The sequence below is a fragment of the Olleya namhaensis genome, from assembly GCF_900114005.1.
GTDB lineage: Bacteria > Bacteroidota > Bacteroidia > Flavobacteriales > Flavobacteriaceae > Olleya > Olleya namhaensis.
The window spans coordinates 230,686-288,356 of record NZ_FORM01000003.1 but is presented as its reverse complement, the minus strand read 5'-3'; the positions used below and the strand labels follow the sequence as shown (position 1 = coordinate 288,356).

At 32.4% G+C, this 57,671-nt stretch carries 48 protein-coding genes (2 of these 48 only partly in view); 36 read left to right on the top strand and 12 right to left on the bottom strand.

The genetic code is table 11. The annotated features are described in order from the left end of the window. From BMZ09_RS16325 to BMZ09_RS06820, 23 genes are all read left to right on the top strand, one after another. On the top strand, window positions 1-3,422 hold the 3' portion of the coding sequence (locus BMZ09_RS16325; protein WP_245741097.1) for a PAS domain S-box protein. Its footprint begins 3,133 nt before the window's first position; 3,422 of the gene's 6,555 nt are visible here — the last part of the coding sequence; the start codon falls outside the window, past its left edge; it ends in the stop codon at window positions 3,420-3,422. A 184-nt stretch (window positions 3,423-3,606) separates the two neighbouring features. Continuing rightward, entirely contained in the window at window positions 3,607-4,020 is a 414-nt protein-coding gene (locus BMZ09_RS06915; protein ID WP_090838849.1) for a hypothetical protein, read from the top strand. Between the two features lies 1 nt (window position 4,021). After that, complete coding sequence (locus tag BMZ09_RS06910; protein ID WP_090838847.1) at window positions 4,022-4,438, top strand: DUF7793 family protein; 417 nt, start codon at window positions 4,022-4,024, stop codon at window positions 4,436-4,438. Then, entirely contained in the window at window positions 4,425-5,204 is a 780-nt protein-coding gene (locus BMZ09_RS06905; protein ID WP_090838845.1) for a PAS domain-containing protein, read from the top strand. The genes BMZ09_RS06910 and BMZ09_RS06905 overlap by 14 nt, the downstream gene beginning before the upstream one ends. Before the next feature lie 136 nt (window positions 5,205-5,340). Then, window positions 5,341-6,816, top strand: coding sequence for a hypothetical protein (locus BMZ09_RS06900; protein ID WP_245741095.1), 1,476 nt, complete (start codon window positions 5,341-5,343; stop codon window positions 6,814-6,816). A gap of 187 nt (window positions 6,817-7,003) precedes the next feature. Further along, on the top strand, window positions 7,004-7,768 hold the full coding sequence (locus BMZ09_RS06895) for a hypothetical protein (RefSeq protein WP_090838843.1): 765 nt from the start codon (window positions 7,004-7,006) through the stop codon (window positions 7,766-7,768). Between the two features lie 199 nt (window positions 7,769-7,967). Beyond that, window positions 7,968-9,056 (top strand): sensor histidine kinase, encoded by a 1,089-nt coding sequence (locus tag BMZ09_RS06890; RefSeq protein WP_090838841.1) that lies wholly within the window; start codon window positions 7,968-7,970, stop codon window positions 9,054-9,056. Window positions 9,057-9,065: 9 nt separating this feature from the next. Then, complete coding sequence (locus BMZ09_RS06885; RefSeq protein ID WP_090838839.1) at window positions 9,066-10,394, top strand: sigma-54-dependent transcriptional regulator; 1,329 nt, start codon at window positions 9,066-9,068, stop codon at window positions 10,392-10,394. A 188-nt stretch (window positions 10,395-10,582) separates the two neighbouring features. Beyond that, entirely contained in the window at window positions 10,583-10,756 is a 174-nt protein-coding gene (locus BMZ09_RS16165) for a hypothetical protein (RefSeq protein ID WP_177183514.1), read from the top strand. A gap of 19 nt (window positions 10,757-10,775) precedes the next feature. Beyond that, entirely contained in the window at window positions 10,776-10,913 is a 138-nt protein-coding gene (locus BMZ09_RS16160) for a hypothetical protein (protein WP_177183513.1), read from the top strand. Between the two features lie 19 nt (window positions 10,914-10,932). Continuing rightward, complete coding sequence (locus tag BMZ09_RS06880; RefSeq protein ID WP_090838838.1) at window positions 10,933-12,237, top strand: Glu/Leu/Phe/Val family dehydrogenase; 1,305 nt, start codon at window positions 10,933-10,935, stop codon at window positions 12,235-12,237. Between the two features lie 16 nt (window positions 12,238-12,253). Next, on the top strand, window positions 12,254-12,673 hold the full coding sequence (locus tag BMZ09_RS06875) for a GreA/GreB family elongation factor (protein WP_090838837.1): 420 nt from the start codon (window positions 12,254-12,256) through the stop codon (window positions 12,671-12,673). 11 nt (window positions 12,674-12,684) lie between these two features. Continuing rightward, on the top strand, window positions 12,685-13,104 hold the full coding sequence (locus BMZ09_RS06870) for a hypothetical protein (RefSeq protein WP_090838835.1): 420 nt from the start codon (window positions 12,685-12,687) through the stop codon (window positions 13,102-13,104). Between the two features lie 3 nt (window positions 13,105-13,107). Continuing rightward, a complete protein-coding gene (locus BMZ09_RS06865) occupies window positions 13,108-13,494 on the top strand; it encodes a hypothetical protein (RefSeq protein WP_090838833.1) in 387 nt (128 codons plus the stop codon). Window positions 13,495-13,582: 88 nt separating this feature from the next. Then, entirely contained in the window at window positions 13,583-14,413 is an 831-nt protein-coding gene (locus BMZ09_RS06860; RefSeq protein WP_090838830.1) for a universal stress protein, read from the top strand. Between the two features lie 255 nt (window positions 14,414-14,668). Then, window positions 14,669-17,428 carry a helix-turn-helix and ligand-binding sensor domain-containing protein gene (locus tag BMZ09_RS06855; RefSeq protein ID WP_245741093.1) on the top strand — a complete coding sequence of 920 codons (2,760 nt, stop codon included), beginning with the start codon at window positions 14,669-14,671 and terminating at the stop codon, window positions 17,426-17,428. Window positions 17,429-17,659: 231 nt separating this feature from the next. Next, complete coding sequence (locus tag BMZ09_RS06850; RefSeq protein WP_090838957.1) at window positions 17,660-20,710, top strand: SusC/RagA family TonB-linked outer membrane protein; 3,051 nt, start codon at window positions 17,660-17,662, stop codon at window positions 20,708-20,710. A 3-nt stretch (window positions 20,711-20,713) separates the two neighbouring features. Beyond that, window positions 20,714-22,180, top strand: coding sequence for a RagB/SusD family nutrient uptake outer membrane protein (locus BMZ09_RS06845; RefSeq protein ID WP_090838826.1), 1,467 nt, complete (start codon window positions 20,714-20,716; stop codon window positions 22,178-22,180). 33 nt (window positions 22,181-22,213) lie between these two features. Next, window positions 22,214-24,289 carry a PKD domain-containing protein gene (locus BMZ09_RS06840; protein WP_090838824.1) on the top strand — a complete coding sequence of 692 codons (2,076 nt, stop codon included), beginning with the start codon at window positions 22,214-22,216 and terminating at the stop codon, window positions 24,287-24,289. Between the two features lie 22 nt (window positions 24,290-24,311). Further along, a complete protein-coding gene (locus tag BMZ09_RS06835) occupies window positions 24,312-25,943 on the top strand; it encodes a glycoside hydrolase family 16 protein (protein WP_090838822.1) in 1,632 nt (543 codons plus the stop codon). A gap of 2 nt (window positions 25,944-25,945) precedes the next feature. After that, entirely contained in the window at window positions 25,946-28,237 is a 2,292-nt protein-coding gene (gene bglX / locus BMZ09_RS06830; RefSeq protein ID WP_090838821.1) for a beta-glucosidase BglX, read from the top strand. Then, entirely contained in the window at window positions 28,237-29,028 is a 792-nt protein-coding gene (locus BMZ09_RS06825; RefSeq protein ID WP_090838820.1) for a glycoside hydrolase family 16 protein, read from the top strand. The genes bglX and BMZ09_RS06825 overlap by 1 nt, the downstream gene beginning before the upstream one ends. Before the next feature lie 17 nt (window positions 29,029-29,045). After that, window positions 29,046-30,305 (top strand): T9SS type A sorting domain-containing protein, encoded by a 1,260-nt coding sequence (locus BMZ09_RS06820; protein WP_090838818.1) that lies wholly within the window; start codon window positions 29,046-29,048, stop codon window positions 30,303-30,305. 77 nt (window positions 30,306-30,382) lie between these two features. Here BMZ09_RS06820 and BMZ09_RS06815 read toward each other — a convergent pair whose 3' ends face one another. Continuing rightward, window positions 30,383-30,961: a Crp/Fnr family transcriptional regulator gene (locus tag BMZ09_RS06815; RefSeq protein WP_317042605.1), complete on the bottom strand. Its 579-nt coding sequence runs from the start codon at window positions 30,959-30,961 to the stop codon at window positions 30,383-30,385. Window positions 30,962-31,169: 208 nt separating this feature from the next. On the opposite strand from BMZ09_RS06815, the gene BMZ09_RS06810 reads away from it, so the two are divergent. From BMZ09_RS06810 to BMZ09_RS06770, 9 genes are all read left to right on the top strand, one after another. Then, entirely contained in the window at window positions 31,170-33,542 is a 2,373-nt protein-coding gene (locus BMZ09_RS06810) for a heavy metal translocating P-type ATPase (RefSeq protein WP_090838816.1), read from the top strand. A gap of 226 nt (window positions 33,543-33,768) precedes the next feature. Further along, on the top strand, window positions 33,769-33,963 hold the full coding sequence (gene ccoS / locus BMZ09_RS06805; protein WP_090838814.1) for a cbb3-type cytochrome oxidase assembly protein CcoS: 195 nt from the start codon (window positions 33,769-33,771) through the stop codon (window positions 33,961-33,963). 2 nt (window positions 33,964-33,965) lie between these two features. Then, window positions 33,966-36,158: a cytochrome-c oxidase, cbb3-type subunit I gene (gene ccoN, locus BMZ09_RS06800; protein ID WP_090838812.1), complete on the top strand. Its 2,193-nt coding sequence runs from the start codon at window positions 33,966-33,968 to the stop codon at window positions 36,156-36,158. Between the two features lie 6 nt (window positions 36,159-36,164). Beyond that, entirely contained in the window at window positions 36,165-36,359 is a 195-nt protein-coding gene (locus BMZ09_RS06795) for a CcoQ/FixQ family Cbb3-type cytochrome c oxidase assembly chaperone (protein ID WP_090838809.1), read from the top strand. Window positions 36,360-36,446: 87 nt separating this feature from the next. Further along, the gene (locus BMZ09_RS06790) at window positions 36,447-37,412 is read left to right on the top strand and encodes a cbb3-type cytochrome c oxidase N-terminal domain-containing protein (RefSeq protein ID WP_090838808.1); all 966 of its coding nucleotides are present in this window, start codon (window positions 36,447-36,449) and stop codon (window positions 37,410-37,412) included. 9 nt (window positions 37,413-37,421) lie between these two features. Further along, window positions 37,422-38,846, top strand: a complete 1,425-nt coding sequence (ccoG, locus tag BMZ09_RS06785) for a cytochrome c oxidase accessory protein CcoG (RefSeq protein WP_090838807.1) — start codon at window positions 37,422-37,424, stop codon at window positions 38,844-38,846. A gap of 11 nt (window positions 38,847-38,857) precedes the next feature. Beyond that, entirely contained in the window at window positions 38,858-39,304 is a 447-nt protein-coding gene (locus BMZ09_RS06780; protein WP_090838806.1) for a FixH family protein, read from the top strand. Further along, window positions 39,304-40,005 carry a sulfite exporter TauE/SafE family protein gene (locus BMZ09_RS06775; RefSeq protein WP_090838805.1) on the top strand — a complete coding sequence of 234 codons (702 nt, stop codon included), beginning with the start codon at window positions 39,304-39,306 and terminating at the stop codon, window positions 40,003-40,005. The genes BMZ09_RS06780 and BMZ09_RS06775 overlap by 1 nt, the downstream gene beginning before the upstream one ends. Window positions 40,006-40,129: 124 nt before the next feature. Further along, complete coding sequence (locus BMZ09_RS06770; RefSeq protein WP_090838803.1) at window positions 40,130-40,954, top strand: universal stress protein; 825 nt, start codon at window positions 40,130-40,132, stop codon at window positions 40,952-40,954. 28 nt (window positions 40,955-40,982) lie between these two features. On the opposite strand, the gene BMZ09_RS06765 is transcribed toward BMZ09_RS06770, so the two are convergent. The 8 genes from BMZ09_RS06765 to BMZ09_RS06730 all read right to left on the bottom strand — a co-directional run bounded on the left by BMZ09_RS06765 (window position 40,983) and on the right by BMZ09_RS06730 (window position 48,532). Further along, on the bottom strand, window positions 40,983-41,618 hold the full coding sequence (locus tag BMZ09_RS06765; RefSeq protein WP_090838801.1) for a hypothetical protein: 636 nt from the start codon (window positions 41,616-41,618) through the stop codon (window positions 40,983-40,985). Window positions 41,619-41,621: 3 nt separating this feature from the next. After that, window positions 41,622-42,062, bottom strand: a complete 441-nt coding sequence (locus BMZ09_RS06760; RefSeq protein WP_090838797.1) for a hypothetical protein — start codon at window positions 42,060-42,062, stop codon at window positions 41,622-41,624. A 246-nt stretch (window positions 42,063-42,308) separates the two neighbouring features. Further along, entirely contained in the window at window positions 42,309-43,682 is a 1,374-nt protein-coding gene (locus BMZ09_RS06755) for an MBL fold metallo-hydrolase RNA specificity domain-containing protein (RefSeq protein ID WP_090838795.1), read from the bottom strand. Window positions 43,683-43,685: 3 nt separating this feature from the next. Next, window positions 43,686-44,534 (bottom strand): restriction endonuclease, encoded by an 849-nt coding sequence (locus BMZ09_RS06750; RefSeq protein WP_090838793.1) that lies wholly within the window; start codon window positions 44,532-44,534, stop codon window positions 43,686-43,688. A 6-nt stretch (window positions 44,535-44,540) separates the two neighbouring features. Beyond that, window positions 44,541-45,374 (bottom strand): universal stress protein, encoded by an 834-nt coding sequence (locus BMZ09_RS06745; protein ID WP_090838791.1) that lies wholly within the window; start codon window positions 45,372-45,374, stop codon window positions 44,541-44,543. A 138-nt stretch (window positions 45,375-45,512) separates the two neighbouring features. Then, entirely contained in the window at window positions 45,513-46,349 is an 837-nt protein-coding gene (locus BMZ09_RS06740) for a universal stress protein (RefSeq protein WP_090838789.1), read from the bottom strand. Window positions 46,350-46,434: 85 nt separating this feature from the next. Next, a complete protein-coding gene (hemN, locus tag BMZ09_RS06735; protein WP_090838787.1) occupies window positions 46,435-47,799 on the bottom strand; it encodes an oxygen-independent coproporphyrinogen III oxidase in 1,365 nt (454 codons plus the stop codon). 73 nt (window positions 47,800-47,872) lie between these two features. Further along, window positions 47,873-48,532, bottom strand: a complete 660-nt coding sequence (locus BMZ09_RS06730) for an HAD family hydrolase (RefSeq protein WP_090838953.1) — start codon at window positions 48,530-48,532, stop codon at window positions 47,873-47,875. A gap of 103 nt (window positions 48,533-48,635) precedes the next feature. Between BMZ09_RS06730 and BMZ09_RS06725 the strand changes: the two genes are divergently transcribed. Next, window positions 48,636-49,412 (top strand): M90 family metallopeptidase, encoded by a 777-nt coding sequence (locus BMZ09_RS06725; RefSeq protein ID WP_090838785.1) that lies wholly within the window; start codon window positions 48,636-48,638, stop codon window positions 49,410-49,412. Here the strand turns inward: BMZ09_RS06725 and BMZ09_RS06720 are convergent. The 3 genes from BMZ09_RS06720 to BMZ09_RS06710 all read right to left on the bottom strand — a co-directional run bounded on the left by BMZ09_RS06720 (window position 49,396) and on the right by BMZ09_RS06710 (window position 54,439). Further along, window positions 49,396-51,213: a YfiR/HmsC family protein gene (locus BMZ09_RS06720; RefSeq protein WP_090838783.1), complete on the bottom strand. Its 1,818-nt coding sequence runs from the start codon at window positions 51,211-51,213 to the stop codon at window positions 49,396-49,398. The genes BMZ09_RS06725 and BMZ09_RS06720 overlap by 17 nt on opposite strands. Beyond that, a complete protein-coding gene (locus tag BMZ09_RS06715) occupies window positions 51,213-53,921 on the bottom strand; it encodes a TonB-dependent receptor (protein WP_090838781.1) in 2,709 nt (902 codons plus the stop codon). Before BMZ09_RS06715 ends, BMZ09_RS06720 begins: the two co-directional genes overlap by 1 nt. Window positions 53,922-54,013: 92 nt before the next feature. Then, window positions 54,014-54,439, bottom strand: a complete 426-nt coding sequence (locus BMZ09_RS06710) for a response regulator (RefSeq protein ID WP_090838779.1) — start codon at window positions 54,437-54,439, stop codon at window positions 54,014-54,016. 166 nt (window positions 54,440-54,605) lie between these two features. Between BMZ09_RS06710 and BMZ09_RS06705 the strand changes: the two genes are divergently transcribed. From BMZ09_RS06705 to BMZ09_RS06695, 3 genes are all read left to right on the top strand, one after another. Further along, complete coding sequence (locus tag BMZ09_RS06705; protein ID WP_090838777.1) at window positions 54,606-55,238, top strand: Crp/Fnr family transcriptional regulator; 633 nt, start codon at window positions 54,606-54,608, stop codon at window positions 55,236-55,238. A 64-nt stretch (window positions 55,239-55,302) separates the two neighbouring features. Continuing rightward, complete coding sequence (locus tag BMZ09_RS06700) at window positions 55,303-56,097, top strand: sulfite exporter TauE/SafE family protein (protein WP_090838775.1); 795 nt, start codon at window positions 55,303-55,305, stop codon at window positions 56,095-56,097. Between the two features lie 225 nt (window positions 56,098-56,322). Then, window positions 56,323-57,671, top strand: partial view of an MBL fold metallo-hydrolase gene (locus BMZ09_RS06695; RefSeq protein ID WP_090838773.1) — the 5' portion only. It continues 67 nt past the right edge of the window; the window shows 1,349 of its 1,416 coding nt (coding positions 1-1,349); it begins with the start codon at window positions 56,323-56,325; the stop codon falls past the right edge of the window.

Genomic DNA, 57,671 nt, shown 5'->3' with positions numbered 1-57,671 from the left:
TTAAATTTAATAAAGAATACAGGATACTAAGATTAGATACCAAGCAAGAGGTGTGGGTCCATGGTATTGGAGAGCTTGTTTATGACAGTGAGGGGAGAGCTGTGAAAATAATCGGGACCATGCAAGATGTTACCCAACGTAAGCTATCCGAAATTAAAATTCAAGAAAGCGCAAAAGCTTTACAAGAAGCTCAGAAGATAGCAAAAACAGGAAGTTTTAAGTTATTTATAAAAACATTACTTGGAGAAACATCCGATACTTTTAATGATATATTAGGTATTGATTATGATGCTGAAATTAATTTTGAATTGTGGAAGTCCATAGTGCATCCCGATGACAGAGTATTAATAAAGGAAGCGGTTATACAAAGTCAATTATTAAAACAAAAATTTGATTTAGAATATAGGGTTTATACAAAAAATAATAAAGAATTAAAGTGGATACATGGTCTAGGCGAAATCGTATATGACAATGGTGTTGCAGTCAGTTTTGTAGGGACGATTCAAGATATTACCGAACGTAAAAAAGCAGAGATTGAATTAAAAATTGTAAACGAGTTTACAGAAAGCTTAGTAATGTCCATGCAAGAAGGCTTGCTTATGGTTGATTTGGAGGGGACTATTATTAGAGTGAATGAGTCTTACTGTAATATGGTGGGATATTCTAATGACGAGCTTATAGGTATGGAATTACCTTATCCTTTTGCTCAAGAGAAGGACTACGAAAAGATGATGGAGATTAAGGATTTGGTTGCACAGGGTAAAGCACCGTCCTTTCAATTAGAATTTGTTAGAAAAAATGGAAGTAAGTTTATAGCATCATTTTTGGCGGGTCTAATTAGAAATGATAATGATGAGGTTATTGCCATATTTGCTTCTGTAAAGGATGTGTCTGAGGACGAAAAACTAAAAGAAACTTTAAAGGAAATAGCAATAAAATCGACGCAAAAAAAGGAAGTCATTTTACAATTAGCTAATCTAGTAGGTCAGGACTTTAATACATCACTAAATAAAATAACCGAATTATCAGCCAAAACTTTAAATATAGAAAGAGTTAGCGTTTGGAGTTTTAATAACGGTAAGGACCAGTTGACTTGTCAAAAACTGTATACTTTAGCAAGTAATAGTTATCAATCAGGATGCTCAATGTCTTATAAAGATAATCCTAAGTATTTTAAAACATTATCTAAAAATCACGCTATATTGGTGTCAGATGCGCAAAAGGACGCCATCACAAAATCAATGAATAAGGACTATTTAATGCCTAATAATGTTACATCAATTATGGATGTTTTTATTAATAGTGCTAATGGGTATTATGGTGTAATCTGTTTTGAAAATGTTGGATTACCATTAAAAAAATGGGCACCAGAAGATCAAGAATTTGCGACATCTATAGCTAGTATTGTTTCTTTAATTTTAGAAAGTACAGAGCGTAAAGTGGCGGAAAGTAATCTAAAATTAGAAAAAGAATTTTCTGAAGAGTTAATTACGTCCCTTCATGATGGGTTATCTGTTGTAGACCTTGACGGTGTGCATATAAAAGTAAATGCAGCTTTGTGTAATATGACTGGGTTTACTGAAGACGAATTACTAGGTATTAAAGCGCCTTTTCCATATTGGCCTCCAGAAGAGTATGAGAATATATATAATGCTTTTAATAACCCAATAGAAAGTTTTGGGTCTAATAAAAGATTTATTTTAATGCGTAAGAATGGCGAACGTTTTCCCGCTTCGTTTTCAGACTCAGTAATTAAAAATAAAGACGGAGAGATAGAAGCGTATTTCACCACCATAACAGATATTTCTTTAAGGGTAAAAGCAGAAAATATTTTAAGAGAAAATATAATAAGATCCGATCAACGAAAAAATATTATTATACAATTGGCAAGTCTTATTGGAGAAGACTTTGACTTGTCGTTGCAAAAAATAGCAGAAACATCAGCTCAGGCATTAGATGTAGATTTAGTGACTATTTGGAAGTATAAAAAAGGAAAAACAGAATTGCTAAGCAAACTTTTTTATAATGGACTTAATCAAGAGTTTCAGAAAGAACAACTAACAATAAAGCAGGTTAATTTTCCTAATTACTTTAGTGTATTTGAAAACAAAAACAGTATTAATATTTCGGATGTTGTTAACGATCCGATAACAAAATCGTTTTCTGAGGAGTTCTTTATACCGTACAATATATCCTCAAGAATTGATGTGGTTATTTATGGAAGGCATGATAATTATGGTATTATTAGCTTTGAAAGTACAATGCCAAAAAGAGTTTTTTCAAATGAAGATGAAAGCTTTGCAACATCTATAGCAAGTATAGTGTCATTACTAGTAGAAAGCAAAGAGCGTACTATAGCGGAAAATAGAATAGCAAAAGCTAATAAACAATTGATAGAAGCTAACAAGGAGTTGACTACTTTACGTAATCAATTAGAACAAGAAAATGTATACTTAAGAAACGAGTTAGATTTAGTATTTAACTATGAAGAAATGGTATATGGTAGTGTAGAGTTTAGTAATGTTTTAAACGAAATTGAAAAAGTAGCACCAACCAAAGCGACTGTTTTACTACAAGGAGAGTCTGGTACGGGTAAAGAGTTGTTAGCAAGAGCAATACATAATACAAGTACAAGAAATAAGAAACCATTAATTAAAGTCAATTGTTCTGCTATACCAAGAGAGTTGATAGAAAGTGAGCTTTTTGGTCACAAAAAAGGGTCTTTTACAGGCGCGTTTAGCGATAAAGTAGGAAAATTTGAATTAGCAGATGGTGGAACTTTATTTCTAGACGAAATAGGTGAGTTGCCTTTAGATATGCAACCAAAAATTCTAAGATTCTTGCAAGAAGGAGAAATTGAAGTCGTTGGTGGCGCTGTATCCAAAAAGATTGATGCTAGAGTTATTGCAGCAACTAACAGAAATTTGGTAGAAGAGATTCAGAAAAAACAATTTAGAGAAGATTTATACTTTAGGCTTAATGTCTTTCCAATAGATGTACCTCCTTTACGTAAACGTAAGGATGATATACCTTTATTGGTAGAGCATTTTGTAGATAAATTTAATAAAGCTTACGAAAAGAATATAAAGTTTATTCCGGATGAGGCTATGAGTAAGTTAAGAGCTTACAATTGGCCAGGAAATATAAGGGAACTTGAAAACCTAATTGAAAGAGCATCAATACTTTCTAACAGTGATACTTTAAGTATTCCTGGTTTTGAAACTACAAACCAAAAAACAAAGCAACGTATTAATACTTTAGATCTTACTATGGATACTGTTATGCGTAATCATATACTTCAAGTCTTAGAAGAAAGCCAATGGAAAATTAGTGGTGCAAAGGGCGCTTCTAGTGTGTTGGGACTAAAACCTAGTACCTTACGCGATAAAATGAATAAATTAGGTATTAAAAAGCCTGATTAAAATAACGGTATACCGTGACTTTGGTGTTTTTGCTTAAAAATTTAACGGTATACCGACGCTTATAATTTTATTAAAAAAAACCAAATAAATTATAAATAACTAGTAACCAGTGTTTTATGATTTATTTTTGTTTCCTTTTTATTTGTGGCATCCCTATTGGATTATGTTTTTCAAATAAATAGTTATGGAGAACGAAAGGCTAGTAAATAATTTTAAATTTTGGGTGGATAAGGAGATTATCCATTGCAAGATATTTAACAATTTTGATGGAACAAAAGAAATAGACGATTTAGAGAATATATTTTTAAATCAGATATTTAAACTATCAGGGGATGTGCACATGCCTATCTTATTTGATATGGAAGATCTTAACTTTACAAACGCGATTAAGGTTTTTAAGTTTTTGTCTAATAATACGTTAATTAAATCTTTAGTGCTTTCTAAAACTTTTTTAGTACACTCTTTACCTTCTCAAATTAGTTTAAATATACAAAGCTTTTTATGTAACCCAGGAGCTCCTGATTTAATTTTTAAAAATTCTAAATCTGCAGTTAAGTTTTGTATTAATGATACCAGAACTTATAACTCCCTAAATTAATATGTCAAATATTATAACAATAGGACACGCCAAGTTTTGGAAAGAGTATAATAAATCTGTGTTTTTTCAATTTAGTGATGATGATGCCTTTCATAATCTAGATTTAAATACAGCAAAAAAGTACATAGACGTCATGGTTAAATTATGCGACGGAAAACCAATGCCTTTTATTATAGATCTTAGAGGTTTTCGCGGGACGTTCTCCACGGAAGCAGCTAGTTTTATTGCAAAATCTCCTATACTAGAAAAGTTAAGAATCTCCCAAGCATTTATTGTCAACTCTATAGGCACCAAACTATTAATAGCATCTTATAAAAGACTTTACGATCCCATTACACCCTATCATGTTTTTTCTGATTTGGGATTGGCAGAGCAATATTGTTTAGAAACTAAAAACGAATTTCATGGAAGCTGTTAAATATTTTTTACCACATAATTTAAACGATGAAGTTATATCGCTAATTAATGATAATTCTATTATCACAATTACAGATGCTTTAGGGCGTGTAGAATTTGCGACTGATAAATACTGCGATGTTTTAAAATGTAGAAGTTTTAGAGTTATAGGAGAAACTCATGAGTTATTAAGATCGCGTTTGCACACTGGAGCAATTTATAAAGCCCTTTGGAGGACCATTAAAATGGGGCAACAATGGAATGGTATTTTAAGCGAAACATTGCATGATGGTAGTGTTGTGTACTTAGATACTACCATTATTCCTATAGAAAATGATATAGATAAAAACACTAAATATTTAGCCTTGTATAATGATGTAACTAAGTTACATAAGCAAAAAGACGACCTTTTGGAGATTAAAACAGAAACTGAAAGCTTTTTAGAAAGCCTGCCATACAACGTGTTTATAATTACAAAACACGGTAAAATTTTAAATGTAAACAAAAGCTTTTGTAGTATTTCTAGAGCAGAATTATTAGGAACGTATTTGTATGATCATGTAGAGTTACCAACATTTGATTTCTTTAAAAAAAATATAGACTTTGCGTTTTCTACTAAAAACATCAATCAGTTTGAAACCTACAAATTTGATAGAAAAAGTAAAAAGCGTTTTTACAAAGTAACTGTGGCTCCAATTTTTAATGAATTAGGCGGTATGTTTTCTGCCACAATAACCATTCAAGAAATAGTAAAAAATATAATGATAGAATGTTCTGAAGAAGAATAAAATGTCCTAATTAATCCATTAGAACTAAGTTGTTTTACGAAAATAAAGAAACATATAATAGCTAGCCCCCTCTTCAACCTAGTATTATTTTATTTCAAATCGCTATTTAATTCATAAAAAACTTAAGCCACTAATAATGAGACAATCTTACATTAAACTACCGTTAAAAACACTATTGCTATTACTTTTTTTGTGTTGTAACTATTCCTCACTTGCTCAAGTAGGTATTGGAACAACATCTCCCAATAGCTCTTCTATATTAGATGTTACGTCAACAGACAAAGGCTTGTTAACGCCCAGAATGACTTCAACCGAAAGAATTGCTATTGCAACTCCTGCAGATGGCTTATTGGTATATGATACAACAGAAAGTGCCTTTTATTATTATAAAGTAAGCGTTTGGACTAGAATGGATTTTGAGAAGCGTAATAATCATAAGTTAATTAAGTCTGCTGCGGATTTAAGCGAGGAACTGTCTAATGGAGGTGGAAGCGAATATTTATTGTCTTCAAATACTTTGTATGAAATAAATGGAACAATTCTGCTAACACAATCTATCAATTTAAATAACGCCTACATTATTGGTTTAGATACCAACGAGGATATTTTAGTAAAAACAGGAGGAACTATGTTTGTAGGTACTTCAGGAGGAAGTATTAAAGGCCTAACGTTAACAGCTCCCGGAGGGACCATTTTTAATTTATCAGGATCTAGTTCTGATAATCTTGTTTTTAGAGATGCTGTAGTGGCAAATTCAGCTTCAGTTGGTACTATTCAAGGGTTTGGGTTAGCTTTTTTAAGTATTGTTCAATTTTCAGGAAACACAACTGGTATTACATATAATAATATTGATGAATTATTGTTGAGTAATATGGGATGGTTGTCAACAAATTCTGGTACTTATGAGACTTTCACAGGGTCTTTTGGTATTCTAGAAAAGCAAGGCGGGTTTTCTCAAGTAGATGGTTCTGCTATAGGTATAGACGTAAGTAGTAATCCCGTTGTGGAAAATGGTGTATTAACAGCTGCTAGTTTTAGTGGCTCCAGCACGCAGTATGTAAAAAGATACTCTTCAGGATCTTATGTGGGCTATAATTTTGATAATTCGTGGACGGTAGATTGTCCTGGTATACCAGTGGAATCAGACCAAGTGGCTTCAGGGAATATTTATTATAATGGGGCATTAACATCAGGTTTTGCTCAAACATTTAGCAGTGGTTCAGGAACGGATCGTAATTTAACAGGAAACAGTGGTACAAATACGACAACTGCTGTAAACTTACTTAGAATGTCTTCTCCTCAAAATAATAGATTAACTTATTTAGGAAAAAAAACTAGAACATTTCAAATTAACGCAACCGTATCTGCGAGGGGGTTAACAAGTGTGGGTAATTTTTATGCTTTTTATATCAAAAAAAACGGAACTAATACATTGGTAGAAACCAATACTGTAATGCGTGTAAATGATTTGTTAGATGTTACTAGTAATGCCATTTCAGGAACTGTGGAGCTTGCACCTGGAGATTATATAGAGATTTGGACACAGCGGTTATCAAATAGTGTAATATCCACTAATCTTGCAGTATTCTCATTAAACCTTAATATCAAATAATTAATAGCATTTTTTTGTTTTGTTTAGTAAAGGTAAAACCTTCTATTTAGTAATTAAATAGGAGGTTTTTAAAATTATAGCAATTAATAGTCAATTTAATAAGCAGTATAATTATTTCAAAAAAATATTGGCTTATCTTGCAGCGTTTTATTTGTAGTTAAGACAAATAATATAATAAATTACAATCATGGATAGAAGTCGTAATAACGAAGACAGAGTAGCACAAATAAATAAGGTAGTAGAAGATTACTTTAACACACATACAGATACAGATTGGATACCAGCAAAACAGATCATGTCAGATCTTGTCGCAGCAGGTGTTTTTGTAAAGGATCAGAAAAAGGGATTACCACTTCGTAAAGTATTACGTGCTTTAGATAAAGAAAATGCTTTAGACACTATTCCGTTATTACATCCAGAAAGAACAGATACAGCAGTGTATTGGTATTTTGTAAGAGCAGGTGCTAAGTTTCCTAAAAACGAAGCTATAACTCAAGTGTCTAAAAAAGATACAGCAAAAGCAAAAAGAGAAAGTACAGACGAGTTTTATATCGTTAATTTGTGTGATGAGATTTTAAAGGAAGGTGCATCACGTAAGCACACGTTTTCTTGGTTATTTGGAGACATGCATAAAAAAGGTAAAACAAGAACATTATTACCGGTAGCAGCGTTTTATGAAGAAGCTAATTTAGTTATTGAATTTGCTGAAAAGAAACACAAAACGGAGGCACAATTAGCAAAACTAGAAGAGTTGACTGTAAGTGGTATTACTAGAGGTCAGCAAATAGAAAAGTACAATCACAGAAGAAAAGAGATGTTAGCAAAAAAGGATATCAATTTAATTACAATTGATTACGCTTTATTTGAAACGGAAAACAAGGGTAAATTAGTACGTAATACAGCTGAAGATACTACGTTACTTAAAAAAATATTGAAACAGTATATTAAATAAAAAGCAATTTTAAATACTATACTTTCCTATCAAGGTCTAATCTTAAATATATAAGATTGGACCTTTTTTTTGTTCGTATTTTTTTTAGGCCCAATGCAAGTCTAGTTAAAAAGTTAAAATAGTATGTCAAATACACAGATTATTATACTTTTAGATAGTTGTTGTAAACCTCTTAGAGAGGCTCTAAATAAATTTAGAAATGAATACCACCCAAAAAGCATTAAAAGAGCGTATTAAGGAGTTAACCTGTTTGTATGAGGTGTCTTCAATAATAGGTAATGCTAACGAAGAGTTAATCGAAGATACTTTACAGGCAATTGTGTTTAGTATCAAAAAAGGATTCCAATATCCTAAAAAAACAGACATTCAGATTAATGCTTCTTCGTTAAGCATAGCAACGTGTAATGACGTTAAAAGCAGCATAAGTATTCAGTCTAAAATAAAATTGTTTAATGAAGACAAAGGGACATTAATAGCTTTTTTAAATGAAGCACAATGCTCTCAAAACGATTTTTTAAACGAAGAACAATTACTATTAGATAATATAGCACTTAAAATAGGCAGTTTTCTAGAACGTATCGAAATTCAGAAAAATGAAACCTCTCTTAAACGTCAAATGGAACACGCAGATCGTTTAAGTATTTTAGGCGAAATCACCGCAGGCATAGCACATGAGCTAAATACACCATTAGCTAATATTTTAGGCTTTGCGGAGCTGTTTAAAGAGGATTTAAAAACAGATATAAAAGCGTCTCAGGATGTAGATAAAATTATTAAAAACGCTATATTTTCTAGAGAAGTTGTTAAAAAGTTAATGTTTTTTGCTTGCAAAATGCCACAAGAAATGAAGGAAGTTAACTTAGTGCCAAATATTAAAAATGCAATAAATTTATTAGATGCCACTTTTAGAAAAGAAGAGGTCAAGTACATTGTTAAAATAGAAGAAGAGGTCTTGTTATTACGGGCAGATCCAATACAATTAACTCAAATTATTTTCAACTTATTAATTAATGCTATTTATTTTTCTCCAAAACAAGGGTTGGTTACAATTGAAGCTAAAACCACTAAAAAGGCAATTGTTTTAAAAATTAAGGACGAAGGTAAAGGTGTTGATACGGCAGATTTAGATAAAATTTTTCAGCCTTTTTTTACTACCAAACCTATTGGTGATGGTTCCGGATTAGGACTAAGTGTGGTACATGGTATTGTGGCATCGCACAAAGGGACAATTACCGCAAAAAACAATAAAAATAAAGGAGTTACTTTTACTATTACACTCCCAAAATAATAGCTATTCATGCAATTACGTAAAGAAAACATACTTATAGTTGACGACGATGTAAATATCTTAGAGTTATTACAACGTCACTTACAATCTTGGAATTATCATGTGTTTAAAGCAGTTTCTGTTAAAGAAGCAGTTAGTATTTTACGAGATTCGACTATAGATTTATTAATTACCGATTTAAAAATGCCCGAATTGGACGGTTCAGAGCTTATTAAATTTGTGTCTGAGCACTATCCTAAAATGCCAAAATTGGTAGTTACAGGATATCCATCGGTTCAGGACTCATTAGCTGCAATAAAATCAGGAGTTGTGGATTATTTGACTAAACCATTTACTAAAGACGAGCTTAAAATGGCGTTGGATAAATGTTTGGTAAATTCAGATAGCGTAGCGCAATCTCCTACAAATTCAATAATTAATAACGATAAGCCTTACGGCGAAATTATAGGGCATTCCGATAAAATTAATACTGTAATTCAGATTATTGAACGTGTTAAAAACAATAAAGCCACTGTTTTTATTAAAGGCGAAAGTGGTACAGGAAAAGAACTAGTTGCGCGTGCCATTCATTATCAAGGTAAATTTTCTAGAGCACCATTTATTGCAGTAAATTGCGGTGGTATACCAGAAAACCTATTAGAAGCAGAGTTGTTTGGGTATATAAAGGGAGCTTTTACAGGAGCAGAAACTAATCGTGAAGGTTTTTTTCAAGCTGCAAATGGAGGGACTATTTTTCTAGACGAAATTGGTAATGCTTCATTAACAGTGCAATCTAGATTACTTCGTGTTTTGCAAGAAAAAGAAGTGGTAAAGGTTGGGTCTACAAAAGCAGAAAAAGTAGATTTACGTATTATAGCTGCGACCAATAGTGATTTACGTGATATGATTAAAAAGCAAACCTTTAGAGAGGATTTGTATTATAGACTAACAGTCGTAGAGATTGATGTAGCACCTTTAAGAGCTCGTAAAGACGATATTAAATTATTGGTAGATAAGTTTTTGTTTAAATATGGTGTAGAGTATAAGGATGGCTATGTTAAAATAACTCCTGAAGCTTTAAAAATATTAGAACGTTACAATTGGCCAGGAAATATTAGAGAGTTAGAAAATATTATCCAACGTGCAGTTATACTTAGTGATAAAACGGTTGAGGTGTTGCATTTACCTGAGCATTTAAAATATACATTACAACACGCTTCGGACACTTTGCAACCATTAAAAGTCATTGAAAAGCAATACATAGAAAAAGTGCTGAGAGCTACAGGAAACAATAAAACCAAAGCTGCTGAGATTCTTCAAATTGACAGAAAAACTATTCGTCAAAAATTATCAGATTAGACTATTTTATAGCGGTACATTTTTACTCAGTTGGGTAATTTTGTACCACTTGTAATTTCTTTTTTCATATTCTAAAATTATCTAACCCCTTTTATTTAAAGGGGTTTTTGCATTTGTGATAGTTTGCGTTTTTCGTTTGGCACATGCATTGCCAATAGGTTTGTATATAGATTATAAATTTTACACCTATGAGTCATTTTAATATTTGTCCAGATTGTATCCATCGCAATTATTGTGTGTTAACAGCCCAAAAAGATAACGTTTGGTCTTGTAGCGAGTTTGATGCATTTAATTCAGGCCAACCCAATCAACTAACTTCAGAGCAAGTAAAACAACCAGAGCAAGAGTTAGTTTTAGTTTAAACATTTAATAACAGAATTCATGATTTTTAACACATTAGCATCCGTTTTTGGAAATAAAGAGGCGTTAGATAAAAAATCTAATAGAAGCCAAGCTAGAGATAAATATATCTCACAAAAATATTACGAAAGATCAATAATCAATCGCTATTTCAAATAATAATAACAAACACATTACAATGACAACAGCAACAGCAGATTTGAAAAAAGTAACAAAAAAAGTACCTATAATAGGTATGATGGATAATGTTATGGAGCAGTTTAATAGTGCTGCAGACCATATTAATTTGCATCAAAGTATTAGAAAAATTTTAAGCATCACTAATAACGAGATATTAGTCAATTTTCCCGTAAAAATGGATAATGGAGATGTTGAGATTTTTACCGGTTACAGAGTGCAACATAACAATGCGCTTGGACCTTATAAAGGGGGTTTACGTTATCATCCAACAGTAGATATTGATGCTGCTAGAGCACTAGCCATGTGGATGACCTGGAAAACATCTTTAGCTGGTTTACCATATGGTGGAGGTAAAGGAGGTATTAAAATAGACCCTTCAAAGTACTCGCAATCAGAGTTAGAGCGTATTACAAGACGTTTTACGTTTGCTTTAGCAGATAACATTGGACCTGAACATGATATTCCTGCTCCAGATGTTAATACTAATAGTCAAACTATGGCTTGGATTGCAGATACCTACATGAGTACGCGTCCACCCGCAGAACGTACTGCTAATCAACATGTGGTTACTGGTAAGCCTGATGCAAGTGGTGGATTAGAAGGACGCGACAGAGCAACAGGTTATGGTGTGTATTTGTCTATTAAATTTTGGGCAGATAAAAGCAATACTAGTTTAGATGGTAAAAAGTTTATTGTTCAAGGTTTTGGTAATGTTGGCTATTGGGCAGCTCATTTTCTAGAAAAAGAGGGCGCTAAATTAGTTGCAGTACAAGATGCTACAGGAAGTATTCAAAATCAAAACGGAATTAGCGTTGAGGACTTATTTAAATACAGTCAAATTAACGATGGTAGTATTGTAAACTTCCCAGATTCTAAAACGGTAGATACTAAAAAGTTTTTCACTTTAGATTGTGATATCTGTATTCCTGCTGCTTTAGGTAACCAAATTACAAAAGAAAATGCGCATCAAATTAAAGCAAGATTAATTGCAGAAGGAGCAAACGGACCAACAAATGTAGAAGGAGAAAAGATTTTGTTAGAACGCGGAATTACTATCATACCAGACATTTTATGTAATTCAGGAGGTGTAGTTGGTAGTTATTTTGAATGGTTACAAAACCGAAATGGAGAGATTTGGCAATTGGATGAAGTCATGGCTAAATTGGATAAAAAAATGAAAGAATCATTTAATAAAGTGTTTGACTATGCCATAAATGAAACTGTAGATTTACGTACCGCTGCATTTTGTATAGCAATACAACGTATTGAAAAAGCATACATTCAAAGAGGTATTTTTCCTTGATTTTAAAACATATAAGATGAAATACGGAAGTTTAATATTAGAAAAAAAAGAGTATGTGTATCTCAAGCGCATACTCAATATTTCGGGATATGGAGATGATGCTAGTGTAACTAAATCTTTAGTAAAATTGTCTGAGGAGTTAAAGACTGCGCAAATTGTAAATAATGACGAAGTGCCTGAAGACATTGTACGTTTTAATAGTATAGTTACTATAGCCTCGGATAACGGTTGGGAAAAAGAGTTGCAAGTGGTTGTACCAATGGAGAAAAACGTGACACTTAACAAAGTGTCCGTTTTAGCTCCAATGGGCGCTGCACTTTTTGGATATTCTAAAGACGATACTATAGATTGGGATTTTCCTGGAGGTGCACAAAAAATCAGGATAGTTGATGTGCAAAAAGAAGAAAGCTTAAAAGAAATTGATATAAATATTTAAACCAAATTGTTATGAAAACAGAAAAAATCCAAATTTTTGATCATGATACAAATCTTGATGTGACGCATAAAATAAATACAATGGAGCTAGACAATTGGATCAATCATTTAAAATACATAAAAAAGGAGTTGTCTAATCTTATTAATATTTGTCAAAACGAGCTTAAGGATAAGTTAGACGATAATAGCGTTGCTAATAAATTTGAGAAAAAAGAGGTAGAAAACCAAACACTTCTTAATGCCTTAAATACATATTCTAAATCTAGATTAAATATTATCGAGTGCGAGGATACGCAATGCGATATGATATACATAACGGAGCACGAAAGCTATAGACGTAGTTATTTATATCATTTAGATAAATACAGAAGATTAAAAGATGAGTTTTTCAATAAAGTACAAGGAACCTTCACGCTATTAAAAGTTAATTAATAATTGAATACAGCTACAGCTTATAAAATAGAATCGCACAGACGCTTGTGTTTAATTAAAGATTACAAAGAGGTCAATCATTGGATTGGTACTTTAGAGTTGGCTGTTAATGAGTTTCAACATTTTAGCCTTATCGAAAAACAACTCATTAAAAATATAGAAACGTCAAATACGATGTTGACTTTGCGTAGAAAATTTACGTTAAACATGGCTAGTTTTTGCAAATATGAACAAGAAATAAAAACTGAAATAGAATACGGGAAAACAGAGTATAATGATAGTCGCGCTAAGGTTTATGAAATAAAAAGACTGCAGTTTGTTCAATTAATTAGAGAGCTTCATGATTTTAGAATCAAGTTTTATACGTTACTAGAACGTTACAAGAGATAATAGAGCTCGTCTTGGAGGTGTCGTTATAATATCTGGGTTTGAAATGATAGTGCTGTAGTATTAGATATATTAATTTAAATGCAATAAGATGAAAAAAATATTAATTCCAACAGATTTTACTTTAAATAGCTTTCAAACCATTGATTATGTTTTGCAACTTTTTAAACATGAGTATTGCGATTTTTATTTTTTAAATACATATTCCTATAATGCTAATGGACTTGATGCTATTGCGATGTTGCAAGCGGATGAGGATTGGTTTGATAGACCAAGAGATTATGCTTTAAAACAGTTGGGTAAATTAGTGGAACGTTATACTTTAAATTGTTATGATTTAAACCATCATTTTTTTGCGGTTTCTGAGTGTTCTGGGCTATTATCTAGTATTCAGAAAAACACTAAAGTATTAGATATAGATTTAATAATATTGACTAGCAAAAATAAAAATAGGCTAGGGGCAAAAACTCAAGCTATTGTAGACAAAATAAGATGTTGTCCAGTATTAATAGTTCCTCCGCATGCAGCTAGTTGTAATACGGTTAACATTACAATAGCATCGGACTTTAAGCAAAAAGTTAATACAACACAAATTGATGGCTTTTGCAATATTTTAGAACATACTAATTTAGAAATCACCGTATTAATATTGGCGAAACAGAATACTTTAAGTGATAGTGCAGCTAACCATTTAGAAGCCATGCTAACCTATTTAAAACTTAAGACCAATAGCACAGTGGCACTCCAATACGCACATACTTCTTTTAGTTTAAAAACTTATGCAAAGTCGCACATGGACGGAATCATGTGCGTTGTTGATAAAAAACCAGATATACTAAGAAAAATAGGGATGTTTAGATCTAATGTTTTTTCAACATTAAAACAACTTCATTCTAATACAGTGTTAACTATTCATCAATAAATTTATAGTTATGAGTAATCGAAAATTCAATACAATAGTCTTCTTACTAGCAACAGTAATTATTTTGATTTTAACTTTATTAACACCTGCTCCGGTGTATTAAAAGTAGAATCTAAGAATACTTAAAATCGTATGGTTAAATGGTGCTGTTTCTTTTAACCATACAATGTTGTATATTGCTTTATGCTTTATAGACAACAAACAAGTTATAGATCCCTTAGTAAAGTCTTGTTTTTACTATGTTTTATTTTAAATGTGCACGTTTTATTTGCACAAGATTTGCCTCCAATACAATACTTTTCACCCAAACAATACGAAGCAGAAAACCAAAACTGGGAAATTTCTCAGGGTAAGGATAAGCATATTTATATAGCAAATTCTAAAGGGCTTTTAGAGTTTAATGGAGCAGATTGGATGTTATATCCTTCACCAAATAAAACTATAATAAGATCGGTTAATGTTGTAGATAATAAAATTTACACGGGTAGTTATATGGAGTTTGGATTTTGGTCTAAAACGCAGGTTGGTGCTCTTGCTTATACATCACTTTCGGAAAAAGTAAAAGAGAGATTATTAGAAGATGAGCAGTTTTGGAAAATAACTAACTTAGATAACTGGTTATTGTTTCAGTCTTTAAATCGCATCTATGTATATAATTTAGAAACAGATAGTTTTAAAATAATAACATCGGAAGTCGGTATTATTAAAATGTTTAAAGTTGATAATACTATTTATTATCAAGACAGAGCAAAAGGATTGTTAAAATTAGAAAATGGCGAACCTAAAGTAATTATAGGGGCTTCTGCTTTTAATCAGAAAATTATAGTTGGCGTTTATGATGTAGATAATCAGTTACTTGTTGTTACTCAAAACCATGGTGTTTATAGGTTAGAAGATGGCAAAGCTAAGGTTTGGTCGGAATCTCTAAATAAAACGCTTGTAGATTATTCCATTTATAGTAGTATTAGATTAAAGGATAATAGTTTAGTGTTTGGGACCATATCTAATGGTTTGCTTAGAGTCGATTTGGAAGGTAATATTAAGCAGGTTATCAATCAATCTAACGGACTAGGTAATAATACTGTGCTTTCTGTCTTTGAGGATGTAGATAGTAATATTTGGCTAGGATTAGATAATGGTATTAATTATATAAATAAGAATGCGCCATTCAAAATATTTAATGATGATAAAGGTGTTTTAGGGACAGTTTACACATCTGTTATTTTTGATAATATATTGTATTTAGGGACCAACCAAGGCGTGTTTTATAAAAAAGAAAACGACACTGAATTTAAAGCTATTAAAAACACAAAAGGTCAAGTTTGGAATCTAAAAGTTATTGGTAATCAGTTGTTTTGTGGGCATAATACGGGGTCTTTTTTAATAAAAGATACTGTCGCAACAAAAATAGCAAGCATTGATGGAACTTGGGATTTTAAAACAATAAAAAATCATCCAAACCTCCTACTACAAGGTAATTATAATGGTTTAAATATTCTTGAAAAGCAAGGTGATACTTGGCGCTTTAGAAACAAAATAGAGGGGTTTGATAATTCGTCTAGATTTTTTGTGTTTTCAGAAGAAAACAAAATTTTTGTAAATCACGAGTATAAAGGTGTTTTTAAAATCAATGTAGATGCTGATTTTAGGAAAGTGGTTTCAGTTTCAAAAATAGAGACTTTGGAAAAAGGATTGTTTTCATCACTTACTGAGTATAATGGCGCACTGTATTACGCAACGGAACATGGTGTTTTTAAAAAGAAAGCCTCAGAAAGCGATTTTGTTAAGGATACTATTTTAAGTCAATTATATGAAGAGCAAGGATACGCTTCAGGTAGATTAATAGTAGATAAAAACACAAATGCATTATGGGTTATTACGCAGAAGGGCGTAAACTATATTAGTCCTGGAAAATTAAGTACAACACCAGAAATCACATTTGTAGCATTACCAAACTCTTTAAGAGAAGGGCTATCTGGATATGAAAGCTTGTCTAATATAAAGCCTAATATTTACTTGTTTGGGACGTCAAAAGGCTATATCACGTTAGATATTTCTAAAATTCATTCAAAGAATTATCAAGTTAGCATTAATGCTATAAATAAAACGCCCTTAAGTACTTCTAAGACATTAATTGATTTACAAGAAGAAAGTAATTTCGCAAATAAAGAAAACAATTTGGAGTTTGCATATAGTGTGGCAGAATTTGATAAATACCTTGAAGCAGAATATTCTCATAAATTAGAAGGACTTTATGATAATTGGAGCAAATGGGATACTAAAGCGAGTATATTGTATAAAAATTTGTCATACGGAGATTACGTGTTTAAGGTAAAGGCAAGGGTAGGAGGTAAAGCATTGGAAAACCAAGCAACGCATACTTTTACAATAGCAAGACCTTGGTATTTGTCAAACTTAATGGTTGTACTTTACTTTATTTTGGGATTTGTAGTAAGCTTGCTTATTAATTATTTTTATAAGTTATACTATAGAAAGCAAAAAGAAAAGCTAGTGCTTAAATCTAACCAAGAACTAGAACTTAAAGATTTTGAAACTAAGCAGCAACTTATGGCTTTAAATAATGAAAAACTTAGACAAGAAATTGAAAGTAAAAATAGAGAACTGGCTATTTCAACAATGAGTCTTATAAAAAAGAACGAATTTTTGAATACCATAAAAAGTGAATTAAATGATAAAGTTAAAGACTCAAATTTAAAATCTGTAATAAGAATTATTGATAAGAATATTAATAACAAAGATGACTGGAATTTGTTTGAAGAAGCATTTAATAATGCTGATAAAGACTTTTTAAAGAAAGTTAAATCTAGGCACCTAACATTGACATCCAATGACTTAAGGTTATGTGCTTACTTAAGGTTAAACTTATCTTCTAAAGAGATTGCACCATTGCTTAATATTTCGCCTAGAAGTGTAGAAGTTAAACGATATCGTTTGCGTAAAAAAATGGAATTAGAGCATGATGTAAATTTAACGGACTATATACTTAGTATTTAAAAACTATACATTTCTTTAATTCACCACTACATTACCTATACAAAGCCCTATTTTAGGCTCTTGTTAAACTATTGTGTTAGAATCGTTAATTAAACGTTAATGCTATCTAAATATATCATTTACGCATGTTTTTGTATTTTTTTTTGTGTTGTATGCTTTTTGTAGCGGTTAATTTTATCAAATTATCAGATAATCTTGATAATTTTGGTAAAAGCACAAAAACTTTCAAATATGAAACAAACTATTCTCTCATTTCTGTTATTAGTATTTACACTATCCGCATTTGGACAAGAGTATACAATATCAGGAAATGTAACTAGTGAACAAGATGGGTTTCCAATACCTACTGTTAACATTCTAGTTAAAAATTCATCAAACGGTGTTACTACAGATTTTGATGGAAATTATACTATTAAAAATGTACAGCAAAACGCAACTTTAGTATTTTCTTATGTTGGTTATAAAACAAAAGAAATTACGGTAACTAATGGTAATGCTATTAATGTTAAACTTTCTGAAGATGTAGAAGGTTTAGAAGAAGTGGTTATTATTGGATATGGTTCTCAAAAACGAAAAGAAGTAACAGGAGCTGTATCTACAGTAACTAGCGAAACTATTGAAGCTCTAAAACCAACGCGAATAGAGCAAGCGTTACAAGGTCAAGTAGCTGGTGTCAATATTTCTTCACAATCGGGCTCACCAGGTAGTGCATCAAATATTAGGATTAGAGGGGTGTCAACTAACGGAGACAATAGACCTTTAATTTTAGTAGATGGTAATGTTATTGAAGATTTAAGTGTTATAAATCCAGGAGATATAGAAAGCTATACTGTATTAAAAGATGCAACAGCTGGTATTTATGGTGTTAGAGCTGCCAATGGAGTGATATTAATTACGACCAAGACGGGACGTAAAAACAAGAAAATGTCTTTTCAGTATGATTCTTATGTAGGATTTCAGAAAACAACAAGAAAAATACCGCTATTAAATGCTACAGAATATGCTTTAATTAAAAATGAAGCTGCTGCTGCTAGTGGTAGTCCATTACCTTTTCCAGATACATTTGGCCTAAATAGAGGTACAGACTGGCAAGACGAAGTTTTTGAAACGGCTCCAATTTTTAATAATGCTATTACAGCAAGTGGTGGTACAGAAAAGTCAACCTATTCTTTTGGTGCTTCTTTATTAACTCAAGATGGTATTATAGGAGGAAGTAAAGCTAATTTTACACGTTATACAACACGTGCTAATTATGGTTTAGAGATTATTGAGAATCTAAATTTAAAGGCCAACTTAATTTATACTGGTACTGTTAGAAAAGCATTATCAGAAGGTGGTTTAGGGTCTGTTTTATTTAACGCAGTTAATTTTGCGCCTACTGATACACCTAGAGATAGTAATGGAGAATATACATCTTCAGCTAACTATCCGATTGAAGTTGTTAACCCTTTGAAGCAAATTGCTAATACTTTTAATAGAACAAAGGTTGATAAGCTTAGTGGTGTTTTTGGTTTAAATTATAAGTTTTTAGATGGATTTAGTGCAGAAGCTAATTACCAATGGAATTATTCTGAAGTAAGAACAAGAGGGCTTAATCCATTAGTAGAATATGGTAACGGATCAGTATTTGACAATACAGATAATGTTCAATTTACTGAAGGAACAAGCTTTTTTAGAGATTATACTTTTGATGCTTTTGTAAATTACGAAACATCATTAAATGATGAGACACATAACATAAAAGCAACTTTAGGAACGTCAGTATTTAAAACAACAGGAGATTATTACTTAGCTATTGGAGACGGAATGCCAGAAGACACTATTTTTAGTGAAGCTAATATTAATGATGCAACGACTATAACAGATCCTTATGCACAAATAAGTAATCGTTTTTTCGATTCTAGATTACTATCATATTTTGGTAGAGTACAATATAATTATAAAGGAAAATATTTATTCTCTGCAGTTGTAAGACGTGATGGATCAACAGCTTTTGGACCTGAAAATAAATTTGGAATTTTTCCATCGGGTTCTATTGGTTGGGTCGTATCCGACGAAGCCTTTTTAGAGGATAGTAGTACAATAAACTTTTTAAAGTTAAGAAGTTCTTATGGAGTATTAGGAAACGATAGAATTCCTGGATTCAGATTCGAATCTCTATTAGATGGAGAAGGCGTATATGTTTTAGATGATGCTTTGGAACTGGGAACAGCAGTTGGCGCTATTTCTAATCCTGAAATCAAATGGGAAGAGCAAAAAGCATTTGATATTGGTTTTGAAACGAGATTATTTAATAGTAAAATTGATATTACTGCAGATTATTTTAAACGTACTACGGAAAACTTATTATTACCAGTAGAGAGTTCTTTAATTTTAGGAGGAGCAGCACCAGGTTCTGGAAACCCTATAGTTAATGCAGGTACTGTTGAAAATAGTGGTTTAGAATTTCAAATTTCTTACAAAGATCAAATTTCAGATAATTTTAAATTCAACGTAAGTTATAATATTTCAACTTTAGAAAATGAGGTCATTGAAGTAAATAACAGTATTGGCTATGAAGTAGGAGGTAGTTTTGGTATTGGTCAAGCTAATCCGCCATCAAGAATGCAAGTTGGGCAGCCAATAGGTGTCTTTTATGGTTTACAAATGGATGGGATTTTTCAAACACAATCAGAAGTGGATGCACATCCATCTCAATTAGCATTAGGAGCAAATGCAGAAGCAGGAGATATCAGATTTGTTGATGTAAATCAAGATGGAGTGATTGATGCAGACGACAGAACTTTTATAGGTAACCCAATTCCGGATGTAACTATGGGATTAAACCTATCTTTTGATTATAAGAATTTTGACTTTCAAACGTATTTCTTTGCTTCACTTGGTAATGATATAGTAAGAAACTACGATCGTAATAGTGCAAAAACAAATTTAACAACATACGTTTTAGACAGATGGACTGGGCCAGGATCTACAAATTCAGATCCTAGAGTTACAAATAGCGCGACTGCTAATACAGTATTCTCAGATTATTTTGTTGAAGATGGATCGTTTCTTAGAGCACAGAACATACAATTAGGGTATACTTTTAATAAAGAAAGATTACAAAATATAGGTCTAGATAATATTAGAGTATACGCATCTGTTAGTAATGCATTTACATTAACAAAATATAGAGGGTTTGATGCAACAACATCTAACGGAGCTCCTATTGGAGGCGGTATTGATAGTGGATTTTATCCAAATCCAAGAACATTTTTAATTGGAACAAACGTAAAATTTTAAAAGATGAAAAACATAAAATATATAATTCTACTTTTAGTTTCAGCTTCGACAATAATAGCGTGTAGTGACGATTTTGTGGATGTTGAATCTCAAAATGAAAGTTCTGAAAACTATTTTAATTCAGAACAAGACTACCAAGATGCTTTAATTGGTGCCTATGATTTGTTACAATCTACTTACTTAAATGTAATGTTAGGAGAAATTGCTTCAGACAATACGCTAGCAGGAGGAGAAAGCGCAACAGATGTGCCAGGAATACAACAAATTGATGACATGATTCACACACCTAATAACGAGCAGTTACGTTCTATTTGGGGTTGGATGTTTGCAGGAGTAAATCGTGCTAATTATATCATGGAGTTTCAGAATAAAACAGCGTTTTCTGGTAAAGAAAATGTATTAGCTCAAACTAGATTTTTAAGAGCGTATTACTATTTCGAATTAGTAAAATGGTTTGGAGATGTGCCATTAGTGGTTGATCAACGTTTTTTATTCGGAGACCAATTTACTGCAGACAGAACACCTAAAGAGCAAGTATATACACAAATCGAAATGGATTTATTATACGCAGCAGAGAATTTACCATATGTACAAACTCAGTTAGGACGTGTTACAAAAGGTGCAGCACAAGCATTATTAGGTAAAGTGTACTTATATCAAGATAAATTTGGCGCAGCAGCGTTAGTTTTAGAGGACTTAATAAACTCTGGACCACATGATTTGGTTGCAGATTATACAACACTTTTTGAAAATGATAATGAAAATAGTATCGAATCTGTATTTGAAGTACAATACGCAGATTTAGAAGGTGCTGGATTTGGATGTTTACAGTGTAGCGAAGGTAATGTAGCTGTTGGTTTTAACGGTATTCGTAATTACAATGGACCTTTATTTGATTCAGGATTTAGTTTTAATGTACCAACTCAAGAGGTAGTAGATGCTTTTGAAAGTGATGACCCAAGAATCGATACTGCTATTTTAGATATTAATGCATGGGCAACTAGCACAGGTGCTACGTTTGGAACAGGTAATGAGCACACGGGATATTATAACAGAAAGTATATAGCACGTCAAGGCGATTCTAATATTGGAGATCAAAACTTGACTAATCCAAATAACTACAGAGCTATTAGATATGCTGATGTACTATTAATGGCTGCTGAAGCTTTAAATAGAGGATCTATTGCTGACGATAGAGCACAAAACTATCTTAATTTAGTAAGACAGCGTGCTTTTGGAGATATGGATCATAACATTACGTCTTCAGGAAGTACTCTAACTGAGGCTATTTATAATGAGCGTCGTGTTGAGTTAGTAGGAGAAGGCCACCGCTTTTTTGATTTAGTAAGAACAGGTCGTGCTGCATCAGAAATTGATGGTTTTATGTCAGGAAAACATGAAGTATTTCCAATTCCTCAAATAGAAATAGAATTAACAGGTAATCGTTGGTCTCAAAACACTGGTTATTAATAAAATAATATGAAAATTAAAACGAAATATAACATGAAAAATTTCAAGTACATTCTTAGTTTATTCTTGGTAATAACAGCTTTTGTAAGTTGCGAACAAGATGATGATTTGCCAGATGTAAGTGCATTACCTGCACCAACTAACGTGGCAGCAGTTATTACTATAGCTCAAGATAATTCGGGGTTAGTAACAATTACGCCTACAGGAGAAAATGTAGCTAATTTTAGAATTAATTATGGTGATGGATCTGGTACAGATTCTGGCCTACTTAATCCTGGAGAAAGCACTCAGCATACTTATGCAGAAGGGGCATATGATATTGTAATTGCAGCAGCTGCAATAAATGGAAAAACAACGACTGTCGCACAAACAATAGTTGTGTCTTTTCAAGCACCAGAAAATTTAGTGGTTACCATCGCAAATGACGAAGGTGTTTCTAGACAAGTCAATGTAACTGCAACTGCAGATTTTGCAATGTCTTATGATGTAGATTTTGGTGACGCAGCAGGAACAGTTATAACGACTACTATTGGAGAGGTTACTTCTTTTGTTTATGAAGAAGCAGGAACATATACTATTACAGTAACTGCTTTTAGTGGGTCTGTAGATACGGTGTCTTATACGGAAGAGTTTGTTGTAACAGAAATTACAGCTCCTTTAGCAGCAGCGCCAACACCGCCAACTAGAGCTGATGAAGACAAAATTTCTATGTTTAGTAATGCATATACAACAGATGTAAATGTTAGTTCTTGGAGATCAGATTGGAGTACAAGTACATTAACAGATATTCAAATTGATGGCGATGATACTAAGTCTTATGTAGATGCAGATTTTGTTGGAGTAGAATTTTATGGAGCTGATGCGGTAGATGCTTCGGCAATGGAATTCTTTCACTTGGATGTTTGGACCGCTAATGCGGAAACATTTAGAGTAAAGTTAGTTGATTTAGGAGGTACTGCAACGGAAGCAGAAATAGTGTTTGATGGTATCGCTCAAGGCGAATGGGTGTCTCTAGATATTCCTATGGCTGATTTTATTGCTGCTGGTATGACTGCAACAAATTCAATTCAACAATTAATATTTTCAGGTTTACCAACAGGAACCTTTGATTTTTATATAGATAATGTGTATTTCCATAAAGCACCTTCTGCAATGGGAGATACAACATGTGCAGTACTTCAAGATTTTGAAGGAACAGTACCTGCATTTACATCGTTTGGTAATATAGCAGATACGCAAGTTATTGCTAATCCAGATATGTCAGGAGAAAACACTTCAGCTAATGTCGCACAATTGGTTAAAACAGCTGGATCAGAAGTTTGGGCAGGAACATTTTTTGACGTAGCATCACCAATTGATTTATCTACTTGTAATATGATAAGCGTTAAGTCTTGGTCACCAAAATCAGGAGCAACGGTTAGACTTAAAATAGAAAATAGTGCTGATAATACTCAGTTTTACGAAACGGATGCAACTACATCTTCTATTAATACATGGGAAACTTTAGTGTTTGATGTTTCTGCAGCAGCAGCATTAACTTATGATAGAGTCGTGTTATTCTATGATTTTGGAGTAGCAGGAGACGATTCTACTTATTATTTTGATCAAATAGAAGTTGTGAGTACAGGTGGAGGTTCAGGCGGAACTCCTGCATTACCTTTTCAAGATTTTGAAGGTGCAGCACCAGCATTTACAGCATTTGGAAATATTGCAGATGTACAAGTAATTGCTAACCCAGATATGTCAGGTTTAAATACAACAGCTAATGTTGCAGAGTTGGTTAAAACAGCTGGTTCGGAAGTTTGGGCAGGTGCATTTTTTGATGTAGCAACGCCTTTAGATGTTAATACCTATAACAAATTAAGCGTTAAAACATGGTCTCCTAAAATGGGAGCTGTGGTGAGATTAAAAATTGAAAATAGTGCTGATAACACACAGTTTTTCGAAATTGACCTAAGTACAACAACTATAAATGCTTGGGAAGAGTTAGAATTTGATATTAGTGGTGCAGCAGACTTTAATTATGATAGAGTCGTGTTATTCTTTGATTTTGGAGTAGCAGGTGATGATTCAGTGTATTATTATGATGAATTTGAATTGAATAACTAATAATCAGTTAAAAAAAGAACAAATGAAACATATACTAAAAATTAGTTTGCTATTAAGCATTGCTATTTTCTTTATTGCTTGCCAAGAAGAGGATCAGACGTTTGGTAATATAGTGGCGCCAACAAATATTGTTGTAGTACCAGAGATTGTTGGTCAAGATGCTGCCAATCCTAATGGAGATGGAAGTGGATTAGTAAATTTTACAGCAACTGCAGATAATGCATTAAGCTTTAAATATAGTTTTGGGAGTGCTGTTGTAAATGCACCTTCTGGAACAACAGATTTTACCTTTTCAGACTTAGGTGTAAACACTTATACGGTAACGGTGGTTGCTTACGGTACAGGAGGTGTGTCTACAACGACAACACTTGAAGTTGAAGTTTTGGCAACCTATTCTGCACCTGCAGATTTGTTAAATGCTTTAGTTGGTGATGGATCAAAAACATGGCGAATAAAATCTGAAAGTCCAGGACATTTTGGTCTTGGACCAGTTGGAGGTGTAGTGCCTACGGAATGGTATGGTGCTGGTCCAGGAGAAAAATCGGCAACAGGAATGTATGACGACCGTTATATTTTTAATACAGACGGAACGTTTACTCATATTGTTAACAGTGTAAATGATGATCCTACAGTTAACCCTGAAGGAACTGTGTTTGGACGTGAGCCTTTAATAAATGAATTAGGTCCACATAGCGAAACGCCAAATGGAGCAGATATCGAAAATTATCCATACCAAGACTATTCTGAAAGTTGGGTAATTACAGCACCAGGAGGTGTAGAAACCATTAATCTTACAGGTTTAGGGTTTATGGGGTATTACACCGGAGGTAATCATAGATATGAAATTTTTAGTCGTGATATTCCTAATGAAATGATTATTAGAACTACGGATGGAAACAGCGAGTTTGATTGGTGGTTTATTATTACTTCTCAAGAAGAAGGTAGTTCTAATGAGTTACAGACTATTTATAACGATTTATTTTGGGCTGATGAGTTTGACATTAATGGTGCTCCAAATCCAGCTAATTGGACATACGACTTAGGAACAGGAGATAACGGTTGGGGTAATAATGAGTTGCAGTCTTATACTAGTAATGCTGATAACGTAATTGTTGAAGATGGTATTTTAAAAATCACTGCAAAAGCAGATGGTGCTTCTTATACTTCTGCACGTATTAAATCTGTGGACTTATTTGAGTTTACGTATGGTAGAGTAGAAGTTAGAGCAAAGTTACCTGCAGCGCAAGGGACTTGGCCTGCAATATGGATGTTGGGTGCAAACTTTGAAACAGTTGGGTGGCCAACAAGTGGAGAGATTGATATTATGGAACAAACAGGTCAGGATAAAAACACGACTTTAGGGACGTTACATTATCCAGGAATGTCAGGTGGAAGTGCTAATGGAGGTGCAACGCAAGTAGCAACGTCAACATCAGAATTTCATAATTATAGTGTAGAGTGGACACCAGATGTTATTAAGATAGTTGTAGATGGAGACGTTTTTCACACAGTAATTAATTCAGATGCATTACCATTTAATAGTGATTTCTTTTTTATTCTAAATGTGGCAATGGGAGGAAGTCTTGGAGGAGATGTTGACCCAGCATTTACGGAGGATACAATGGAAATAGATTACGTAAGAGTTTATCAATAAATATGAAATTAAGCAAGTATTATTATTTAGTCTTAGCAGGTCTTCTCATTATTTCATGTAAAAATAATAATGAGAACGACTTAGCTATAAGTGATGACAAAACATCAAGTATTGATGATAAAGTCGCTACGCTATTGTCTAAAATGACCTTAGAAGAAAAAATAGGTCAGATGAATCAGTACAATGGCTTTTGGGATGTTACTGGTCCAGTGCCAGAAAATGGAGACCAAGCTAAAAAGTACGAGCATTTACGTAAAGGATATGTAGGCTCAATGCTTAATGTTAGAGGTGTCAAAGACGTTAGAGCTGTTCAGAAAATAGCGGTTGAAGAAACACGTCTAGGGATTCCTTTAATTATAGGTTTTGATGTTATTCATGGTTATGAAACCTTAAGTCCAATTCCAATTGCAGAAGCTGCAAGTTGGGATTTAAAGGCTATTAAAAAATCGGCAGAGGTTGCAGCAAAAGAAGCTTCGGCAGCAGGTATCAACTGGACATTTGCACCAATGGTAGATATTTCTAGAGATGCCCGTTGGGGACGTGTAATGGAAGGCGCAGGAGAGGACACGTATTTAGGGTCTAAAATTGCGGTGGCAAGAGTTAAAGGATTTCAGAGTGACGATTTGTCAACCCCTTTTTCAATAGCAGCATGTGCTAAGCATTTTGCAGCTTATGGTTTTGCAGAAGCTGGTAGAGATTATAATACTGCAGATGTCGGAACTTCAACATTATACAACATTATTTTTCCGCCATTTAAAGCAGCAAAAGATGCGGGTGTTAGAACATTTATGAATTCGTTTAACGAATTGAATGGTGTGCCTTCAACTGGAGACGAATATTTACAACGTGATGTTTTAAAAGGACAGTGGCAATTTGATGGTTTTGTAGTTTCGGATTGGGGCTCAATTACAGAAATGATTGCTCACGGACATGCCGAAAACGGTAAGCATGCAGCAGAATTAGCTGTAAAGGCAGGTTCTGATATGGATATGGAGTCGTACTTATATGTCGAAGAGTTAGCTGGTTTGGTTAATGACGGTACGGTTAATATTAAAGATATTAATGATGCTACAAGCCGAATTTTACGTGTCAAGTTTGAATTAGGATTATTTGAAGATCCATATAAGTATTTAGATGAAACACGAGAAAAAGAAGTAATAGGAAGTCAAGAAATACATGATGCAGCTTTAGATATGGCTAAAAAATCTATTGTACTTCTTAAAAACGAAAATAATATACTTCCACTTAAAAAAGAGGGACAAAAAATAGCATTAATCGGTGCTTTAGCATCAGATAAAACAAGCCCTTTAGGTAGCTGGCGTATTGCTGCAAAAGATAGCACTGCGGTTTCTGTTTTAGAAGGTCTAAATAAATACTCAGGTAATACAATTACTTATGCTAAAGGTGCGGACGTCTCTATAGGTAAAACGGAATTTGCTTTTGAAGTAAAAATTAACACCTCTGATAAAAGAGACTTTAATGATGCCATCAAAGTTGCTAAAAAAGCAGATGTAGTGGTTATGGTTTTAGGAGAACATGGTTTTCAAAGTGGAGAAGGTAGAAGCCGCACAGATTTAGGATTACCTGGTGTACAGCAACAGCTTTTAGAAGCAGTATATAAAGTTAATAAAAACATTGTTTTAGTATTAAATAATGGTCGTCCGTTAACCGTGACATGGGCAGATAAAAATATACCTGCAATTGTAGAGGCTTGGCAATTAGGAACACAATCTGGTAATGCTATTGCACAAGTTTTATACGGAGATTATAATCCTAGTGGTAAATTACCAATGACATTTCCTAGACACGTTGGACAAGTCCCAATTTATTATAATTATAAAAATACGGGTAGACCAACTTTACCAGGAGAGGATATTGTGTTTTGGTCGCATTATCAAGATGAGAAAAACACACCTTTATACGCTTTTGGTCATGGTTTAAGTTACACGACGTTTAAGTATGATAATTTAAAAATTGAAAACACTTTTTCAGAAAACAAAACAGTAACGGTTTCAGTAGATGTTACTAATACAGGAGAATTGAAAGGAAAGGAAGTTGTTCAATTGTATATCAGAGATTTATTTGCAAGCATCACACGTCCTGTAAAAGAGTTAAAAGGATTTGAGCTAGTCGAATTAGATCCAAACCAAACAAAAACAATAACCTTGTCTTTAACACAAGAAGAACTTGGTTTTTTTAATAATCAAGGTCTTTTTATTGTAGAAGATGGTGATTTTGAAGTCTTTGTAGGTGGAAGTTCTGAGACAGTATTAACGGATAAATTCAAATTATAATGAAGCTTTTAAAACTAATCGTATTACTTGTTTTCTGTTTTTCTTGTAAAGAGAATCAAGATAACAAGAAGTTAAGTAAAGCTAATGATGTATTTAGTTTTACAGATCAGTTTAAAGGCGCGCAGTTAAATGAGTCCTATTGGAATTACGACCTTGGTGATGGTTGCCCTAATTTATGTGGTTGGGGTAACAATGAAAGACAGATTTATACTAAAGAAAATGTATCTGTAAAAGATGGTAACTTAATTATAACAGCGACTAAAGATTCGACTGGATATTATTCAGGAAAAATCACAACTAAAGACAAAATTGAATTTCAATATGGAACAGTAGAAGTTAGAGCAAAGTTGCCTTTAGGTTCAGGTTTATGGCCTGCATTTTGGATGCTAGGGTCTGATATAGATACTAATACTTGGCCTGCTTGTGGTGAGATTGATATTTTAGAATATGTAGGTAAAATGCCTAATCAAATTCATACTACATTACATACACCAGACAGTTATGGAAAGTCTGTAAACACAAAAATTTCAACGATTGAAGATATAGAGGAAGGATTTCATAATTATAAAACCAATTGGACTAAAGATTCGATTTCATTTTATGTAGATGATAATTTAGTTTACACCTTTTCTCCAGACGTTAAAAATGAAAAAACATGGCCTTTTGATAAACCTTTTTATCTAATAATAAACTTGGCAATTGGCGGAAATTTTGGAGGTCCAGAAGTGGATGATTCTATTTTTCCTCAAGACTTTATTATTGACTACGTAAAAGTGTCAGGGTCTAATTAATCTTAACTACAATCACCATGAAAAAAATTACAGTATTAGTATTTTTATTTGCGACAACACTAGGGATATCTCAGGTATTACCTATAGATTACTCAGATCCATCTGACGTCATGAATTGTTTTGATTGTGGTTTTATGCTCACAACAGATGCCGGAAATGATGTCGGCCAAATAGCAGGTGGTGGTTTGTTATACGATACCGCACAACTTAATCTAGCAGAAAATTTAGATCTGTCTGACGATGCTAATAATACTATTACTTTTAGAATTAAACCTATTGCAGAATATGGGACACGTACACATTTATTAAAATTTGAAGGTGGTACAGGCCCAAATACAGAATTATCTTTTACAACTACCGGTACGGATTGGCAAGTGGTAAGTTTAGATTTTCCTGCAGGTTTAGGTAATTACGACTTAATGGTATTTTTTCCTGACTTTAATAACAATGAAGTAGGTACCTACTTAGTAGATGACTTTGCAGGAGGAACAAATATAGCACCAATTCCGGAGTTAGAAATCCCGTCACCAACACCAACAACACCTAATAACGAAGTGTTAAGTATTTTTGGAGATACAGGTGGATTTACTAATGTTTGGACAAATGATTATACGTTTGGAGAAACTACAATAGTTGATACAGATCCATCAGCGGTGATTAATAATACCTTTAAAATGGATTTTTCTATTGCAGGATATGGACAAGGAACAAATCCAGGTGCAGTAACAGATTTATCGGCATATAGTAATTTTCATTTTGATTATTATACGACCAATGCCACTCAGATTAGAATGATTTTGATTGAAGAAGATGGCGCTGTTTTTGAGTATTTTTATGAACTTCCAACAGAAGAAGCATTCGTTTTTAACCAATGGCAAAGTGTTGATATACCATTATCTTTTTTCACAAATCAAGGCTTTAGCTTAGATAAGTTTTTTCAATTTAAAATAGGAACCGAGTCAGATTTAAATACAGGTATCGCTTATTTTGATAACCTATATTTTTCTTTAAACCCAGGGACTAGCTTAAGTGTTGATAGATTTAGTGCTAATACGTTTTCTGTTTTTCCAAATCCTACAACATCAGATTGGAATATTCAATCTATAAAAACGGTAAATACAGTACACGTTTTTGATGTATTAGGAAAAACTGTTTTTACAAAAAAAATAGACGCTTTGCAATTTACAATACCTACAGATAATATGCCTTCAGGATTATATTTTGCAAAAATATATTCTGATGAAGGTAACCAGACCTTAAAATTAATTAAAGATTGATAGCCCTTAGCCTAAACAATAAAAAAGGATGTAATTTCTAATTACATCCTTTTTTTTATACTTTAAAATATTTAATGCTATTCGACCCGACTTAGGTCTTGTAGGTTTTCAATTTTTATCTGTTTTCCTTTAGTGCTAATCAAGCCTTCTTTTTTAAATTGAGATAAAATACGGATGGCGCTTTCAGTAGCAGTACCAACAATACTAGCGTAATCATCTCTAGACAAGTTTAAGGCTAAATAACCGTCTTGGTCTATATCAAACGTTGTTTGTACATAGATTAAGGTTTGTGCTAAGCGCTGTTTTACGGTTTTCTGTGCCATATTAACAAGACTATCTTCAGAAGTCTTTAAATCTTGAGCCATGCGTTTTAAAATATCCATAGAAAAATTGACGTTTTTTTGTAAATCACGAACAATTTCTTGTCTAGGAATAAAGCAAATTTGCATATCATTTATAGCTACAGCTGTCAGGTTTGATATTTCTCCACTAACTAAAGAGCGTTGCCCCATCATACCGCCTTTAATAGCTAGTTTTACAACTTGTTCTTTTCCGTTATCGCTAAGTTTAGTTAATTTACAAACGCCTTCTCTTACACAGTAAATACCATTTAAAGATTCTCCTTCTCTAAAAATGATGTCTCCTTTTTTTATCACGCTACTTGTTTTGCAAGCAGACACACGGACTAACTCCTCCTTGGTAAGGGTCTTTAGACTATTAAATTGCCTTACTATACACTGTTCACATTTACTCATACCTAATTTTGTTGGAAGTATACCAAAAGTATACAATATGTAACATGACAAATATCATAAAATATAAGCCAGTAAAGTGTAACCTTTGTTACAGGTAAAAGAGCAAATTATGGAATTAAAAGTATGTTATCATTGTGGCGATAATTGTACAGATACAACTATCCTTTTAGAGGATAAACCGTTTTGTTGTCAAGGCTGTAAAACGGTGTATGAAATCTTGTCTGAAAGCGATTTAACGTGTTATTACGACTTACAATCGTCTCCTGGAGCTATTCCAAAAGAGATTGAGGGGAAGTACGACTTTTTATCTCAAGATAAAATTATTGAGAAGTTAGTCGAATTTGATGATGGTAAAACACAAATAGTCACACTTTACATTCCACATATCCACTGTAGTTCTTGCATATGGATTCTAGAAAATTTAAATAAGTTAAATCCTGCGGTTACTTTATCTCAAGTTAATTTTGGTAAAAAAACAGTGCGTGTTTCTTATAATACAGCATCGTTTTCGCTTAAGCAGTTGGTATTGTTGTTAAGCTCTGTAGGGTATGAACCTTATATTAGCTTAGACGATTATAAAACGGGGCAAGAAAATGTAAATCGTAGTTTAATTTACAAATTAGGAGTTGCCGGTTTTGCTTTTGGGAATGTGATGTTTTTATCTTTTCCAGAGTATTTTGAGGTCAACGAGTTTTGGTTAGAGCAATACAAGCATGTCTTTAGATGGATTATGTTTGCTTTTTCTTTACCAGTTGTGTTTTATGCTGCTCAAGATTATTTTATATCGGCTTACAAAGCTATTAGAACACGAATTTTAAATATTGATATTCCTATTGCTTTAGGTATTATTGTTTTGTTTGCACGTAGTACAGCAGAAATAGCATTCGATTTGGGCTCAGGATTTTTTGATAGTTTAACAGGGTTGGTTTTCTTTTTATTATTAGGAAAGTTTTTTCAGCAGAAAACCTATTCATTTTTATCTTTTGAACGCGACTACAAGTCGTATTTTCCAATCGCAGTTACAAAAATTTTTAATGGCGAAGAAGTGCCGGTTCAGGTTTATGATATCGAAAAAGGGGACCGTTTATTAATCCGAAACCAAGAACTAATTCCCGTAGATGGTATATTAATTAACGGGAATGCGAAAATAGATTACAGCTTTGTTACTGGCGAGTCTGAAACGGTTACCAAGCAATCTGGTGACAAGTTGTTTGCCGGAGGTAAGCAAACCTCTGGAGTTATTGAGATGGAAGCGATTAAGTCCGTTGAGCAAAGTTATTTAACACAATTATGGAGCAATGATGTGTTTAGCAAAAATAAGGACGATGGCTTTACAACGTTAACCAATGCGATTAGTAAGCGTTTTACAGTGGCTGTTTTAAGTATTGCTTTTATTGCTACAGTATTTTGGTTGTTTAAAGACTCTAGTAAAGCTTTAAATGTATTTACAGCAGTTTTAATTATTGCTTGTCCGTGTGCTATTGCTTTATCCGCACCTTTTACTTTTGGTAATTTATTACGCATTTTAGGAAAGAAAAAATTCTACATAAAAAACGCTTCGATATTAGAGCAATTAGCACATATCGATACTATTATTTTTGATAAAACAGGAACAATTACTTCTAATAAAAAAAGTGATGCACAGTATGAGGGATTACCTTTAAGTGCTTCTGAAGAAGTCTTACTTAAAAACACATTGCGTGGCTCTAATCATCCATTAAGTCGTGGCTTGTATGATATTTTAGAAGAGAATAATATAGTTACACTAGATACATTTGAAGAGCATTTAGGCCAAGGGATTGAAGCGTCTCATGCTTCTGATAACATTAAAATTGGCTCTGCTAAATTTGTAGGATTTCAAAATGAAAATGCAGTATTAAATACAGCAGTACATATTAGTGCTAACAATAACTATAAAGGAAAATACACGTTTTATAACAGTTACCGCAAAGGGTTATCAAAGCTGTTTAATAAGTTGAAAAAGAATTTTGATCTTGTCATTTTATCGGGTGATAATGAAGGGGAACTAGAAAACCTTAAAAAGTTACTACCAGCAAAAACTAAAATGCTATTTAATCAAAAGCCAGATGATAAGTTGGAGTATATTAAATACCATCAAACGGAAGGCGCAAAAGTATTAATGGTAGGGGATGGTTTAAACGATGCTGGTGCTTTGGCACAAAGTAACGTGGGTATTGCTATCTCTGAAAATGTTAATGTGTTTTCTCCAGCTTGTGATGCTATTTTGGATGCGACAAAATTTAATCAATTACACCAATATATAAAGGCGTCTAAAAGTGCTATTAAAATTATAAAATGGAGTTTTGTACTCTCTTTTTTCTACAATGTTATTGGATTGTATTTTGCGGTAACAGGACAATTAGCGCCAGTAATTGCTGCTATTTTAATGCCTTTAAGCTCTATTAGTATTGTTGTTTTTACAACAATAGCCACTAATTTGGTAGGACGAAAATTAAAGTAGTTGTTTGATAAATAGAAGGAAGTCACTAAGACTTCTCGGTGTACTTTTTTTTCTAGTATTACTATCGTTTCGTTTTAAATTACTGCGTTTTGGCAAATATTCCGCGTAAGCGAAAAACAATCTTAAATAAATCTTAATTTTTTTTCAGAAATTAATTCAAACATGATAAATGTCATCTTTTAAAATAGACATCTAAGCTACTTTTGTAGCATAACTTCTAATAGGTATGAGCGTTATATACATTTTACTAACAGTCAGCATTGTTGTCGCAATTGTCTTTTTTATAGCCTTTATATTGGCAATAAGAAACGGACAATTTGATGATAGCTATACGCCTTCAGTAAGGATGCTTTTTGAAGACGAATTGGTTAAAACCACAGAATCACTAACTAAGAATAATAAAAAGACTAATCACAATTAATTATGGAAATGCAGCAATTTTATTACGATAACAAGATCGTTAAAAAGTTTCTTTACGCAACCATGCTCTGGGGAGTTGTTGGTATGCTTGTAGGGTTGCTTTTAGCCTACATGTTTTTATTCCCGAATATGACAGACGGAATTTCATGGCTAAGCTTTGGACGTTTAAGACCTTTACACACCAATGCGGTGATTTTTGCATTTGTTGGTAATGCTATTTTTGCAGGGGTTTATTACTCTACGCAACGTTTACTAAAAGCTAGAATGTACAGCGATTTACTAAGTAATATTAACTTTTGGGGATGGCAATTAATTATTGTTGGTGCCGCCATAACATTACCATTAGGATACTCTACATCTAAAGAATACGCAGAGTTAGAATGGCCTTTTGATATTGCTATTGCTTTAATCTGGGTGGCTTTTGGGATTAACTTGATTGGTACGATGATGAAACGTCGTCAACGTCACTTATACGTTGCTATTTGGTTTTATATTGCCACATTTGTAACTGTCGCTGTATTACATATATTTAATAGTTTAGAGTTGCCGGTTAGTTTAACGGGTATGAAAAGTTACTCAGTTTACGCAGGGGTGCAAGATGCTTTAGTACAATGGTGGTATGGACATAATGCGGTTGCCTTTTTCTTAACAACACCGTTTTTAGGGTTAATGTACTATTTTGTACCTAAAGCAGCCAACAGACCAGTATATTCTTATAGATTATCAATTGTTCACTTTTGGTCTTTAATCTTTATTTATATATGGGCTGGACCACACCATTTATTATACACAGCTTTACCAGAATGGGCTCAGAATTTAGGAGTTGCATTTTCTGTAATGTTATTGATGCCATCTTGGGGAGGTATGATAAACGGACTACTAACACTTCGTGGTGCATGGGATAAAGTTCGTGTTGATCCGGTACTTAAATTTATGGTAGTTGCCATTACAGGTTATGGTATGGCAACATTTGAAGGACCAATGTTATCACTAAAAAACGTAAATGCAATTGCTCACTTTACAGATTGGATTATTGCCCACGTGCACGTAGGTGCTTTAGCTTGGAACGGATTTTTAACCTTTGGTATGATTTACTATTTAGTGCCAAAATTATTTAAAACAAAACTATATTCTTTAGCCTTAGCAAATCTTCATTTTTGGATTGGTACGTTAGGTATTATTATGTATGCTTTACCAATGTATGTTGCTGGATTTACACAAGCTAGTATGTGGAAGCAGTTTAATCCTGATGGAACATTAGTGTACGGTAACTTTTTAGAAACAGTTACTGAGATTATGCCAATGTACTGGATGCGTGCTATTGGAGGGACTTTATACTTAACAGGAATGTTAATCTTAGTGTTTAACGTTATCCAAACCATTAGAAAAGGTAGTGTTGTTGAAGATGAATTAGCAGAAGCTGCAGCATTACAACGTGTGTCTAAAAAACGTGTTTCTGGAGAGGGATGGCACACTTGGTTAGAACGTAAACCTATTAAATTAACTATAGGTGCTACAATAGCTATTTTAATTGGTGGTGTTGTACAAATTGTACCAACAATAATGGTTAAATCTAATATACCTACAATTAGTAGTGTTAAACCTTATTCCCCATTAGAATTGGAAGGTAGAGATATTTACATCCGTGAAGGTTGTGTTGGATGTCACTCTCAAATGGTACGTCCATTTAGAAGTGAAGTAGAGCGTTACGGAGAATATAGTAAAGCAGGAGAGTTTGTTTATGATCATCCATTTTTATGGGGAAGTAAACGTACAGGTCCAGATTTACACCGTATAGGTGGTAAATATTCAGACAACTGGCATTTTAACCACATGTATGATCCACAAAGTACCTCTTCAGGATCTATAATGCCATCTTATAAATGGTTAATAGATAATACGCTAGATAAGACTGATATCGAAGCTAAAATGAAAGTGATGGTAACATTAGGTGTCCCTTATACAGATGAGGATATTGCAAATGCACAAGCCGAAATGTTAGCGCAAGGAACACAGATAGAAAAAAATCTTTACACAGATCCTGATTTTGCAGAAGCTTATGAAGCTAGTAAGAAAAACGGAGGTGCTGATTTTGTAGAAATGCGTAACCGCGAAATAGTAGCAGTTATAGCTTACTTACAACGTTTAGGTACTGATATTAAAGAAGGAAAAGAAGAAACAACCGTACAAAACTAAAACGTCATGTTAAAATTTGTAAAAAATCATTTAGACAGTATTGCAGGTGTAGAGATATACCCAATACTATCATTACTTATATTCTTTGGTTTTTTTGTAGTCCTTTTTTGGTGGGTAATTACCGCCAAAAAAGACTATATCACTCAAGTAAGTAATATTCCATTAGAATTAGACAACGAAAACGAAAACGAAATCGAATGATCAGACCAAACGCTTTATTATTTAATTATAAAATAATAAAAGTCAAAGGTTCTATTTGTCTATTTCAAAACAATAAAAACTAATCAAATGAAAAAATTAATCCCATCATATGTAAGAGTCCCAGCTCTCTTTTTTGCCATCTTTGGATTGGTAGAATATTTTGTAGACTCTGGAGATAAACCCGCTTTTTTAGAGTATCCAATTATCATGTTATTTTTAGTATTAGTATTATTTATACTAATTGCTGTAGAAGGTATTGTTGGATCTATAGAAAACGTATTGTTTCAAAGTTTAGATGAAGCAGGTAAAGCACGTTACCTAGCAAACACCTCTAAAGTACCAGAGTTTAAAAAAGCTAAAGCGCTGTACCATAAATTAAAAGGAGGAGAAACTCCAATAGAAGAGGAGCATGAAATTATCCTTGACCATAACTACGATGGTATAAAAGAGTTGGATAATAATTTACCACCATGGTGGTTGTATTCTTGGTATGCTTCTATGGTTTTTGCTGTAATTTATTTATTTAATTTTCATGTTACAGGGTCATCAGATACACAATACGAAGAATTGGATAACGAGTATGCTCAAGCTAAAATAGAAATTGAAGCGTATAAAAAAACAGCTAAAAATTTAGTAGATGTTAACTCAGTAGTTTTATTAACAGATGCGGCAGATCTTCAAATTGGTAAAAAAGTATTTGATGCTAACTGTGTTGCCTGTCATATGGCAGATGGAGGTGGAGGTATTGGACCAAATTTAACGGATAAATACTGGATTTTAGGAGGAGACATTAAAAGTGTATTTCATACAATCTCTGAAGGAGGTAGATCAGGAAAAGGGATGATCTCTTGGAAAAAAGAAGGTTTAAAACCATTAGAAATGGCTCAAGTTGCAAGTTATGTATTGTCTTTACAAGGTACAACGCCAGCTAAAGGTAAAGATGCTGAAGGCGATTTATGGCAGCCGGAAGGAACAGAAGATACTACAACTCCAGCAGAACAAGAAAACACTGAAGCTTTAGAAATAGGTAAAACTGTTTCTAGTAATAATTAAATTATAAAAATGGAAGCTCCAATTAACGAGGGTTTTAGAGACTCAATATCAACTATAGGCGAAGACGGTAAACGTGCTTGGGTTTTTCCTAAAAAACCCAGTGGTAAGTTTTACGATTATAGGAAGATTGTTAGTTATGTGCTATTAGTCTTTTTATTTGCAGCTCCATTTGTTAAAATTAATGGTAACCAGTTTTTATTATTCAATGTTCTAGAGCGTCGTTTTAATGTTTTTGGATTTCCGTTTTGGCCTCAAGATTTTCACTTATTTGTAATCTCTATGATTATTGGTGTGGTCTTTATTACCATATTTACGGTTGCTTTTGGGCGTATATTTTGTGGATGGATTTGCCCACAAACCATATTTCTAGAAATGGTATTTAGACGTATTGAGTATTGGATAGATGGGGATAGAGGGGCGCAAATGAAGTTAAAACGCACCAAATGGACTCCAGAAAAAATTAGAAAACGTGTATTAAAACACACCATTTTTATAATCATTTCCTTTTTTATTGCTAATGTGTTTTTAGCCTATTTAATTGGTAGTGATAAGTTATTAAATTACGTAACAGAAGGACCCTCTCAGCATTTAAGCACCTTATTTCCGTTATTGATTTTTACAGGTTTATTTTACTTTGTATTTTCATGGTTTAGAGAGCAAGTATGTATTATAGCTTGTCCTTATGGACGTTTACAAGGTGTGCTATTAGATAATCAATCCATTATTGTTGCTTACGATCATAAACGTGGAGAAGGAGAAAATGGACGCAAAAAATTTAGAAAAAACGAAGACAGAGAAGCACTTGGTCATGGTGATTGTATAGATTGTATGCAATGTGTGCATGTTTGTCCAACAGGTATTGATATCAGAAACGGTACACAATTAGAATGTGTTAACTGTACAGCTTGTATAGACGAGTGTGATGATATAATGGAGAAGGTAGGTTACCCTAAAGGGTTAATACGTTATGCTAGTGAGGATAATATAGAAAAGAAAGCGCCTTTTAAATTAACCACGCGTCTTAAAGCCTATATTGTAGTACTAGTTATTTTAACGGGTGTTTTAATAGCGATGTTACAATTGCGTAATGATGTCGAAGCTAGAGTCTTAAGATTACCTGGGCAATTGTTTGAGCATAAGGCAAATAATGTCATTAGTAATGTATTTACATACAAGGTTGTTAATAAAACAACTCAGGAGATTGACAATGTCAATTTCAAACTTAAAAAATATAAAGGGACTGTCAAGTTAGTATCAACAGATAATAGTTTTGTAGTACCAGCACAAGGTTTAGCACAAGGAACATTATTTATAGAGCTTGATCAAAGCCTTTTAAAAGAGGATAAAACCAAATTGACTATAGAGGTGTACAGTCTTGATAAATTAATAGAAACCACAACAGTAAACTTCTTAGGACCTAGAAGCTATAATTAAAAAATAAGACTATGAAATTTAACTGGGGAACAGGTGTTGTAATTGCTTTTATACTATTTATAAGCTTTATCATGTATTTTGTGATATCTATGAATACGGATAAAAGCCTAGATCACGATTTAGTAGATGAAAACTATTACAAGCAAGAATTAGAATTTCAGAACGATATCAATAAAGAAAAAAACGCCAAAACATTAGCGTCTAAAGTGACTTGGAAAAAAACAACCGAAGGTATTGTTATTAGCTTTCCAGCTGATTTCCAAGACAAAAATATTACAGGTAAAGTATTCCTATATAGACCATCTAATAAACAACTAGACTTCGAAACCACAATTTTGTTGTCTAATCACAATTTGCTCATACCTGACAAACGTTTATTAGATGGTCGTTGGAATATTAAAATAGATTGGAGCTATAAAGATACAAACTACATGTTTAAAGAAGAAATACAGTACTAATGTTACTTACAGCACTCATATTTGGCTTATTGGGTAGTTTTCACTGCGTTGGTATGTGTGGACCTATTGCTTTTATGTTGCCTGTAGACAGAAGTAATTCTTTTAAAAAAATAACACAAATAGCGGCTTATCATTTTGGACGTCTATTAGCCTATAGTATTATCGGATTAATTTTTGGTTTAATAGGTAAAAGCCTTTATATTTTTGGATTACAACAAAAGTTATCTATTGTAATAGGTGTTTTAATGATTGTTGTTATCCTTTTTCCTTATAAAAAATTGGGTCAAAATTTTATAGTAAAGCCCATTTACAAGGCAATAGGTTTTGTAAAAAAACAAATGGGTCAAGCCTTAAAAAATAAGACTGCAGACACCTTTTTAACCATTGGCTTTTTAAACGGATTTTTACCTTGTGGATTGGTTTATATGGCTGTTTTTGGAGCTATTGCAACAGGTACAGCATGGCAAGGCAGTTTATATATGGCCTTTTTTGGTTTAGGTACAATACCGTTAATGACCACAGCAATATATTTAGGTAAATTTTTAAATGCACAAGTAAAACAACGTATTCAAAAGGCTATTCCTGTATTTATCGTTATTATTGGTGCCTTATTTATTTTACGTGGCTTAGGTTTAGGTATTCCTTATATATCGCCAAGTCCCGTGGTGGAGATGGTAAATAGTGCCATAGATTGTCATTAAAAGAAAATATTTTTTTCGCTTTCGCGGAAATAATGCCAGGCACATTTAATGCTAGTAAATAGCTGCTAGTCTTATAAATAAACGTAAATTATCAAACCTTATTTACTCAAAAAACGTCTTTAAAATGAAAAACATCCTTTTACTTACAGATTTTTCTCAAAGCTCTAAAAATGCCATGCATTATGCAGCTATGCTTTTTGAAAATAAAGCTATTAATTTCCATTTAGTATATGTACACAAAGCGTCTGCTTTTACATCTGCAGATTTAATGACAACTGGAAATGCTAATTTGTATGCCTCTATAGTTAAAACACCAAAAGAAGATCTAGAAGATTTAGCACAAGACTTACAAACGGAATGTAACAACCCAAAACACACGTATAACGTACATATAGATTACGATGTGTTTACAGATGCTATTAACCAGTTTGTGGTTTTAAATGGTATCCAATTAATTATTATGGGTACAAACGGAGTAACTGGTGCTGATGAGGTTGTTTTTGGAAGTCACACACTAAATGTAATTAGAAAAGTAAGTTGTCCAACATTAATAATACCAAATGGTTTTAAGTTTGTTAAACCAAAATCGATTTTACTTCCATTAGACGAAAAGGATCAACTTAATCAACAAAGATTGAATCAGATTTTTAATATTGTAAGCAAAGAAGCGTCTCGTTTTCATGTTTTAAGAATAACAGAAACAGCAGAAGACCATACTACAGATATAAACACTTTAAAAAGCCTTTTAAAGTCTGGTAATTATAAATATCATCACGTTATAAATGTACCAATGGATAAAGTTGTAGATACGTATATGCAAACAAATACAATAGATTTAGAAGTCTTTATTATACAAAAAACTAGCTTTTTAGAACGTTTGTTTATGGGGTCACCAATAACAAAACATAGTAAAATAGCTAGTGTTCCATTATATATATTACATGATTAATGCGTTACCACTAATCATGTAATATATATTAGTTTTTTTGTGGAATTATTTTATCTTCTTCTAAAACTAAAATTAAAAGTTTTGAGTAATCATTTACCGTTTTATTAATATTTTTTGGATCCACAATATCTATATATCCTTTCCATATTAACGTGCGGTCTTTAGTAGGGCATAAGCAGTATACAGCGGTTTCTGCGTTATAGACTTGATACTCATTATATGCATCTGGATTAAAATGTTGGTCTTGATACATTAAATAATCATCGTTAAAACGATTATGACTTTTAGAACTATTGGAATAGTCTTTTTTAAACTGGATTTTATTTTTAATTCCAACCACTTTGGTAAACACAACAGCATCATAACCTTCTTTTAATAGCTGGTTTTCTAAAGCTTTTATTTCTGTGTCGGTTCTTTTTTTAGCAAGAAATTCTGCATCAAATTTATCAAGACTAATTGTAGCTTCAATTCCTCGTGACGTTAATTGGTTTTGTAATTTTTTTTCGAATTTTTCTCTAGCTTCAGGATCGTCAGTCAACCCAACAATAAACACTTTTTCTAGTGTGTAATTATCTGCTTCGGGACTAATCCAACGGTCTTTTAATTGTGTACTTCCGCAACTGTAAAGCGAACAGACAAGTAATATTAGTAAGAGTTGTTTCATGGTTTAGTTTAATAAATGGTCTTGTTTATCTCTTTTCATTAAGGTTTTTACCAAATTGAAAATTTCAGATTTCACAGCTTTATAATCATAAAAAAACGAACTTACTTGCTTAATAAAGGCTAGATGATCAGCTTTATATTGTTCTTCTTTATCTAATTCATTTTTACCGTCAACCATTAGCTCAAGATCATTTTCATGTGCTACTAAAGCAGTAATTAATTTTTGACTGCCTCTCTTTGTTCTCAATAAAGCAGTGGCTGCATCTTGCGCTCTAGCTAATACGTGGTCATCTATAATTAGTTGTGTATAATCTGTAATTAATTCTTCTAAAAACACTTGTTCATCTTTAATAAAATTTAAATCAGATAACCAGGTTTTAGACATTTCATGCATGCGGTCTGCACCATACCATTCTACCATTTTGTTTTTGTTTTGTGTTTTCATTTTTATGATTTGTTTATTAAAAAAAAACAGGAAGTAAAGTAGGCCATACTTCCTGTTTAAAGATTACATCATCTTTTATTACCTATTAACAAGACTGTTTTTGAGGCGTCGTGTTAATGATTAATAGCGTGTGGTAATTTTAAAATATTAGATTTTGTAATCTAAATATTATATGGTTTTTACTATAAATTAAAGATAGAATTATTACAAGTTAATTAGTATGATAAATATCATGTTGTACATTATCTATAACTCTATTTCTATAGTTTCAAATAAATTTGGGATACAAGTATACCAGTTAAAGGTATCTTTAATTTTAACTCTTAAAGCATTTTGGGCAGTAGGTTCGCCATGTATTAGATAAACTGTTTTTGGCGTGTTTTTAATAGCACTTAACCAATGTAGTAACCCATTCTGATCTGCATGAGCAGAGAGACTATCTATAGTTAATACAGCTGCTTTTACTGGATAGTATTTACCATAAAATTTAATTTCGTGAGCGCCTTCTTTTAATAGTCTGCCTCTTGTGCCTTCTGCTTGATAGCCGACCAATAAAATAGTTGTAGAGGCATCATCTATTAATTGTTGCAAGTATGTTAAAACGCGACCACCGGTAACCATTCCGCTACCTGCAATTATAATTTTACTTCTTGGATCATCAATGGTTTTCCAAGTATCTGCATAACTTTTAATAATATTTATGTGCTTACACATAGCATTGTAATCGGTTTCAGATAGCTTATGCCATTTAGGAAAACGTTTAAAAATCTCTAACACATTATTACCCATTGGACTATCAACAAAAATGGGGATGTTTGGTATTTTGTTTTTTTGATAAAGTTTAAATAAGATAAACATTAGCATTTGTAAACGCTCTACCGCAAAACTTGGTATAATTAAATTGCCTCTAGTGTTTATGGTCTCTTTAATAATTTGAGTTAGTTTATTTTCAATGTCTTCGATAGGGTGTAGTTTGTTGCCATAAGTACTTTCTAGAAACAAATAGTCCGCTTGATCAGGTCGTTTTGGGTCGTTTAATAAATAATCATTAACCCTACCAATATCTCCAGAAAACACAAATCGTTTTCCTTCTATATCAAGTTCAATAAACGTAGACCCTATTATATGACCATTATATTTAAATCGATAAGAGATGTGATTATTTATAGCAATCCATTTGTCTTCGACTTGTACTTCAAATTTTGATACGGTTTGATCTACTTCCTTAGCAGTATAAAAAGGTAAAGCTGGTTGATGCTTAGTATATTTTTCTTTGTTTGCTTTTTTTGCTTCTTCTTCCTGTATTTTAGCACTGTCTTTAAGTATAATTTCGGCAATAGCTAGAGTAGGCGCTGTACCAATTATTTTACCATTAAAACCCTGTTTTATTAACCTTGGTAAATAGCCAACATGATCTAAATGCCCATGAGTTAGTAATATTGTTTCAATTTTTGAAACAGCAATGGGTAAAGGGTTCCAATTTAGTTGTCTTAAATCTTTTAGACCTTGAAATAAACCACAATCAATTAATATAGAAGTATTAAAAGCTTCAATAAGATATTTAGATCCTGTTACTGTTTTTGCGCCTCCTAAAAATGTAATTTTTACTTTAGTTTTCATAATTTATGATTTTAGGTTACACAGTAGTTTAATTTCGTTTAAAATTCTTTTTTTTCTAATATTTGATATTCCTAAGTGATCTAAATAAAAAGCATCATTTATTAAATCTTTGCATAAGACAACCTCTCTGTTTAATAAAAACTGTTTTTCTCTTTTTGTTAATAAAGTAGAAGTGGTTATTGGGTATAATTTTAGTTTATCAATACGGTCTTTTAATCCATTATGTAAAGGGTAATCCCAGCTTAATAAATACAGCCCAATGCAGTTTCCGTAGGTTTGAGCATCCTTAGTAAATCTAGTATTAGTAACAACCCAACCTTCGGTAATTTTAGTTTTTAATCCTAATTGATTATTCCATTTAGATTGAATGTCTTTATATCTAGAATGAATGTACAATGGGATTTTAACGTTGCAATTTAAACCAGCTTCACCATGAAATTTACATTCTATAACAATAGTTGCTTTTTCTTTTGTGGCTAGTATATCTACTTCATGATTTACACATTTCCCATTAATTATCTGTCCAACTTTTACATCATAACCAGACGCTTTTATGATAGAAGCTATATAACGCTCAAACGGAAAACCTGTTGGACCTAATTCGTAAATTGCTTTTTTTAATTTGTATTTGGAGGCGATATGACTTTTTTTAGATTTTAGTAATGCATACGCTTTATTGTAAATTTCTTTTGTAGAAATGCCTTGATATAATTGGTCCTTAACATTATTAACAATACTATCTGTTAACATACTATCTGCTCCAGAATTTATTAAAGATTTTCTTAATTTTTTAATTGAAAATTTAACAGGCTTTCCTGATGCTTTTTTTATATAAATATCTTGATTATTCATGTGTTACTATTTATTATCAGGTAGTATTAGAAAAGGAATGCTAGGCTTAAACCCTATTGTTTTTATAATAGGTTGGTTTAAATAACGCGCTATAAGACTATGTTTGTAGTTAACCATGATTAATAAATCAATGTTTAAATCGTTAATAAAAGTTGAGATTATTGTAGCTTTTTTATCGTAATTAGGAACGGAATGGTAATGTGTTTCAAAGCGCTTTAAACCACTTTTTAATACCGCCAAATTATATTTTTGAATCTCAGTTAAAGCTTTATTTGTCTGGATATTTATTACTCTTAAAACAGCATTGTTATTTGCAGTAAATTCGGAAATTGTATTAATTATTTTTTCAAAAAAGAATCGGTTTAAATCAGTTGAAAACACAATTTGATCTATTGGTTTATAATTGTATTGATCAGGAATAATTAAAATAGGACATGTTTTAATGTGGTCTACTAAATGCACTGTGTTACTTCCAAAAAATAAGGCTTTATTATTAGTCGCTCCTTTAGTACCCATAATTATTAAATCAATTTTTGTATCTAATATAAATTGATCTACAGCACTATTTAATTCCATAAATTTAATAACCGTTTTAAAAGTATGATTAGGGTTTTTGTAGGCGTTTAAAACCTGTTGTTTTAATTCAAGTAACTGTTGATTACTTTGTTGCCTTATACTTTTTATATAAACATCGGACAAGGTTGCTAAAGAGGATGGATTTAGTGGTTTTGCGTGTAGTAAATAAAAAGTACAGATATCATCTCTATAATATTTTATAGCATATACAATTGCGCTCCACGCATTATCCGAATAATCTGAAGGTAGAAGTATATGTTTCATAACGTTAGGGTTTTTGTATACTTAAAGCTATGATTAAAAAACAACTATAAAAATGATATATATTAGTTTTAAAAAGAAAACCCCTATAAAAATGATAACTCATCTTTATAGGGGTTTAATCCTTATTAGTGTGTTGTATTATTTGATTTTAAAAGTCACTACAGGTAAAGATGAGTGGTTTGCAATATCCTCAGAGATACTTCCTGCCAAAAAGTGAGTAAAACCTTTACGACCGTGTGTTGCGACAGCTATTGCATTTGCACCTGATACATTAGCATGATTTAATATACCTTTTTCTACGGTGTAGTCAGAGATGTATTTTACTTCTGATAATTTATCTAAATTACCATCCGCTTTTTGTAAAAAGTTAACAACAATTTGCTCCATTTCTGAAGTGCTGTTAAAATTATCTCCTGGGGTATTTACATAGATAAGATGTAAATTAGCACCAAGTTTATCAAATAATTTTGTTGCGTTTATATAAGGTGTTACTGTGCTTTCTGAAAAGTCAGAAGCAAATACCACATTCTCAAAACTTAGGTTTGTTGGTTTGTTTTTAATAACCAATACTGGCACATCAGAATGGCGTACTACTTTTTCTGTATTAGAACCAATAAAGATTTCTTTTAATCCGCTACTTCCATGAGACCCCATTACAATTAGGTCCGCATTATGCTCCTTAGCAACCTCATTAACTTCAGTAAATACTTTAAAATGTTTAACAATAGGGGTTACTTTTACGTCTTTTAAAAAATCTTGTTGTAAAAAATCTGTAAATCGTTGTTCCGCTAATTTTAAGAAAAATACAGTTTCGGCTTGTAAATCAGCTTCTCCTTTTGTTAATATCGTTTCTGATATTTCTAACATGTGTAATGCTAATATTTCAGCATCATATTTTTTTGCTAATATAGCAGCTGATTCTAAAGCATAATTTGAATGATCTGAAAAGTCTACTGGTACAATTATTTTTTTCATGTTTAGTGGTTTATTAGTATTAAGATTTACTAAAATTAATAAATCTTTAAATCAGTTTTTAGTTTTTATGTATTAATTAACACCCTTAAATGGTCATTGAAAACAGTTGTGTTTCAGGTTTATTACGTTGTAAAAGTAAATCGAAAGCCATACAAATGTTTCTAACAAAAGGTTTCCCTTTTTCGGTAATAAAAATTTGGTTCAACTCTATATTTAATAACCCATCATCTTCCATTTCTTTCAATTTGGATAAGACCTCTGGGATTTCTTCAAAATATAAATCAGAATCGATCCAACTCGTTTTAAAATGACACATTAAGTTTAAAATATGTTGTCTAATTATAAGGTCTTCGTTAGTTAAAATATGTCCTCTAAATACAGGTATGATTTGCGATTCTATTAAATGGTAATATTCTTCTATTCCTTTGACATTTTGAGCAAAAGCATACCAACTATCACTTATTGAGGACACGCCTAAACCAATCATTACTTTTGTTTTGGAAGCGGTATATCCCATAAAATTACGGTGCATAGTCTCTGATACACTAGCAGTATAAAGACTGTCCGTTTTTAATGCAAAGTGATCCATTCCAATATCATAATAACCAGCATCTGCTAGTAATTTTTTACCCAATTGGTATTGATTTTGTTTAATGCTTGGTGTTGGTAAGTCACTGTCTTTATAACCACGTTGTCCATTTCCTTTTATCCATGGGACATGTGCATAGCTGTAAAAGGCAATGCGATCTGGTAGTAATTCTTTTGTTTTATTTATAGTCTCAGCAACATGTGCTTCGGTTTGAAAAGGTAGTCCAAAAATAATATCATGACTAACAGATGTGTAACCAATAGCTCTTGCTTGTTCTGTTACTTTTTTGACGTTTTCAAAAGGTTGTATTCTGTGTATAGCTTTTTGTACAATAGGGTTGTAGTCTTGTACTCCAAAACTAACACGCTTAAATCCCAAGTCAAATAAGGTCTGTAAATGCGTTTCTGTCGTATTGTTTGGGTGACCTTCAAAACTAAATTCGTAATTATCCGCTAATTTTGCTTTGCGTGTAATGCCATCAATTAATATTTTTAGATTTTTAGAATCAAAAAAAGTAGGTGTTCCACCGCCTAAGTGTAACTCTTTTATATTAGGTTTTTCGCCTAATAAATTACAGTATAAATCCCATTCTTTTAAAACCGCACTTATGTAAGGCGATTCAACTTCGTGGCGTTTTGTAATGCGTTTGTTGCACCCACAAAAAGTGCATAAACTTTCGCAAAAAGGTAAGTGAATATAAAGACTGATACCTTCTGTAGTATTACTTTCTTCAAATGCTTTTTTTAGATTTTCTTTCCATTGTTTTAAAGAAAATTTATCAACATTCCAATACGGTACAGTCGGGTAACTAGTATATCTAGGTCCGGCAACATTATATTTATTTACTAATGAAAAACACATAACTTTTTTGTTTATACGTCAAAGTTAGTGTCTTATTAGAAGTTAAAATATGACTAATATCATAAGTTAAAATTTAAGATAATAAGGCGGTAATTGTTTTGAAAGGAATATCATTAAACGTATTAACCACATGATCGGCTAAAGTGTAATCTTGGTTTTTAGAATGGAAACTATCAAAACCAATACAATAACTACCAGCAGATTTAGCTGCTTTAATACCGTTAGTCGAGTCTTCAATAACTATGCAATGGGCTTGTGGATGTCCTGCTAATCCTGCTGCTTTTTCAAAAATTTCAGGATGTGGTTTTGATGCTTTTAAATCTGCACCACTAATTTTAGCTACAAAATATTGATCTAAATCAAAACGGGTAAAGACATTGTTTATAGTTTGCATGGATGCAGAAGAGGCTAGGACAAGCGTTAAACCATTTTTATGGTAATCTTGGATAATATCAAGCACACCATCTATTAACTTTAAACTAGGGTCGCTATGGAACAATCCTGTAAAAATCTTACGTTTACATTGGACCAACTCTTCTGGGTTATTGTCTAAACCAAAAACCTCGCATAGTCTTTTACAAACATTGATAGTAGATTGCCCTGTGGTAGATTCATACAACGCACTGGAAACATTTATGTTAAAGTGGTCAAACATTAAAAAATAGGCTTTTTTGTGTAACGGTTCTGTGTCAACAATTACACCATCCATATCAAATAAAACAGCTTTTAGCATTGGTCTAGTTTTTAGGCGAAGATACTTATTATGAGCTTTTTTACCATACATATATTTTTTTCTCTGTAAGAATTAGAATATTTTGCATAACCAATAGATTAATATGATTTACACTATTATTTTTATAGCACTAGTTATACTTGTTATTTACGCGTTTTATGTCATGCGCCCAAAGAAGATTGAAATGTTCCCAAAGCATTGGCATGATCTTTTGGTAAAAAACGTTTTGTTTTATAAAAACCTTTCTGCAGCGGATCAAGTCATTTTTAGGAAGCGTATGTTGTTATTTTTAGGCGAAATAAATATTGATGGTGTTAATACAACAATCGAAGACTTAGATAAAATACTAATTGCTTCAAGTGCTATTATTCCTGTATTTGGTTTTTCAAATTGGAGTTATAATAACTTATCAGGTATTATTGTTTATCCTGATACGTTTAATGCTGATTTACAATTTTCTGATAAAGATGAAAACAAAAAAATATTAGGAATGGTTGGAACGGGGAGATTTGAAAAACAAATGATTTTATCAAAAAAGGCCATACGTTTAGCATTTAGTAATAAAACTGATAAGCATAATACGCCAGTGCACGAGTTTGTACATTTATTGGACAAAATGGATGGCGAAACGGATGGTATGCCTGAATTTTTTTTAGGAAAAGAATATATTGGCCCATGGTTAGAGCTAATGCACAAAGAAATGGAGCGTATTAATAATGATGCCTCTGATATAAGAAAATATGGCGGTACCAGTCAAGCTGAATTTTTTGCGGTTGCATCAGAGTACTTTTTTGAAAGACCTAAACTTTTTAAGCAAAAACATCCTGAATTATTTAAAATGCTTTCGCTTTGTTTTCAGCAACCTAAGCAGGGATCGTAAAATAAAAAGTGGTTCCTTTTCCTACTTCAGAGTCTAACCATATTCTACCACTATGGGCTTCGACTATTTTTTTACAATGGGCTAATCCAATTCCTGTACCTTCATACTCGTCTCTAGAATGTAAACGTTGAAAGATAGAGAAAATACGGTCTTTATGTTTTGCTGGTATTCCTATTCCATTATCTGTGATAGAAAACACCCAATAGTCAACGCTCTCTACATTAGATTGCAGATTACAATCAATTGAAATAATAGGTTTTACTCCTTTTTTTGTAAACTTAATACCGTTACTTATCAGGTTCTGAAACAATAATCTAAGTTCTAATTCTGCCCCTTTAATTGTAGGTAGGTCAGTGGTAATAATTGTAGACTCTGTTCTATCAATAACGTTTTTTAAATCGTCTTTTAAAATAGAAATCACACTATTACAATTTATGTTTGTTGTGTTTTTACTTTTTCCAAGTCTAGAATACTGGAGAATGGCATCAATAAGTTTTTGCATTCTTGCGCTAGATTGACTAATAAAATTAAGACTCATTTTACCGTTATCGTCTAGTTTGTCTTCATATTCTTCGACTAATAAATCTATTAATCCAGTAATTGTAATTAAAGGTTCTTTTAAATCATGACTTGCAATGTATGCAAACTGCTCAAGCTCGTCATTTTTTATCTCTAACTCAAGACTCTGTTTTTGGATAGCAGCATTTTTGTCTTTTAATTTTTTGTTTAATTTTTTCTTACTTAGGTAACTTCTATAAATAAGTATCCCGCCCAATACCGCTAAACTGATTAAGGTTATTAGTAAGATGTTTATGGTTTTTTGAGTGTTAAGCTGAGATTCTTTTTGTTTTAAAATAAACTCTTTAGTTTCAATTTCAGCAATTTGGTTCTGTATAAAATTATGTTGCTTTTGTATTTCTAGATTACGGCTAATAATGTTTTGATCTTGACTTTTAATAAATTCAATTTGACGCTTAATATTGTCTTCTAAATCTTGTTCTATTTTAACTTTATCTTCAAATCGCTGTTTATGTAATTCGCTTTGATTGGATAGTGTTTCAATCCATTTATCTTGTGTAACTACTGTGTTTAATATGGTGTCTATTTTACTTTCTTGCGTATTGATTTGTTGTTTCTGTGATAATATTTCAGCATCTTTTGTAACAAGGTTTTCTTGTTGTTCTGCTTCTATTTTTTTTGAAGCTTCAAGATCAGCTTCACTATTTTGGTATAAATCTTTCCATTTTTGAGAGGAGCTAATAGCGTATTGTTGTAACGAGTTTGCTATTTTAAAACCTTCCTTATCAATAGTCTTGTTATTAATTTCATATTCAAAAGAATCTCCAACATTTACCATATTAATCATGGTTGTGTGGTAATTATAATCTTCTGTAACTAGTAATATATTTTGACCTGAAATTTTATTTAAGATGTAGTTGATGTCAAAATTGAAGGATTTATTGACGTACAGTAATTGTACGTCTTTGACATCTTTAACGCTATTAAAATTAACGACCGTAACTGGTTTGTTGTTTATGTTACGTTTTTGTGCTAAAGATTTAAAGTCTATTATAGCACGGTCCGGACCTAGTACACCTATTTTAAATTGTGTAGCATCTACTTGATTTGGCCAACCTACTTGTTGTGCAAAATTGTATACAAAAATAGCCCGTTGTAATCTTTTTACTTGCTGATTTGTTGTTTGAGCATGAATTGATAAACCATAAAAACACAGTAAAACACAAACCATTAGTGATTTGTGTTTTAGATTATAGAGTGTTGTTTTTAGGTTTGACTTCATTATAGTTTTAAAAAGGCTCTCATGTAAAAGTTAGAACCATTAACTCCAAATTGTTGCACACGTCTACTGTAAACAAAATTACCATTATCAATATTGGCAGAGTGTGTGTGTTTATCTGGATAGACGTTAAAGATGTTATTACCACCTAAGGTCAGCTCAATACTACTATTAAATTTGTAAGAAACAGCTAAATCTGTAAGTAATTTAGGTGTAAATTTTTGATCTCTAGATTCTACTTCTCCAGATAATTCATTTAAAACCCAATTGTCACGATTACCATCTTCTGGATGTATAAAGCTGACGTCACCAAAATAGGTGTTTCCTAAAGATACTTTATAACTGTCAAACTCATAAGACAACAGGTTGTTTATCTTATAGTTTGGTTGTCCAGATTCTACTCTTGCAATTTCTTCTCTATTAAATAAGACATCTTCCTGACCAACTAAAGATTCTGATACTTTAATATCACCGATGACCTTTGTCTTATTAAAGTTTGCTGCTAAAGAGGCATTTACTTTTCCTGATCCAATAATTGTTTTGTATTGTATAGCGGCATCTAAACCAGTGGTTCTAGAATCTATGGCGTTTGTAAAAAACTGAGCAGCTCCTACATTAAAGGGTTCTAAGATACTTTCATAACCTTCATCAAAACGACCAGATAATACAATACGATCTTTAATTTTGATATAGTAATAATCTAAAGTGAAAGAAAAATTATCTTTTAATTTACCGTTAATTCCTAAGCTATAATGTCTAGATAATTCAGGCTTTAAGTTTTCAATTTTAAAAGCTTCTTGCGCTACAGCACTTTCGTTATTAAACGTACCTACTTGAATAATTTCACCATTAATAAATTGTGAGCTTATATTCTGAAAATAAACTTGGTGTAGGGAAGGAGCTCTAAATCCTGTAGAAATACCACTTCTAATACCTAAGGCGTCATTAACTCTATATAGACCGGAAACTTTCCAAATTAACTGTCCACCAAAATCGTTGTAAGACTCAAATCTAGCAGCAGTTTTGATTAATAGTTTTTCAGTAATGTTAGTTTCAATATCAATATATCCGGCACTATTTGTTCTAAATCGACTTAACTCATTCTCTGGCTGAAAACCAGGAAATACTTGTGCTCCTGGAATACGCGGTTGTTCGTCGCCAAAGGCATCTATATACGTACTGCCTCCATCAATAAAAGACGCTTCTTCTCCAGCTATAATTTGATAGTTTTCAACTCTTAATTCTGCTCCAAAAGCAATGTTTACACCATGTAACCAATCATAAGTTCTAGACAGGTCTAAATTGGATGTGCTTTGTTTGTAAGCAAATCCTCCTGAATAAAATGTTTTTGGAGAAGCAATACCTAATGAGGCATTAATAGAATTATTTACCGTGTAGTCTAAAGCATTTTTTCCAATAGAATGACTAAAATCTATATCCCAATTATTTTTGACACCTCTAATTCCGGCTGTTACCGCATCATCTTGTATGTCGGTTAAAATTTGTGGAGAAAACCCATTAGGAAACAACTCTAAGACCACACGGTCTTCATCCTTTGGTAATCTATAAAATCCTTTAGCTTGACCTTCTCTGTAGTTTCTGCTACCGTTAAAATAAAAGGTTGTAATTTCAGAAATAGGAATTTCACCATTAAAAGTAATGGCTAAGTTTTGTGTTTTGGCACTTCCAATTTCCATTATTTTTTGATCATCGTATCCTGTATTGTTAAAAAAGTTGTGCTCACTAACCAATTGTGCGTCTTCAATAGGTGTATCAGAATAAACAGGTCCAGTATAATTACCCGCTCTGTTAGTAGATTCTCTACTGCGGTATTCTCCAGTAATATTTATAAACCCTTCTGTACCAATTTCAAATCCAAAATTAGCGCCAAAATAACTTGTTTGTCCGTCTCCTTCTTTATTAACACCAACGCGTCCAACGATATCAATAACTTCAACTTGTTGTTTTAAAATAATATTTACAACACCGGCAATAGCATCAGATCCATATTGCGAGGTTGCACCATCACGCAAAATTTCTATGCGCTCTACAGAGGCAACAGGAATAGCATTAAAATCTGTTCCAACAGTTCCTCTTCCAACAGTTCCGTTAACATTTAATAACGCACTATTATGGCGACGTTTTCCGTTTACTAAAACCAATACTTGATCAGGTCCTAAACCTCTTAATGTGGCAGGATCTATATGATCTGTACCATCAGAAATAGTTTGATTAGTAGAGTGGAAGGACGGCACTAGATAATGTAAGATATGACTTAGCTCTATTTGTGTTGCATTTGTAAGTTCTTGCGGAGAAATAATGTCTACAGGAGCAGTGGTTCTTAAAGAAGATATTGGTTGTGCTCTAGACCCTAAAGATACTGGTTGGTCTATGGAAAAACCGGTTTCTAATTTAAAATCTAAGATCGCTGTTTCTCCAACTTTAACTGTAATACTTTTTGATATAGAATTGTACATTACAAAACCTGCTGTAATAACATAATCACCTTCTTCTAATTGCAACGTATAAGTCCCGTTTACATCGGTAGAGGTATTTAAATTAGTACCTTCAATACTCAGTTTAGCACCCGGAAGTGTTCCAAATTGATCAGAAACATTACCAGTAATAGTCGCTCTTTCTTGGCTATAAGCATTTAGTTGTAGACAAAATAAAATGATACAAGTTATGTATGGTTTTATGGAAAAAGACATGTTATTTAGTTGTTATGCACTTTTTAAACCGTTAAAATAAATTAACAGTAATGCGTTATTCTGTGTTTAATGACAACACAACAGAATAGATATTATACAGTTTTTTGTTTGTAATGGCTTTCAATTAAGTTTGTTAATAAACTAGCAGATAAAGGCTTGTTTATAAAGTCCTCAAGTAAATCTATAGTTTTAAAACGCTTATAATCGTCAGGATTATTAGAAGTCGTTAATAAAATTATCTTTATTGATGATGTAAAATCTGTGTCTAGCTTATTATATTCTTCAATAAATTCCCAGCCATTCATGGCAGGCATATTTATATCTAAAAAAATAAGATTAGGTTTAATGGCTAAGCCTTTACTAGCATCTTCAAGATATTTTAAAGCTTTTAAGGCACTGTTAACAGATATAACTTGATTAAAATCATCATGTTTGTTAACTATTTTTTCGTTATAAAAATTAATAACTTTGTCGTCATCAATTAAGAGGGTAAAGTCTACGGGAAAATTAATTTGCATATTACAATATTAAATATATTTATCAAATGTCAGAGATAAATTAGATTCATTTTTTTTTATTCGCTGAATGGCTTAAAAGCAACGACTACTAGCAGGTTCCGAATAGATGGACACCAAGTATGTATTGCGCAAATTTGTTTAACTTTACCTTATAAAAAAACAAAAGATGTTAGAAGAGTTACAACAAAATTACGGGTATTTATTTGAGGATGAATTGATTCAAGAAATTAATAATGTTGGGACTTATAAAGATATTCCTGAGGGTTTTAAATTAATCGAAATTGGTGACTACATAAAGTCAATGCCACTTTTAGTAAGTGGCGCTATTAAAATTTTGAGGGAAGATGAAGATGGTGACGAATTGATACTATACTTTATAGAGCAAGGAGATACTTGTGCCATGACATTGTCTTGTTGTTTAGGTAATTCTAAAAGTGAAATTAGGGCTGTTGCCGAAACCGATACTAAATTAATCATGGTGCCCATTGTAAAAATGGAAGAGTGGTTAGGTAAGTATAAATCTTGGCAAAAATTTGTGTTACAAAGCTATCATAATCGAATGTCAGAATTGTTAGAAGCTATTGATACCATTGCTTTTTTAAAGATGGATCAGCGTTTGTTTAAATACTTAAAAGACAAGGCGATGGTTAATCATAATGAAGTTATACATGTCACGCATCAAGAAATTGCAAGAGATTTACACACCTCTAGAGTCGTGATTTCTAGATTATTAAAAACCTTAGAAATTGATGGTAAAATAAAACTTCATCGAAATAATATTACAGTAATTGATTTATAAGCGTAACAACTGTTACATATAATTACTATTTAAAACAGTAGTTTTGTTTTCGATAATTTAACCTATGGATTTTACACAAATTTTTACTTACGTTGCGGCATTTTTAATTGGAGCTATTTTAGGCTTAATTGGTGGTGGTGGTTCCATTTTAACAGTACCATTATTGGTTTATTTTTTAGGGTTTAATCCAATAATTGCAACAGCGTATTCTTTATTTGTGGTAGGGTCTTCATCTCTTGTAGGTGTGGTTCAAAAATACCGTAAAGGATTAGTAGATTTTAAGACAGGTTTAGCCTTTTCGTTTCCATCATTTATTGCTGTTTTTATTTCTAGAAGATATTTGGTGCCAGCAATACCAGATGTGCTTTTTACAATAGGAGATTTTGCATTAACTAAAGGTATGGCAATCATGATATTTTTTGCTATTATCATGTTTTTGGCAGCTTTTTCAATGATTAAAACAAAACAAAAAGATTCTATTTCTAACGGGTCTCAACCCTATTACAAAACGTTTGTTCAAGGCATAATAATTGGTGTTATAACAGGGTTAATTGGTGCTGGAGGTGGTTTTTTATATGTTCCTGCACTGGTGCTTTGGGCTGGTTTAGATATGAAAAAAGCAGTCGGAACATCTTTAGTTATTGTAGCAATTAACTCACTAATAGGGTTTTCTGGAGATGCTCAAACTTTAGATATTGATTGGTTTTTTCTGTTAACTTTTTCTTTATTAACAATTGTTGGGATATTGGTAGGTGGTTATTTTTCTAAATTTGTTTCAGGAAAAAAACTAAAAAAGAGCTTTGGTTACTTTGTATTAGTAATGTCAATTTATATAATTTTTAAGGAGTTGGTTTTTTAATTATGTAACTTATGTTGCTATAAAAATTTAAAAACATTAGTAAATTTGAAGAATTAAATAAGATGTTTAGCCTTAAGGCGAACTTCTTTTAGTAGAATAAAATAGAATTCAAAATGAACCGAGCTATTAAAGCGAACACATTTTACCAAAATATAAAATAGAATTCAAAATGAACCGAGCTATTAAAGCGAACACATTTTACCAAAATATAAAATAGAATTCAAAATGAAGATAGAGCAGATTTATACAGGTTGTTTGGCACACGCAGCCTATTATATAGAAAGTAATGGAGAAGCAGCAATTTTTGACCCATTAAGGGAAGTGCAGCCATATATAAAAAGAGCAAAGCAAGACAATGCTAAAATAAAATATATTTTTGAAACGCATTTTCATGCAGATTTTGTGTCTGGCCATTTAGATTTAAAAGAAAAAACAGGCGCTCAAATTGTATTTGGACCCACAGCAAAACCATCTTATGATGCTGTTATAGCAACGGATGGTCAAATATTTGAAGTAGGAGACTATAAAATAAAAGCCATCCATACACCAGGTCATACTATGGAAAGCACAACGTATCTTGTCATTGACCAAAATGGAAAAGAGCACGGTATAGTTACAGGAGATACTTTATTTATAGGAGATGTTGGACGTCCTGATTTAGCACAAAAAATAGCATCAGACTTAACACAAGAAAAGCTAGCAGGGTATTTATTTGATTCGCTTCGTAATAAAATTATGACCTTACCAGATAGTGTTATTGTATATCCAGCACATGGCGCTGGTTCTGCTTGTGGTAAAAACATGAGTAAAGAAACCACTGATACTTTAGGACATCAAAAGGAAGTTAATTATGCGTTACGTGCAGATATGACTAAAGACGAATTTATTGCTGAAGTATTAGACGGGTTATCAGAGCCACCAGCATACTTTCCTCAAAATGTTATGATGAACATCAAAGGTTATGAAAGCTTTGATAAAGTCATGACTAAATCTCAGAAACCATTAACTCCAAAGGCTTTTGAAGCTGCAGCTAATGAGACTGAAGCTATTGTTTTAGATGTGCGTAATCAAACCGAATTTATAAAAGGACATATTCCCCGTTCTATATTTATTGGTATTGATGGTGGATTTGCGCCTTGGGTTGGTGCATTGATTGCAGACGTTAGTCAGCCGGTTTTATTAGTCGCTCCAAAAGGTAGAGAAGAAGAAGTAATCACACGTTTATCTCGTGTTGGTTTTGATAATGTAATTGGGTATTTAGACGGTAGTTTTGAGGCTTGGAAAAGTTCAGGAATGGATTATGATACATTAACATCAATCTCTGCAGAAGAGTTTGCTAAACGATACGAAGAAAACAAAGACGTTATTTTTGATGTTAGAAAAGATGGCGAATTTACTGCCGAGCATGTTGATGGTGCAAAACACACCGCTTTAGATAATTTAAACAGTCATTTAAGCGAGTTTCCAGAAGATAAACCGTTTTACATTCATTGTGCTGGTGGTTACAGATCTGTAATTGCAGCATCAATATTAAAAAGCAGAGGTATTCATAACTTAATAGATGTCGCCGGAGG

Bases quoted from the DNA above. Each gene is read 5' to 3' on its own strand.
- ccoN (WP_090838812.1), top strand. From the start codon at position 33,966: ATGGAAATGCAGCAATTTTATTACGATAACAAGATCGTTAAAAAGTTT.
- BMZ09_RS06710 (WP_090838779.1), bottom strand. From the start codon at position 54,439: ATGCAAATTAATTTTCCCGTAGACTTTACCCTCTTAATTGATGACGAC.
- BMZ09_RS06890 (WP_090838841.1), top strand. From the start codon at position 7,968: ATGAATACCACCCAAAAAGCATTAAAAGAGCGTATTAAGGAGTTAACC.
- BMZ09_RS06770 (WP_090838803.1), top strand. From the start codon at position 40,130: ATGAAAAACATCCTTTTACTTACAGATTTTTCTCAAAGCTCTAAAAAT.
- BMZ09_RS06885 (WP_090838839.1), top strand. From the start codon at position 9,066: ATGCAATTACGTAAAGAAAACATACTTATAGTTGACGACGATGTAAAT.
- BMZ09_RS06720 (WP_090838783.1), bottom strand. From the start codon at position 51,213: ATGAAGTCAAACCTAAAAACAACACTCTATAATCTAAAACACAAATCA.
- BMZ09_RS06725 (WP_090838785.1), top strand. From the start codon at position 48,636: ATGATTTACACTATTATTTTTATAGCACTAGTTATACTTGTTATTTAC.
- BMZ09_RS06745 (WP_090838791.1), bottom strand. From the start codon at position 45,374: ATGAAACATATACTTCTACCTTCAGATTATTCGGATAATGCGTGGAGC.
- BMZ09_RS06850 (WP_090838957.1), top strand. From the start codon at position 17,660: ATGAAACAAACTATTCTCTCATTTCTGTTATTAGTATTTACACTATCC.
- BMZ09_RS06840 (WP_090838824.1), top strand. From the start codon at position 22,214: ATGAAAAATTTCAAGTACATTCTTAGTTTATTCTTGGTAATAACAGCT.
- BMZ09_RS06775 (WP_090838805.1), top strand. From the start codon at position 39,304: ATGTTACTTACAGCACTCATATTTGGCTTATTGGGTAGTTTTCACTGC.
- BMZ09_RS06760 (WP_090838797.1), bottom strand. From the start codon at position 42,062: ATGAAAACACAAAACAAAAACAAAATGGTAGAATGGTATGGTGCAGAC.
- BMZ09_RS06700 (WP_090838775.1), top strand. From the start codon at position 55,303: ATGGATTTTACACAAATTTTTACTTACGTTGCGGCATTTTTAATTGGA.
- BMZ09_RS06750 (WP_090838793.1), bottom strand. From the start codon at position 44,534: ATGAATAATCAAGATATTTATATAAAAAAAGCATCAGGAAAGCCTGTT.
- bglX (WP_090838821.1), top strand. From the start codon at position 25,946: ATGAAATTAAGCAAGTATTATTATTTAGTCTTAGCAGGTCTTCTCATT.
- BMZ09_RS06900 (WP_245741095.1), top strand. From the start codon at position 5,341: ATGAGACAATCTTACATTAAACTACCGTTAAAAACACTATTGCTATTA.
- BMZ09_RS06740 (WP_090838789.1), bottom strand. From the start codon at position 46,349: ATGAAAAAAATAATTGTACCAGTAGACTTTTCAGATCATTCAAATTAT.
- BMZ09_RS06705 (WP_090838777.1), top strand. From the start codon at position 54,606: ATGTTAGAAGAGTTACAACAAAATTACGGGTATTTATTTGAGGATGAA.
- BMZ09_RS06790 (WP_090838808.1), top strand. From the start codon at position 36,447: ATGAAAAAATTAATCCCATCATATGTAAGAGTCCCAGCTCTCTTTTTT.
- BMZ09_RS06810 (WP_090838816.1), top strand. From the start codon at position 31,170: ATGGAATTAAAAGTATGTTATCATTGTGGCGATAATTGTACAGATACA.
- BMZ09_RS06780 (WP_090838806.1), top strand. From the start codon at position 38,858: ATGAAATTTAACTGGGGAACAGGTGTTGTAATTGCTTTTATACTATTT.
- BMZ09_RS06820 (WP_090838818.1), top strand. From the start codon at position 29,046: ATGAAAAAAATTACAGTATTAGTATTTTTATTTGCGACAACACTAGGG.
- BMZ09_RS16165 (WP_177183514.1), top strand. From the start codon at position 10,583: ATGAGTCATTTTAATATTTGTCCAGATTGTATCCATCGCAATTATTGT.
- BMZ09_RS06715 (WP_090838781.1), bottom strand. From the start codon at position 53,921: ATGTCTTTTTCCATAAAACCATACATAACTTGTATCATTTTATTTTGT.
- ccoG (WP_090838807.1), top strand. From the start codon at position 37,422: ATGGAAGCTCCAATTAACGAGGGTTTTAGAGACTCAATATCAACTATA.
- BMZ09_RS06825 (WP_090838820.1), top strand. From the start codon at position 28,237: ATGAAGCTTTTAAAACTAATCGTATTACTTGTTTTCTGTTTTTCTTGT.
- BMZ09_RS06910 (WP_090838847.1), top strand. From the start codon at position 4,022: ATGTCAAATATTATAACAATAGGACACGCCAAGTTTTGGAAAGAGTAT.
- BMZ09_RS06870 (WP_090838835.1), top strand. From the start codon at position 12,685: ATGAAAACAGAAAAAATCCAAATTTTTGATCATGATACAAATCTTGAT.
- BMZ09_RS06880 (WP_090838838.1), top strand. From the start codon at position 10,933: ATGACAACAGCAACAGCAGATTTGAAAAAAGTAACAAAAAAAGTACCT.
- BMZ09_RS16160 (WP_177183513.1), top strand. From the start codon at position 10,776: ATGATTTTTAACACATTAGCATCCGTTTTTGGAAATAAAGAGGCGTTA.
- BMZ09_RS06905 (WP_090838845.1), top strand. From the start codon at position 4,425: ATGGAAGCTGTTAAATATTTTTTACCACATAATTTAAACGATGAAGTT.
- BMZ09_RS06915 (WP_090838849.1), top strand. From the start codon at position 3,607: ATGGAGAACGAAAGGCTAGTAAATAATTTTAAATTTTGGGTGGATAAG.
- ccoS (WP_090838814.1), top strand. From the start codon at position 33,769: ATGAGCGTTATATACATTTTACTAACAGTCAGCATTGTTGTCGCAATT.
- BMZ09_RS06755 (WP_090838795.1), bottom strand. From the start codon at position 43,682: ATGAAAACTAAAGTAAAAATTACATTTTTAGGAGGCGCAAAAACAGTA.
- BMZ09_RS06845 (WP_090838826.1), top strand. From the start codon at position 20,714: ATGAAAAACATAAAATATATAATTCTACTTTTAGTTTCAGCTTCGACA.
- BMZ09_RS06835 (WP_090838822.1), top strand. From the start codon at position 24,312: ATGAAACATATACTAAAAATTAGTTTGCTATTAAGCATTGCTATTTTC.
- hemN (WP_090838787.1), bottom strand. From the start codon at position 47,799: ATGTGTTTTTCATTAGTAAATAAATATAATGTTGCCGGACCTAGATAT.
- BMZ09_RS06895 (WP_090838843.1), top strand. From the start codon at position 7,004: ATGGATAGAAGTCGTAATAACGAAGACAGAGTAGCACAAATAAATAAG.
- BMZ09_RS06860 (WP_090838830.1), top strand. From the start codon at position 13,583: ATGAAAAAAATATTAATTCCAACAGATTTTACTTTAAATAGCTTTCAA.
- BMZ09_RS06875 (WP_090838837.1), top strand. From the start codon at position 12,254: ATGAAATACGGAAGTTTAATATTAGAAAAAAAAGAGTATGTGTATCTC.
- BMZ09_RS06730 (WP_090838953.1), bottom strand. From the start codon at position 48,532: ATGCTAAAAGCTGTTTTATTTGATATGGATGGTGTAATTGTTGACACA.
- BMZ09_RS06765 (WP_090838801.1), bottom strand. From the start codon at position 41,618: ATGAAACAACTCTTACTAATATTACTTGTCTGTTCGCTTTACAGTTGC.
- BMZ09_RS06795 (WP_090838809.1), top strand. From the start codon at position 36,165: ATGTTAAAATTTGTAAAAAATCATTTAGACAGTATTGCAGGTGTAGAG.